Below are 57671 nucleotides of genomic sequence, written 5' to 3'. Positions count from 1 at the left end.
ACCACCAACGAGTGGGTGTTTCTGCTTATGCACATCTACATCATGCATAGCCTGCCGAAGTAAAGACAATGACCGGGCAACCAGCTTAATGATTTTCACACCTCACTCCATCGCTCAATTTCTGACCACTTTCAATCCACGTTTATCAAAAGCTTATTCTTCAGAATCACTATGCTGAGCAAGAAAACTTCATGAAACGTCTGTACTCGCAAAAAAATAGCCAGCGAATACTAATCTTAGTAGGAGGAAGGAGAATATAGCTTATATCTTCTCTGAAAAATCAACGTTTAGTGTTACAACCTTCACAAAATCAACGAAAGCTCTGTTTTTGTGAACTATTAATACTCGTGGTGGCTAATTATATATTCACTCTGGCATTAACAAATATAATGCAGGGTAAAAGGTTTAGCGAATAGGTTACAGCTGTTTACTGTATGACATCTTTATATACAAATAACGTCGTGTATCATATTGGTATTATGAATTTTTTGAGACAAGGCACGAAAAAATACAGCCTGAAACATAAGTCCAGCCCTACTTTAGAGAAAGCCAAAAGAAACCCTCGCAGGAACAGGTTGCGAACAAGCTGTTATAATTGCCACAATATACCCAATATGAATGGTTTTTAGGTGCGGCCATCAAGTGACGAAGCTCCACGAGCCTATATTAATAGGTGAGGAGTGAAGATAACAAAACCTAGAAATCATTCGTGAAGGGTATAGAACAAATGCATATTAATGTGGATACGCTCTGCTACCCTGCCATTACATGCACGTTTACAGTGATGCACCTCACAACAAAGAGCAGGACTACACTTTAGGGAATAACAAAAAACCTCCTTTTTTACATATAATGCGCTGCTTTTCTTTAACAAAATAGGCGCTGACGACCAAAACTTAGCGTCAAAACCACGCATTACAACAAGCTGTAGATTTATTAGAGGACCATTAGCTAGATGGATGCTTCCACGGTTAGTAAACGAATGTTTTCAGGGGCAGTTTGGATGGTTTGCCTCAAACTGAGTGTGCGTGCAATAGGGTTAGTAAGCACCGTTATTCTTGCACGATTACTGATACCTGCAGACTTTGGTCTGGTTGCACTTGCCATGAGCTTTTATGCCATTTTGGATGTACTTACAACATTCAACTTTGACATGGCCCTTATCCAAAACCAGAAAGCTACACGTGATGACTATAACGCAGCCTGGACCATGAACCTGCTGATGACCATCGGCATTGCTATTATTTTACTCTCCAGTATGTCTTATGTTTCGGACTTATTTAATGAACCGAGACTTATGTATGTTTTTCCTATGATGGCGATCATGTCATTTCTCGAAGGGCTCACGAATATCGGTGTTGTTGATTTTCGAAAGGAACTTGAGCTACGCAAAGAATTCAAATACGAGGTTAGTAAAAAAGTATTAGCATTTATTGTTACGGTTAGTGCAGCAATTTACTTTCGGTCATATTGGGCACTATTAACAGGCATGGTTGTTGGTCAACTTGGGGGCACAACCCTAAGCTATATTATGCATCCCTTTAGACCAAGACTCAGCTTAAAAGGTGCTTCAGCGTTACTGAATTTCTCTAAATGGCTATTGATGAATAATGTCTTATTTTTTGTTAACACTCGTCTTATGAATCTCATCATTGGTAGCTATTACCCATCTAAAGTACTAGGTCATGTTTCCGTTATTAAAGATATAGCGGAAATGACCACAGCTGAACTGGTTTGGCCAATCCAGCGTGCACTTTTTCCTGGCTATTCCAAACTGACTAATAATCCGACAGCATTAGTCAATAACTTTTTAGGTAGCTTATCCGTAATCTCTTTTGTAGGTGTACCTCTAGCCGTAATGATTGCTTTTTTCAACGAGTACGTGGTGTTTATTATTCTCGGCGATCAATGGCTAGAAGCGGCTTGGATGCTTCGAATCATGTGTTTGGCAGGTGCTTTCAACCTGATTGGAGCAGCAACAGCCTCCGTTTTTTTCGCTACAGGGCGCCCCAAAATAGTGACCATGATTGCACTATTTTTAGCGGTTATTCGTCTTCCTGTATTCTTTTATTTTATCGCCAATAAAGAGCTGGAAGCAGCGCTCTACACTTTATTAGTGACATCCGCATTACGAACCTGCGTCAGCTTAATTACCATCGGCAGAATACATACTATTTCATTGCTCGCTATGCTGGCGCCAATCGGGCGAACCTTTCTTGCCGCATTCATCACAATGTTTGCTATAGTATCACTCACTCAGTGGTTCCCATTGCAACAAGCGATTCTTCTCGATTTAATCACAGTCATTGGCATGGGACTGCTATGTTCAGTTGTATATTTAATCATGCACTACTTGTTTTGGTATTTATTTGCCAAACCTAAAGGTGCAGAGACTATTATTCTTAATTTTGTTAAAAGTAAATTAAACCACTAGCAATGGACCTGACATGGATCTTAAACACGCATCGGCACAACATGCCTGGCAGCTTATCAATGACCCAGACTTTTTCCAGCAGTGGCAAAAACTTTACCAACTAAGTGACTATGCAACCCCTTATCAAGCACCTGACTATATAAAGCTTTGGTACCAGCATTATGCTCATAGCTATACTCCACTGATCGTATATCTCCCTGAGCATGATCAAGTGCAAGCCATTATGTGCTTAGCGGTAAGAAACCAACATATTATTGCAGCAGGAAGTCACCAAGCAGAGTACCAAGGCTGGCTTTGCCAGCAACAAAATACAGCTGTTTTTTTCCAAAAATTATTAGATTTGTTAGACCACCATTATGCTGAACATGCATTACAGCTAAAGTATTTACCAGCAGAGCTATTTACAGATCAGCTTCAGCACATAATAAATAATGACCGCATACTGCTAACATCACACCAACTCCCTTTAAATACTTTAGACCCTGCAGCTATTGCCCAGTCATTAAAAAAGAAAAGCAACAAAAGTCGTATAAATCGTCTCAAAAAACAAGGAACTCTCCACTTTGCTCGTGTAACAAAACCAGACGAGCAAATAGCTCTTCTAAAACAAATGATTCCTTTATATGACTTTCGCCAAGGAGCTGCCAACCAAAGCTTTCCTTTTCTGGATGATCATAGCAAGCATGATTTTCATCAAGCACTTTGCCAGCAACAGAGCCACTTATTACATATGACGGGCCTATGGATTGATGATAAATTAGTTGCAGCTCACTTAGGTTTTATCCACCAACATAATGTTCACCTAGCTATTTTCTGTTATTCACCTTTTTACAGTTCACACTCTCCTGGCAAAATTCACTTGTTAATGTTATGTGAACTTCTGGCACAGGAAGGTATGTCCTGTTTTGACTTAACTCCCGGTGGCGACCCATGGAAAAACCGATTTGCGACCACCTATGATACCGTTTACGAACTCTATCGTTATCGAAATCAACGGGATAAACAAGTTGCTACCTATTTAGATAAAGGTCTAGATCACGTCAAGCAAGGGTTAGCTCACTTCAACATTACCCCAGGCCAAGCAAAAGAAACGATTAATAAAATCCGCCGTGCAGCATCACCCACGCTCATTACTAAAGTTAAACAGCATCTATTACAGGATACTGAGCTACGGATTTATCAGCTAACAGAAGATACAGCCTCTTCGCTCACTGAAGCCCCATTTAAAATAAACCATCTTGATGATTTGCTGAAGTATATACCTTGTTATAACTGGCAAGATCGCTGCCGATTTACAAGAGAGGCTTTACACCGTATTGAGCAGGGAGAAATTCCTTATACCTATGCTGATCACTCGACTTTACTGTCTTATGCCTGGCTAATACCTAATGCGAAACAAGCCTTTTTTAATGAAGTACAACAGGGCATGTCTTTTCCACCTCAATCTGCTGTACTTTATGACTCGTATACTCATCCTCCTGCACGTGGGCAAGGGCTACATCAGTTAAGCTTGCAGCAGCGTATCCACGATGCATTCACTGTATACCAGGCTAAACAACTATTCATTGTTGTCACAGCAAATAATAAAGTTTCTCGACATGTGATTGAAAAATACGGCTTTGAGTACATCGGCTCATTGTATTATCACCGTCGCTTTAATAAAGAAGAAAAAGTTAACCGTTTACCGAGCATTTACCATTCACAACCGGTGTAACACAACTATGTTTAAAGTCTTCCTGTTACGTATCATCAGGGGATTAGGCGTTTTTAGATTATTAAAGCCTCTAAATCGCAATAAGCTGTTAATTCTTTGTTATCATGCTTATGAGCTAAGAGATGAAAGCCAGGCATTTCCTAAGCTCTTTATCAAAGCAGATACCTTTCAAAAACGCCTCAACACCCTGCAAAAAGCAGGTTATACCGTATTACCTTTGAGTACTGGTGTTGACCTGTTAAAGCGTAATCAGTTACATGGTTACAATGCTGTCATTACCATTGATGATGGGTTTCATAGCGTGGCTGATGTGGGTATACCCATACTCAATCAATTCAATATGCCTGCCACCATTTACCTCACAACCTATTACCAGCAAAAACAAACGCCGATCTTTTCTTTGGCGGTCCAATATATGTTTTGGCAGGCAGAAGACCGCACACCTTCGCTTTCAGAGTTAGAGCCTTTTAGTCAGCAGCTTAGTCATGCAGCACATTTTGATAGACAACAATTGATGTGGGCACTTATTGAGCTTGGTGAAGATCATTTGTCACAACAAGAGCGGGAACAATTAGCACAAAAAATTGCAACCTCATTAGCTATTGATTATGAAGCTATCAGACAAGACAAGCTTTTTACCGTCATGAGCAGCCAGCAAGTTCAGTCATGCTTTTCACCCAACATTGATATTCAGCTACATACTCACCGCCATCAGCTACCCGTTGACCAACAGCTCACGACTCGGGAAATTCTAGAAAATAGATATGCATTAGAACAGTTACTGCCAAAAACCTATGACCATTTTTGTTATCCCAGTGGCTTTTGGCATAAACAGCACTGGCCCTGGTTACGAGCTGCCAGTGTTCAGTCAGCAACCACGTGTGAAGCAGGGCTTAATCGGCCTGATACCCCTTTAATGGCATTAAAGAGAATCTTAGATGGTGAATATATCAGCCAGGTCGAGTTTGAAGCTGAACTTTATGGCTTTGGTGAGTTATATCGCTATTTCAAACGCTTTGTCATCAAAATAAAGCAAACTATTGAACACGCTCGTCACACACTAAATGCTCAATATGCTAAGCGTGCTAAATAATAAACAACGTATACCCAAAAAATGGCTCGTGAAGGGTACAATAAAAGATTGGGTTTACTGCGTTAACTCAGCACGGCTGATATAAACATTATAGGCCCTATTCAATACAGTCAGGCATAGGCAATCGCCATGGAGTTTAAAGATTACTATAAAATCCTCGGAATTAAAGACAATGCAACAACTGAAGACATTAAAAAAGCCTATCGAAAATTAGCTCGTAAATATCACCCTGACGTTAGTAAAGAGGACAATGCGGAAAGTCAGTTTAAAGAAATTGGTGAAGCATATGAGGTGTTAAAAGATCCTGAAAAACGTGCAGAATATGACCAGCTTAAACAGCTAGGTGCGCGAGGACGTGATGGCTCGTTTCAACCACCACCTAGCTGGCAGTCTGCTAACCACTTCCATGAAGCATTTAGTGGTGACAGTCAGTTCAGTGATTTCTTTGAGGCTATTTTTGGGCAACATGGTAGTGCCCGAAGACACTATTCCTCGCAAGGTTTTCAGCAAACCATAAAAATGCGTGGGGATGATATTCATCATCGTATCGCACTGTTTTTGGAAGAAGCCTACCAGGGTTGTCAGCGTACTTTACAGTTTCAAGTCCCAGAAGCTGATAACCAAGGGTTAATTACTCATCGTACAAAAACGCTTAATGTTAAAATTCCTGCAGGTGTCACTCAAAATCAACACATCCGCCTAAAAGGTCAAGGTGCACCAGGTATTGGTGGCGGCCCAAGTGGTGATTTATTTTTAGAAATTGAGCTTGCCCCCCACCCTTTATTTCATGCTGAGGGCAAAGATATTTTTCTGAATATTCCTGTTACCCCCTGGGAAGCAGCTCTGGGTTGTGCCATTACCATTCCAACACTGGGAGGCAAAGTTTCACTTAAAATTCCAGCAGGTGCCCAAGCAGGGCAACGCTTTAGGTTAAAGGGTCGTGGTTTACCTGGCACACCACCTGGCGACCAATATGCGATTTTACAGCTCACTCAACCAGCCCATCACAGTGACAAAGCGAAAAGCCTTTATCAACAACTAGCACAGGAAACATCTCACTTTAATCCACGACAGAAACTGGGAGTGTAAATGAGTCCACATCATCCCCCTATCACCATTTCTGATGTAGAAGTTATTGATACATCACCACGCTTCAGCCTTATTGAAATTTGTGAGCGGTGTGGGGTGGATCAAACGCTTATTATTGCCATGGTAAGCTATGGTATTGTAGAACCTCATAATGACTACCACATACCAGAGCAGTGGCGGTTTATGGCAGGTGATTTAATACGCTTACAAAAGGCATTGCGTTTAAAGCGCGACCTTTCACTAAACCTGTCAGGATTAGCGTTTGCTTTAGACTTATTAGATGAGGTTAACAGCCTGCGCCAAGATATAAATCAGTTACAGCATTACATTAAAACCATGCAGCAAGACTAAGGTTGTTACTGACTTTCCACAATTGAAGTTTGCGAATAGGTTGTCAACACATTTAAAAAGAGCTGTTCCAATGACTGAATAACCTGTTCCCAACCAAATTGGGTTGTATGTGCTCGAACCTGTTCACGAGCCAAAGGGTTTGCTTGCCACTGCTTCACTAAAGCCACAATACTGCTTGCTGATCGATCCGGTAAAAGATAGCCCGACACCTGTGGTGCAATTAAATCGGGGATAGCCCCTACATCCGTTGCAATAACAGGTGTGCCGCATGCCATCGCCTCTAGCACAACATTGGGACAACCTTCTCGACGAGATGCTAAAATCAATACATCAGCAGCATTATAATATTGAACCAAATCCCCCTGCTGAATATTACCCGTAAAAGTGACTCTATCAGCAACATTTAATTGTTCAGCCAGTTGCTGGTACTTTACACGTTCACTGCCTTCACCAATCACCACTAACTTAGCCTCTGGCAGCTCAGTCAATGCTTCTATAACCAAGTGATGCCCTTTAAGCTCTATTACATTACCCACTGATAGTAGTGTTAATCCATCTAGGCCCAAAGCCTGGCGTAAGCGTTCGCGATCCGCAGCAGGTTTGAACAGTTCAAGATCAACACCATTCTGCAATAAGTGAATAGGCGTCGTGACCCCCATTTCCTCCATACGATGCTTCAAGGGCTTGGCAACACTTACCAGTTGACAGGCTTGATTTGCCGCTCTCACAATTTGATAGCGCGGCAGAGTATAGTTTGGAATCAGACTAATATCCTGCCCACGGGCAGATACTACAACAGGTCTATTCAAATAGCGGCCAAGCCCAACAGCCGCAACACCATCGGGGTAAAAGTAATGTGCATCAATTAAGTCAAATGGCTGCGTTTTCAGCAGGTTTGCCATAAATTTTCGCAGGCTCCAATACATCAGTGTTGGCGCAATACTCATACCCACTTTAGGCAACACTGGGTAACGAGGATGGTAAACCTTTATACCATTAACCTCCTCTTCTTCAGGCACCTGATTTAGCTCACTATAACGGCCAAAACGAGGATTACTGGAGGGAAACCATGGAACAGGTGCAACCACAGTTACGTTATGCGCTGTTAGCTCAGCAAATTTTCGCATTCGCGTGGCTACAAAAATGCCATGACGGTATTGAATACAGTTAGGGTATAACGTAGAGAAGACCAATATATTCATGGCTTAGCTTACTGTTGCACTTTGGCCAGATACTTTGGCAATCGCTCGTTGATAAACATCCTGATAGTGACTAACACTTTTTTTCCAGTTGCGTTCATGCTCCACATATTTGCGACCACTATGCAACAGCTGTTGCTGAAGCTGACTATCCCCTGCCAGTTGTTCAATCTGAACAATTAAATCAGATACATCTCCCTGCCTAAACAGCAAACCATTTTCACCATGCCGTATAAGCTCTTTATGTCCTCCAACATCCGATGCAACAACCAGCTTATGCTGCGCCATAGCTTCCAGCGGTTTTAAAGGGGTAACCAAGTCTGTCAGCCGCATAGGCTTACGTGGATAGGCCAAAATATCGACAGTACTGTAATAGCGATGCACCTGATCATGCGGCACTCGCCCTGTCATAATAATCTGATCCGCTACAGGGCTTTGCTTAGCTAACCGTTTCAACCTTTCATCCTCAGGGCCACCCCCCACCAGAAGCAGACATGCATTGGGCATCTTCTCTATCAACCCAGGCATGGCTTCAATGAGCAGGTCCAAACCTTCATAGGCATAAAAAGAGCCTATAAAGCCAATAACCAGTTTCCCCTCTAAACCCAGCGAGGCTAGCAGCTCAGCATCCTTTTGATCCTGCGGCTGGAAACGTTCGATATCAACGGCATTGGGAATCACCGTGATATCTTGAATCACGGCATCACGGGTTAACATCTCCGACTTAAGTCCCTGACAAATTGTTGTAATAGCATGCGCGCGTTTAAGGACCATGGTTTCCAGCTTGCGGGTCAGTCGGTAACGAAGATCGCCTTGCTGTGCCGTACCATGATCAACCGCAGCATCCTCCCAGAACGCTCGAACTTCATAGACCAAAGGGAGTTTTAACTTTTTAGCCGCCAGATAAGCCGCCATACCATTGATTGCCGGTGAGTGAGCATGAATTAAATCCGGTTTAATTTCTTTGGCAACTTGGACTATACGTTTGGCCAATACAGGGATAATCGCTAACTGATTAACGACAGGTATTGCCTGCAGCCAACTGGCTAAAGGTGGCGTGCGATAAAACACTAAGTCATCAACTGTCTCACATAACTGTGGAGTAACTCCTTGCTTAGGGCTGGTAAGCTGATAAGTTTGCCAGCCTAATTTCTGCTGCTGCTGTAAAATCGCGCGGGTACGAAATGTATATCCACTGTGCAGTGGAATAGAATGATCCAAAATATGTAACACTTTCATACATTAAGCCACCTGAGAAACCGCACTATCCGCAGACAACACTTGGCGTAGAAATGCCTCAAACATTGATAATGTCCATAACGCAGCACTGTGATCACGTAAACCACTTTGGTGTTGAGTCACTAACTGGCGTAAATAATCCGCATTAAAATAGCCACTATCAAGCATCTGCTCACTTAATACTGACTGTTTAAGACGTTCTTTGAGAGGTCCCCGAAACCACTTAGCCACAGGTACTGCAAAGCCCATTTTGTCTCGATACAAAATATTATTTGAAAGGTGCGGCTCCAGTGCTTTCTTCAATATATATTTACCTTCTTGGCCATGTAGCTTTTGGGAAGGAGGCACATTCATTGACCACTCAATCAGTTTATGATCCAGAAATGGTACTCGCACTTCAAGAGAATGTGCCATACTGGCCCTATCCACTTTCGTTAAAATGTCACCAACCAAATAGGTTTTCATATCCAAATACTGAATCAGTGACAATGGATCATCTGTCTGACAATTAGCAGCATGTCGTTTAAAAACTTCAATTGAATGATAGCCTTGAAGATCTCGCTTCAACCGGTCGCTAAATAAGTCACTACGCTGCTGATCATTTAAAATGGAAACCGAGTGTAAATAGGCTTCAACTGATGTTCGTGCTAATGACTGGAATGTTGTCTTGGCTCGGAAAATTCTTGGAGCCCAATCCGCTTTTGGATAAAGTTCTCCCAATAAACCAAATACTGGTTTTCGAAAACCGAGTGGCAGCTTACTGCGGACACGTTCCTCGTTCATATGCCAACGGTAACGACGATAACCCGCAAAGACTTCATCCCCTCCATCACCAGAAAGCACTACCGTAACCCGTTGTTTCGCTAACTCACAGACACGATAAGTGGGCATGGCTGAGCTATCGGCATAAGGCTCATCATAAAGCAGTGCAAGCTTATCTAGCAGCTCAAAGTCATCAACCTCAACGGTTTTTTCCCAATGATTAGTGTGATATTGCTGAGCCACTTCTTTGGCAAACTCAGACTCATTAAAATCAGCTTCATTAAAAGCAATAGAACAAGTATTGACCGGGTCTTGCTGTAACCCTGCCATCATGGCTACCACAGCACTAGAGTCTACGCCCCCTGATAAAAAAGCACCCAGTGGCACTTCAGAGACCATACGAATATCAATCGCTTTACGAAGTTGTTCTATTAACTGGGCTTCGGTATTTTCTTTGATCAAGTCAGGATGCTGAGTAAAAGGTACATCCCAGTAGGGTTTAATAACGGGTTCAGACACTCCCCGTGTCAATGTTAACGTATGGCCTGGAGATAATTTAAAAACATCTTTAAAAATGGTATTGGGCTCAGGAATATAACCAAAGGTAAAATAATCCTCGATAGCGGGTAAATAAATATCACGTTTTAAATGAGGATGAGCTAAAAGTACTTTTAACTCTGAAGCGAACATAAATTCGCCTGTAGCCAACGTAGCAAAAAATAACGGTTTTATCCCTAAACGGTCACGGGCAATAAATAACTGTTGGCGATTTCGGTCCCAAATAGCAAAGGCAAACATGCCTCGCAAATGCTTAACACATTCCTCCCCCCATTCAATCCAGGCATACACTATGGTTTCAGTATCAGAATGGGTTTTAAAATGATAACCCTTAGTAATAAGCTCCTGGCGTAAATCCTGAAAATTATAAATTTCTCCATTAAAAACAATGGCTACTGAGCCATCATCGTTAAATAAAGGTTGTTGACCAGTAGAAATGTCAATAATAGACAGCCTGCGATGTGCTAACCCAACACCTGGCTCAATATGGATTCCCCCCTCATCAGGCCCACGGTGAAACTGGGTATTATTCATTGCTGTCAGCAGGGCGCGATCCACGACTGCTGCCGACTCTTTAATATGAAAAATCCCTGCAATGCCACACATATAAATAGATACCTTTACTGAAAGGGGATTAATTCAGTTGCAACTGATCGTAAATTGACGTGTAACGATTAACCATGGCGTCCATACTGAATGTCTCAACAACATGCTGCCGTGCCGCGAGACCATGCTGCTTTCGACACTCAGCATTGATAAGATACTGACGAATGGCTTCTGCTAAAGCCGCTACATTATCTGCAGGTACAATCATACCGTTTTGCTGATGCTGTATTAGCTCACTATTACCCCCCACATCAGTTGCTACCACGGGCAGGCCTGATGCCATTGCTTCCAGTATTGTGTTAGAAATACCTTCTGCTAATGAGGGTAATACAAAAATTGCAAATCGACGCATCAGCTGTGGAATATCCTGCCGCATGCCTGCAAACCAAACGGATGCAGCAACACCTGCTTGCTCAGCCTGTGCTTGCAAACTGTCTTTTTCCGGACCATCACCCACTAATACTAATTTAATCGTATCCGCAATAGTGCTGTCTTTTTTCAGCTCAATAAATGCAGCTAGCAAGCTTTGTTGGTGCTTTACTTTGGCTAATCGGCCCACTGTGCCAATAATGAGCTGTCCTGGTTGCGTAAATGACTCTGGAACATCCGACGCAAGTGGTGTTTCTGGTGAAAACTTATCAGTATCAACGCCATTATAAATATGTGCTACCTTGTTAGCGGCAACACCTACACTGTTAATTAAATAATCGCGACTTTCAGAGGATAATGCGATGTAATGCTTCACAAAAGGATTCATTACCCGACGCAACCACTGATATTTTTTATTACTTCCCGCTAAATCATAAACATCCCAGCCATGCTCACCATGAATTCGTCCACGAGCACCAGCTAACCAGGCAATGAACTGCCCCTCAAGTGTCGCTATATTCCGAGTATGAACATAATCAGGCTTTAATTGTCGTAAAACTTTCCACAACCGGTAATACAGTTTCCAGTCCTGCCCCTCTTTTTTATGCAGCGCAATGATTTGCACATCAGATCGTTTTATACGTTGAGCGAAATCAGAAAAATCTGTCATACAAACAATAGCATGACGGTAACGTGATTCAGGAATACGGTTAATCAAATTGACTAAACCATTTTCTAAGCCACCTACATCTAAACGAAAGACCAAATGGGCAATTAAGGGTGTGTGTTCAGCACTGGTTAACGTCATCATATAAATACTTAATAAAACAGCCTTGTGTACCCACTCAGCCTAATCTCCTCATAAGAGACAATATTAAATATCATCTCCTATTATAGTGATTTGCCATGATGGATATTTTTTCACTACAGGGTTAAGGCTTATAGCTCACCAAAGACTCAGTTAGCAAAGGCATAGCCTCAGTTAAAAAGCGCAGCAATTTTTCTCGCGCTTCACTTGGTTTAATATCAAAATCAGTAGCAATCGCCAAAAAGCTGCCACCATAAAACTGTCCAGTCAACTTGCCGTATGCCTGGTATAGCTTTATCAAATAAATATTGGTCATTACTTTATTATTTAGCACATACCATGACCACAAAAGACGTCGCTGCCCATCGTGCTCAATAACATACTCATAGAAAGAATAAGTTTTTCCAGCAATTTCAATGTTACGTACTTGTTGTGATAGTACCTTCCAGTTATCTTCATCAAATAGTTGATTGGCATAACTGACTAGCTCAATATCCCGCTCTCTTCCGGTATAGTGTGCTGCAAAGAGCAGCAAGGACTGATCTGTCACATCATTTTGATATGTTACATGTGTTGTATGCGCTGTCGAAAAGGTAGGTTGCCAATTAACAGGTTGTTTTTGTGTTAACTGCCAGGTAGCCGCTTTTTCAGGCAATGTAAAAGCTACCTGACTGATCGACGAAGGCTGGTTTAACAAAGTAAGTACAGGAATACAAACAATAATCGCAGCTAACCAGATCAGCATCCGCCAATGCTGCTTCTCAACAGGCGGCATTAAACCTTGAGCGCCCAAGCTACTCCCATCGTTTGGTATGCTTTCATTTGCTCCTGATGCACTTGCTGCACTTTGCTGACTAATTGGATTATCAGCAAATTTTCCACCAATCCAAAATAGTAGAAGCATAACGATGCCAAAAAAGACCCAACCATAAAGGATATGATCAACACCAACGGCATACTTCATATTCGAATAGTAGGCAATCATAATAATGCCCCACGCCCGAATACCATTGGCGATAATCGGTAAAACCAAACTAATACCAATGAATAAAATACGTTTCTTTAAACTGTTAAAAGTAATATAAGCGTAAAATGCGCCAAGTGCCGCTGAAGCAATTAAATACCGAATACCACTACAGGCCTCTGCCACTAAAAAGTCACCTGAAGGAATTGAAATATAATACCCTTCCCAGTAAACCGGTATGCCCACCAACTGCAGACCTTTCACTGAAAACCAGGCTGTAATATCCTGTAAAAGTGGCACTAAATTTTCGCCCATTGGTACTGCAAACAAAAGGTAACCAACAGGAAATGCTACTTGCTTTAACACCTGAAAGCCCAGTAGTCCCCATATAATAACTGGAATCATGAGCACCACAGCAAGTTGCTGTACAACATTTACACCTGCAGCATCCGCCACAAACCAGACTACTGCCAGCCCCAATAAAATCAGCGACGCCAACCAGCTGGGCTGAGCATTGTTCAAACTAACTAACTGCCGTCGTTGCCAAAACAAATAAAGCGCCATAGGCACAATTAAAAACCCATGAGCAAATGTCACTGAATTAATCCATACATGAACCATCGCCTGATGGGTAGGGAAAAATGCCAGTAGCCAGATAACCAGCAAAGGAATCAATAAATAGGGTAGTGGTATTGTGTTATTAGCAATCCTTGACGTCATACATTACTCCTTTAGGGACTACCCGTTAATAGTGTTTGAAAGCGCATTAAACTGGTCTGCCAGCTAAAGTTTTGCTGAGTCCACTGCCTAATGCCATCCGCAGGTGCCATTGCAGACATTGCTAAGCGTGCTTGTATAGCCTCATAAAATAAAGTGGAATCCAAAGGTGTTGTGGTTGCCAGCTCTGCAGGAGCATCTATACCTTCCATTGCTTGCTCCGTGGCAATAACCCATTTACCCAACGCCATCGCTTCCAATACTTTATTTTGGATTCCCCTGGCAATACGCAAAGGGGCAACGATCACATTGGCATGTAAAATATAAGGTCGGATATCTTCTACTCGACCAGTGACGGTAATCCCCTCTTGTTTTGCAAGCTCCTGTACTTCCTGGGTAGGATTTCCACCCACGATATAGAACTTCACATCTGGCTGAGCAGCACGGCAATGCGGAAATACCTCATCCGAAAACCAGCGAACTGCATCGACATTCGCCCAGTAGTCCATGGCACCTGTAAATGCTATTACAGGTCCATTTTGGGTGTAAGGCGAAGGCAATGTGATTGAGGGATCAAAAAAGTCAAAATCAACCCCATTTGGTATACCCACTACATTTGGAGCATTGGGAGCCAGTGTTTTAAATAAGTTAGCTTCCTTATCAGAAACAAACACCGAAGCCTCTACTTGGTTAGCCACATAACGTTCATATTTTTCCAGGTAATCGGCTTCCCGGCGATACACCCATCCCATCACGCCAGACTTAGACTGACTATATTGTCGCCACTTGTCTGAATCAACATCAACAAAATCAATGACCGTTGGCAGCGACTGAAAACGCCCCTCAAGATACTGCGCCATTGATGAAGAAAAAATAACACAACCTGCAAACTCATGATCTTGAGTTATACGATTTACCCATTGATGCATGTTTGTATTTGTATAATAAGGTAATGTCAAAGGTTGTCCCTTAACTATCCCCATTAAAGACTTTAACTTAGCAACTGATGGATTCAATATTTCTACATTTAGCGCTTTACACCATTGCTTAACCGTATCGATATACTGTGTGTCATTTGGATCATCAATAAATGTTCCCAAATAAACATTATAGTGCTCTGCTAAAAAACGTAGTAAGTGATAAGAACGAATCTTATCGCCTTTATTAGGAGGGAAAGGTATACGATGAACCAAATACAACAGGTTTTTCATGCATCATCCTAGATATTTAGAAACCATTGGCCCAATCAGCTGGCTTAACTTAAGAGGTAACTTAGACCAAAGCTGAATAAACAATTTATATTTTGGATTATTTGGACTTATATTAGGCAAATGGTCCGCTTTCACTAAGAAATAATCATAATAAAGCGGCTCAGGAGTAAATCCCCAGTTTTTCTTAAAGCTAAATGCGCCTGTGTCTTTTTTGCTTCTCCCAAAGTCAAAAAATGCTGCACCTTTTTTTAATGCATGACTCATTAATTCCCAGTACATAAAGTCATTACCTGCACACTGCCTTGCATGTTCTGTCCCACCACCGTAAAAAGGTAAAACCTGATCCTTAAAATAAAAATTTAAGACACTAGCAACAACTTTATCATTACTCTTAACCGTTAAAATATCCGCATGATCAGGAAAAGCCTGTAATAAAATATCAAAATAGCGCTGATTGAATACTGGAGTTCCTAAATTCCTGACACTACTGGAATAAGCATAGAAAAAATTATGTGTATCTTTTTCAATAACCGTCGATAAACCTGCTTTAATACCCTTCCTCACCATGGCACGCTGTTTTCGAGGAATAGCTTTCAGGTTTTCGTCATCTGTTGCTAACAGTGGTTTACGAAAAGTGACATACAACTCTTTACGTTGCCATTTTTCCGGCAGTGTTTCTGGGTAAAGATTTCTTAACTCTAAATAATCAACCTGCAACTCTTGAGCGAGAGAGCAAGCAGCCTTGAGCAAAGCCTGTCGACTGTCTTCATCATTAGCAACCACACCACCATACACACAAAAAGGGACTGAAATCAGTGCATTACCAAACAGCCAGCTTTTTACCTGCCCCAAAGGTAAAATACCCGTTATTCTATCGTCCCGCTCTGCATACAAATAATGAGAGTCATGCCCAAAAGCCTGTTTTAATACCTCTTTCCATTCAGCACGATGAAAAAATGTCGAGCGCTCGGCATGATCAACATAATGATTCCATGCATTAATAGATGCATCGGTAAGCGGTTTAACAACAACCTGACTCACGGCCTTTCCCTACTGGTTTGGGTTTGTTGAGTGATGAAGAAATACAGATTCCATCGTATGCCATTTAAAATCTTGAACCAGTGAACGTAACCTCTTTTCCATTGTTTCAAGATTTAAATAATGACGAAACCTGCTTTTAAAACTAATACCTTCCTGTCTTGGCTGACCAGGATCTATTTCCCAGGGATGAAAATAAAAAATAGCTGGTGCTTTATCCTGCTGGTTGACACGGTTAATGCCCCACTTTGAAAGCCAGTAGGGAAAAAAGCGAAAGTAGCCACCACCACCAAATGGAATATTTTTATTTCGAATTTTTACGGTCGTGATGGGAATTTCTAGTAACCCATTTTCACATCGATAAGGGAAACGTGGCGCGTCAGGGATGCCATATAAGTCATGTTTAACGGGATAAACACTGGAGCTATAACTATGCCCCGCAGCTAACAATTCATCATGAGCCCAAGGATTGCTATGATCAATAGAGTAACTTGGCGCACGATAACCTTTAACCTCAACGCCCGAAATACCTTCTAACAGCTGCTTAGCTTTACAAATGTCTTCTTTAAATACTTCCGGAGTTTGCGTTGTGGCCCGCTGATGTCCATACCCATGACTTGCCAACTCATGTCCCTGAGCAACAATCTCTTTCACCAAGCCAGGATAACGCTCTGCCACCCACCCTAAAGTAAAAAATGTTGCTTTAATATTATACTCAGCAAACAATGCTAAAATCCGCTGGGTATTATGCTCAACTCTGACAGGTAGTGAGTCCCAATCCTCTCGCTTGATATTGTTCTCAAATGCCGCAACCTGAAAATAATCTTCAACATCAACAGACATTGCGTTGGTGATATACCCACTCTGCTTGTTGGGATCATCAACCGTTGTTGGCTGGCTCATAGTTAGTTACTACCTGTCAGTGAGTTAAGTGATCACATCAACCAATCAATTAAGTCTGCTGCAATGCGCTCAGCAGCTTTACCGTCCCAATACTCAGGAATTCTGCCTTGTTTACCACCAGAATTGAGTATTTCACTCACTAACTGCTTAAGCTTTTCAGTATCCCTTCCCACAATGGTATTACTACCTTCTGTGATAGTAATTGGACGTTCTGTATTTTCCCTCAATGTGATACAAGGCACACCCAGCGCTGTCGTTTCTTCCTGCACACCTCCTGAGTCAGTCATTACCAATTTGGCATGGGCCATCATGCCCAACATTTGTAAATACCCCAAAGGCTCTAAACAAATAATGCCAGGAAGTTTTAGTTTTTCTGTAAAGCCAAATGCCTCTATTTTGCCTTTTGTTCGAGGGTGTACTGGAAATACGACAGGAATTTGTTGTGCAATTGCCCCTAAAGCATCTAACAATTTCTCTAATATTTCAGGGTGGTCTACATTTGAAGGACGGTGCAAAGTCAATAAGCAAAACTTACCAGCTGCTTGTTCAATAATAGACCACTGCGCACCAGGAATTGTCTGCTGAGGTTTCACCGCATGAGGAAGATTATGATGCAATGTATCTATCATCACATTACCCACAAAAACTACCCGATCAGATGAAATACCTTCTGCCTGCAGGTTTTGCTCTGCACTACGCTCTGTAATATAAAGCCGATCTGATAACTGATCTGTTAATACTCGATTAATTTCTTCAGGCATTTGTCGGTCACGACTGCGCAAACCAGCTTCAACATGAATAACAGGAATATGCTTTTTCGCTGCAACCAACGCGGTAGCCAAGGTTGAAGTAACATCACCAACCACAAGCACTGCAACCGGTTGGTACTCATCAACTTCTCGCTCAAAGCGCTTCATGATTTCCGCAGTTTGCTCTGTCTGAGAACCAGCACCTACTTCCAGGTCTTTATCGGGCTCTGGAATACCTAACTGCTCAAAGAACTGTGCTTTCATAGCCTCATCATAGTGTTGTCCAGTATGAATAAGCACTACATTCAATGAATGGCTATGTTCCCGCAAAGCACGAATGACAGGGGCAATTTTCATAAAGTTGGGTCTAGCCCCAACCACACAGATAAGGGTTTTAGCTGACTGTTGAGTTACCATAAATTCATTTTTCGAGATTATTAACTAATTGTTTTAACGTGTTTAACCGGCTGGCTATCGCGATTTCCAACGATTCAATGGTATAACGAATATTTTGAATATTATTATCCGAGATTGTTGGCATACGCATGGGACGGCCTGCCTGTAAATCAGCAGGTGCTGATTGCAATATTTGACCGGTTGCCTGCAGTAAACCATGCGCCTCCTGCTGTATTTGTTTTACCGTCTCCTGATCATGCTCATCTGGCGTAATATCCTGCTGCATTTCTTCAGCAACCGATTTAACAATATCAGGGGATAACTCATGCAACTCTTCAAGATATCCAAACAACAATAGTCGATCACAAAACACATTGATTCTTCGAGGAACACCATTGGTTGCCTGGAAAATTTCATGGAAGCTTTCTTCAGGAAGCACAGGGTCATTATCCCAACCCACATACTTCAAACGATGAAGAATATAAGCTTCTGTTTCTTTTTCGTCTAAGCCACTTAAGTGGCAAGAGGCAATAACGCGCTGCCGTAATTGTTCCATACCAGGTGACTGTATGGTTTTACGAAACTCCTGCTGCCCCAATAAAAAACTTTGCAATAAAGGTTGATTGTTTACTTGAAAGTTGGAGAGCATCCGCAGCTCTTCAACCGAAGACTTAGGTAAATTCTGCGCTTCATCGACAACAAGTAAAACCCTTTTACCTAAACGTCCACATTCCCGTAAAAAGTCTTCAAACTGTCGTAAAAGAGCAGCCTTACTCATACCTTCATAAGGTAAGTTGAAGGCTGATGAGATCATCTTTAGCAGGTCATCAGCTTCAAGTGTGGTAGTGACAATATTGGCGGCAATTATTCGGCTTTGATCAAGCTCAGAAAATAAATTGCGAATCAGTGTGGTTTTACCCGTACCAATATCCCCGGTAATAATAATGAAGCCTTCTCCCTGACCTAATCCATAACGCAAATAAGACATTGCCCGACTGTGCCCTCGGCTACTAAAAAAGAACCGAGGGTCTGGGCTTAACTGGAAAGGCTTCCCTGATAAATTATAAAATGATTCGTACATCGTGCTGCCAATTTAGAATGTTTTCCTAACACTCACGCTTATACGATTTTCCGTATACTCATTCTCATCAATATTGCTTGACCGACGAGTTGAAGAAAATCGAATTGAACCATCAAGATCACGGCTTAGTCGCCTATGCAATCCAATGGATGCGCCAATGGTATCATTATCTGAGTCATCAGTGTCAAAATGAGACTCAGACCAGTCAACACCAAAATTGGCTGTTGTTCGCCTATTTAATGTCCACTGCCAGTCAAAATTTACGCCTTTGGTATCTTCATCTATGTCCCGACTTTGATACTGCCGTCGCTGCTGATAACCACCAAGCGTAATCTGACTTTTACCTCGCGTATAAATCCAGTCTAGTCGTCCAACCTTGTTGATAAAGTAATCATCTGTCAGAGAAGATACTGGGTTTTGTGCAAGGTCTCGAACTTCTTCATCAGGACCAGGTTGTTCGCCAGGATTACGCTCACGACAATCACTGGCATCACGCGTTCCCTGTTTACAAATGAAAACACCCTCATCAAGCAATACCTGGTCTCGAGTGCTTTGTTGAGACTCATTGTAACTAAGTACAAAAAGCGAGCGTTTTCGTCTGTGGCTAGCCCTGAAGCCGTAAGTGTCCCCATAATAGCGCTCACCAAATGAGGCTGAAATAGAGGTCAGTGCACTGGGTTGCCAATCACCACCAAGTATCCAGAAGGTTCCATCCGTATCATGACGAACGCTCTCAATATCATTATCCTGGCTTTCATAACCCAGTGTTAAATAGCTACTAAACTTTCGTGACCACCGATAACCCAGAGTGCCTGAATAACTTGTTAACTCTGTATCATTTTCAGTTTTGTAGTCAGTCTTTGAGTAATCATAATTCAAAGACCAGAAAGTGCGCTTTTGTGACGGCTGACTGGCAATAACAGCAGAAATACTATTCTGCGTACTATCACTTGAGCTGCTTGTATCCCCTGAATCATCATATTCAACTGAATTAAATGTATATCGAAGCTGAGCCTGAGCAACACTGCCTATACGCTGAACCCAATAAGGGCTTAACTCATAAGTGTAAACATCATCAATATTGCTTGAGCCACTGATATTATCACTTGAACCACCACGACTTTCATTTTTTAACTGTTGAGAAATTGAACTACGCGCATCGAAAAATAAATGATTCTCTAACAACTCAGACTGTAAAAAACCAGACATCTGATGTCGTGTTTCATCTGAGTTGGTATTTTCTAAGTAATGTAAACTTTGTAATGCATAATCAAAATTAAGTTTTAGTCGACTGCCATCACCAACAACCCGCACAGACGGCCTTATTTCCAAGACTTGATCACTCTCCTCATTATCATTGGATAAATTGATATTGTCTGAATAAGTATCCTGAACAGTTACAGCAGGCTGAATAGTCCACTGCGCACCAAATACAGACATTGAAGTAGAGAGCGTAACAACCAGAGAAACTGTAAAAACACATCTATAACGGACTAGGTTATGGGACTTATGTTCCGTAGTACCCATAATAATTCCCATCTTGTTTCTGCCTACTTTTATTAAGAACTAGCCCTATATTCATTGATGGATCTAAAAGTGAAAGTGCATCCTTCACAGTCTGTTGTTTTGTTACTCCTTCTTTAACCACCATCACAATTTGCCCGGCTAAAGTTGCTAAGATAGGAGCTTCTGTCGTATGAAGTAAAGGAGGCGCATCGAGGATTATCACCCGATCAGAATAGCGGCTGGCCATTTCAGACATCAAGTTTGACATACTGTCACTAGCCAGTAATTCATTTGTTAAATGGTGAGCAGTCCCTGCAGGAATGATATTTAAATTTTCAATATTCGTTTTATAAAGAATATCGGCAACATCATTAACTTCATTATTAAGATAGTCTAACAATCCAACATCCGTGGTTACACTCAGTGCTTGATTTAATGATGGGTTTATAACATCGGCATCAACTAAGACAACATTTCGGTCCCGTTCTAATGCGATACTTAAAGCCAAATTAATTGCATTGAATGTTTTACCTTCAGCGGGAGAACTACTGGTAACCATAATAAGATTACCATTTTTAATTTGTTCATCTTCCCGACCAAATGCTTTATTAAGCAACGGACGCTTGATTTGTCGAAATTGCTCTTTAATTAAAGACCGGTCTTCGTTTGGCAAAATGTAACCTTGCAATGCCAGACGGTCAAAAGAAATTTCAATTTCTTTATACGTCGTTTTTTTTATTGAGGGATCACCCTCAGTAGTGTTATCAAAAGGGTCACGCTGCTGATCGCTCGCATCACCCTCTTGTTTTAGCGTATCACTATACTCTTCTTGAAACTTTTGCTGATGTTTTTCTAACGCTTTCTGTATGGTGTCCATACCATCCGCCCTTAACTAGACAAGATGTTCATTTGTATAACCAGTACAAGCACAAAGCTTGCAACAAGTGCCGCCCACAATCCCATATACATAACGGTTTGTGTACGATAAACACGTTGCTCACCTTCACTTACCAAGTAGGTCACACTACCCAGTACTGGTAACCCAGTAACATCAGCCAATATTTTCTTATTGGTGAATGTTGGCCCAAGCATGGCAATAAAAATGGTAAACCCTGCACTCAGCCCCAAAGCAAGCACAAAAATAGCAGAAGACAGCAGAGGTCTGTTAGGACCTGATGGCTCTGCAGGAACGTGAGGAGGATCTATTTCTTTAAACTGGACATCATCTGTAGACTGTGATGCTTTTCGTGAGATCTGAGCAGACTCACGACGCGATAACAAATCTTCATACTTGCGTTTTGTTACCTGATAGTCTCTGTTGAGTGCTATCAACTCAGCTTCAATTTCAGGTATTGTATTTACCAGCTTACTTAACTCATCTACCTTTTCTTTGTAAGAGTCAACTCGTACTTGCTTGGCAGACACATCTGCTTCTAACTCAGATACCTGAATTTTTAACTGCTGATAAACACGGTTACCCTCTAAGGGAGTATCAGAGCCTGCATTCTTCTGTTTAAGTGCCGCGATCTCACTAGCACGCTTACTTTTCAGCATGGCTAATTGCTCACGAGCCGCAACTACATCAGGGTGCTGTGCTGTATACTTCAACAACAAGTTATCAAGCTGTGTTTCTAAGTTATCAATGCGTGCATCGTAACTTGATGCCAGCCCAACTGCTCGGTTGTTACCTCCCATTCCAAAACCAGGCTCTTCACCTTTTAATTGCTTCTGCAAAGAGTCCAATTTATTTTTCATTTCTTCCAGTTCAAGCTTGGCCGACTCATATTGCGATTTCGCCGCTTCCAAGCGCTGAAAGTAGTCACCTTCAGATGAAGGCATCATACCTGCATACTTTCGCTTAAATTCTTTAAGACGGTTTTCCCCCTGAACCAAGCGCTGCTCATACTCACGAATTTGCTGATCGATGAATTTTTGCGCTTTTATAGACTCTTCACGTGTTTCACCTAATGAGCCTTCTTTCAACACATCCAGAACAGCCTGAACAACTCGCTTAGCGGAAGCGGGGTCTGAACTCTGATACTCTATGGAGTAAACATTCTCTCGTTGCGATCCTTTAATTTCTATTTCTTTACGCAATCGATCAACTAATGAATCTAGCGCTTCAGGATTTGTCTCGTCCAGATCAAAGTCCAGGTCAGCCATTTCAGCAATCTTTTTGATATTAGGGCGACTAAGTAGCGTCCTCACCATCAAGTTGACCTGATTATCCATATTCGTTTGAACAGTCAAACCTCGTAATAAAGGTTTTAACAAGGTTTGTGTATCAACATAAAACCTTGCTGTTGCCCGATACTGATCTGGCAACATAAACACAGCTGCCCAGCCTATAACACAAATTACGGCCGCTATAAGCAAAACAATCCATCGTCGTAACCATACTTCCCTGAGATAAAAGATAACCAAACCAATTATGTCTTGCATAGCTGACTTCCTGTCTTACGCTTTATCAAAAGATTGCTTCAGGGATGATGATAACGTCACCAGGTAATACATCTGCATTAGCCGCGATCTCTCCATCTTTAATCAACTTTTCCAGCTTAATGTTGTACTGCTGATGCTTACCATCAACGACTCGAATTAATGTCGCTTTATCACCATCAGCAAACTCAGTAAGACCACCCACCGCAATCATAACGTCCAGAAGCGTCATTTTTTCACGATAGGCAATGGCTTGAGGTGAAGAAGCTTCGCCAACAATACGCACTTGTTCACTATAAGGGCCAACAAATCCCTTAACCAGAATAGTGACTATTGGATCACGAATATATTTTGATAATTCCTGTTCCAGCTCTCGAGCAACTGAAGCAGGGGTTTTACCACTTACAGAAATATCTTCAACCAGAGGGGTTGTTATTTTTCCATCAGGCCTGACTTGGACTTCAGTAGACAAGTCAGGGTTACGCCAAACAAAAATATCCAGTTGGTCGCCAGGGCCAATACGATAGTTATAACTGGCCGGATCAGTCGTAACAGGAATTTGTACGGCTGATGTCGGTAACGGTGGATAATCATGGGATGCGCAGCCAGCAACCGCCAGCACAGATAAAAAAACCGCTGCTTTTACATCCTTGACCATTGAGTTAAGCTCCATACCAGTGGGACAAGGTGAACACATTGTATTCAAAACTGATTATTATGCACGCCGAAATCCGTGAATTAATGCATATTCACTAAAATTTCATGCGATAAAACACATTAGCTAAGAAGGAACACTAAATAACTATAGTCGTAAACAACTTCAACGCCAGTGTTTAGTGTATTCTGTCATAATAAGAAATGCAGGCATGAGCAGTAGGTCAAAAAATAACGCAGTGATTAGACCAACTGCCGTCAAAAAACCAAAATGAACTGTTGGCTGGAAGTAAGAGAACGTTAGTACTAGAAATTGAAAGCTCAAAATAATGGTTGTGACCATAACGGCACTACCTGAGTATTGATAGCTGCGATAAATCGCTAAGATCTTGCCAATCCCTGCCTGACGACGACGCTGATAGCCATAATATAGGTGTATCGTATCATCTACTGCAATCCCAACGACAACACTGGCAATCATTGCTGTCGCCATATCCAACCATAACTGCGTCATCCCCATAACAATAAACATGACCAGTGCTGGTGTAGCATTCAGTAATAAGGTTAGACCTGTCGCATACCAGGTTTTCCATAATATAGCCATCATTAACATAATCAGTAGCAGGGCACCAATTAAGCTATAAAGCTGTCCTTCTATTAACAGTACCTCCTGATCTTCAAACAGCTTTCCGTAGCCATTAATGGTCCACTGATACTCATCAGACATACTCTGCTGGACAATCTCAGCGACCTTATTAACCACATGACGAATATCCCCTGAGCTATGAACATTCAAATTCAGCAACACACGGGTACGGTCAAACTCTCGGTTCACAATTTCATACAAGTCATTACCATCATATAAAAGTAAATACTGATTGATCAGCGCTTGTGAATCTGGAATGACTAAAAACTCTGGCTTTTCTTCATTAAAGCCCCAATGCATTTGTTGTACAAAATCAACGACTGACTGAGCCTTATCAACTTCAGGCAATGCTTCAATGGTTTCTTGAACAGTCGCCAACTGTTGTAAAAAAGCTACTTTCTTTATTGCATCACGCTGTTCTCCATCGAAAACCACTTCTAAAGGTGTTACACCAGACAGTTTGTTTTCAACCTGTTCCGTTGCCATAGTGATAGGATGATCTTCGGCAAAAAACTTTAATAAATTAGTTTCAACCTTCACCTCCCATAAAAAAGGAATCCCCAAAGCCATCAAGACAATAAATGTTGCTATAACCCATCCCGCTCGACGAATTGAAAGCCTCGCAGTCCCCATAACCAGTCGGCGTAAAACACGCATCAGACCGTGCCGCGAAGGCCAGTCATCAGTATCATAAGTCTCAAAAATGGGAGGCAATATAAAAATAACAATAATAAAGCCCCAAACCAGGCCAATTGCCGCAAAAATTCCAAAAAATGTAATTGGCGGGATAGGACTTAAGCCTAAAGAAGACAAGCCTGCTGCCGTCGTAATCACGGTGAAAAGAGCAGGTTTTCGAATTTCATGTAACGCTTGTCGTACACGCTGCTGTCCAACATAACCATAGCCTGCAGCAATACGCAATCCATTAAAAAAGTGCATGAGTACTGCGATCATCAATGCCGAAAGCAGTGAAGGAACCATACTTGCAATTAGCGTATAAGGGTATTGAAAGATTAAAAATAAAAGTAATGTGAAATTTACAACAGCCCCCATCACTAAGGCCGCAATGACAACCGCAAGCCAACGCCGAAATAATAGGTAAATTAAGAGTAATCCTAACCCCATAGTAATAGGTACAAATAGTGTTGTATCCCGCAGCATTGAGCGTAATTGATAAACCTCCAGAGGAACAGGCCCAGCAATCGACTGCTTAGCCGCCATAAGGGTGGGATATTCCGAAAGTGCTTGTTGAACGATACCCATCACTTCAATACGTTGCCGGGTATCTTCTAGCCTGATTGGCCTGACAATCATCGCTAAAGCATCCATCGATTCAGACACCAAAGCGTTGTGAGCAAACGGATCTGCCAACATATATGGCATTCGTTGGTCATGTGGCACTGACAACAGTCGCTGTGAATCCATTAAAGGCAGTACTTCAAACCCATCGGCGGTACCTGCAATATGATCCACCGAGGTAACAGAAATAACCCTATCCACTAAAGGATGCGCTTTAACATTATTGACTACCGCCTCCAGCGCCTTAATAAACGCATCAGAGGCAAGCTGTTTTCCCTCAAATAACACCACCATTACCTGATCTTCGGGAAAGTTTTCCCGAAGTTGTCGACTAAATTGGACACTCGGCTGACTAGCAGGCAAATACTGTTCTGGCGCATTATTAACAGCAAGTTTGAGGAGAAATAATGGAGGGACAAGATTAAATAACACCAATAACAAAAAACTAAGCTGCGCCCAACGACGCACACTCATCAGAACTCACCCCGCCAGCCAAAGTTAATTATGGTGTTATTCTTATAATATCCACCGTAACTGCGCGGGCTACCATCAAACAGATGGGCTGCCCAATAAAACTCATGGGGTTCCCAGCCTAAAAAGGCAATTTCTGATGAAATAAAGTCATCATGCAGATTAAGTCCATGGTTAAATCGCATACGCCAGCGCCAACGGTTATTGGCATATAAGCCTTCATATTGGCCATTAAGATAATATAAACGTTTACGATCAATAAGCTTATCATCGGTATCTAAATAACTACCAACCAACTGCAAGTTCAACCGATCATCGCCATCACCTGGATAAAACTCCCCACTAAACACCCAATCGTAACTCGGATAATTATTTACGCTTAAATCAACTTCAGTAGCAGGTCGATCAGATGAATAAGCTCCTTCAAAACGCCAGGTAATGTCTTTATAAATAAACGCAAGGTCTCCACCAACAATCCAGGTATAGGGGTGTATTTCCAACCAGGTATCATCACTTTGCGCTATGGCAGAGTAAGGATCAAAGGGGTTTATTAACAGTGACTGCCTCACCGGCTCACTAAGTTGATAATAAGGAAAGGAACGGCGAATACGCTGTGCTGTAAGAGAGTAATCAAAACCTTCCGCTTTTTGGCTAAAGCGCATACCCGCTCCACCAGAGCCCGATTTATCCCGATGAATATGCCCTTCTTGAACAAGCACTTGTTGCACAGGGTTAGGGGCAAAGCCAAAGAGTGTACCCCGAGCTTTGTTTGCTACCGCCCAAATATGTTCATCATCTGGAATCTCTGCTGGTCGAAACCAAGGCATCCATAGTACATCCCATTTACTATCCCCCCTAAAGTACTCCCAACGGATCATGGGGTAAGCCCGGTGGCGATCCTGCCAGCGTGGCACTATGGCTTGCGTTAAATCTTGCACACTCACTTGATCAGTGGGTGCAACCTCATCAGCAATGCCCCACAGAACAATTTGTGAACCCAACGTAAACCGATGGTGATCCGTTCTGTAGCGAATGTAGTTTTCAGCGTAATCCAATGAAAAATCAGAGCGCGAGATATCTTCCTGCTTACTGGCATCAAGCCGTAGCCCTGTTTTAACTTCCCACTGGTTTGACCATTGATATTGAAGGGTTGCCAGCGCCAAACTGTAAAAATAATAATCTGATAATGATTTTGAGCGTGGTAAACGTCCACCAGAGACATCAAGTTTTAAACTTGGATCAAACGCACTTGCTGTACCAACATCTAAATCAGCTAATGTCTCCTGATCAATGACTATTTCCATATCACTATCAGCGACAACAATAGCTTCATCAGCAGCAGGGCCAAGCTCTGCTGCAACTATGATTTCCTCGCTTTCTTCATCGACAATGATCGACTCACTCAATTCCTCCTCTGAACTAACCGTTAGCTCCTCGTCGCTTTCAATAATTATTTCCTCTTCATGACTACTATCAGCTGTTAATGCTGAGTCAGCTGACTGCTCAACAATAATTATCTGCTCATCATCTGCATCCAAAGTAACAGCCTCCTCCTTAGAGGAAACAATTAATTCCCTCTCATCCTCTTCCTTTGGGGCTGAATAGGTTACTATTATTTCATCTGATGTTGGAGACGAAATCACTTCAAGCGTATCATCTACCACCTCCTCTGAAGTCAATACCACTTCATTAATGGGTGATGGCTCGTTATTATCCACAATTTCAGTAGTAGCGGTTTTTTGCTTGGGGGAATGCAAAGTTACGACATATAAAGTTTGAAAATACGGCTTTTGTTGTTGAACTTGATTGGAATAACCTAATCGATGCAACTGTGAAGCATAGGCAGCCAAGCGTTGCTGATCACTATAAACACCGACTCGAATTAAAAACTGACTCGATGAAAAATCAAATGTCACTATAGCGGGCATGCCTTGGTGTTGTAGTTTTTCAGCATGACGACGTGCACTACGTTTATTGTAATAAGGCCCAATAAATAACTGAGTTTGTACCCGTTTCATACGCTGAGTGGTGATGTTAGTTCTCACTCCAAGATTGCGTGACTTTTCAACTTCACTTAGGGCTTCACTTTCTGTCAAAAAGACACGATAAGGCGGTAATGTAGCTTCTGCCCAAAGCATCCCTCCAGCCAAAAAAACAGTACTACCTAACAGTGTTCGGCATGTAGTGGTTAACAACATAAAAGATTATTTTTTTGTTATCGATGATGGTCTATAAGCTACTTCCTTAGCAGGGTCTTCCAACGTTTGAGTGGTAAATAAAGAATCAGGTAAATTCTGGTCATACGCAATATGCTTTATACGCATCACTGTGCTATGACCTGTTTTTAAATCTTTAACGACAGACTCCATGACTGTCCAATATCCTTGTTTCTTGGCTAACTTATTAACTGTAAGCCGCTTTATAGGCTGACTCCCACCTTGATAATAATCAATGCGAAGTGCAGTAAGTGAAGGCCGGTGAATCCAACTAAGGCGCTTACTATAAACAGAGTCACGAGCATTTTTAGGTATGCTTTCTAGAATTGTCGTAGGTAGTTTATTAATAACTTCTTCACCTAATATTTTATGTTGATCTTTTGTATAAATACGATTTTGTAAATCCTCATAAAACAAATCGGAACCGACAAAACGTCCCCCTTTTCGGCTTGAAGCAATTTTACGCACACGCTTTAAGGCGGGTAAAAATACCCATTGTTGACTATCTGCACTTTTTTCATCTCGTGTTAATAGCCCTGTTCCTTCAATATCTTTTGGTGAGGTGAAGCGAATTAATGACCAAATATCATAATAGCTTTTATCTTTACCATATGAGTACAACGCTCGCACACGTGACTTATGACCTGCTTCAGTTAACACCATATAACCAAAACTGGCACGATCCTTACCATCAGGTCGGTCATACAGCTGTTTGGCTAACTGCAAAGCATCATTACTTGATGCTCCATAAACAACACTTGTAGTACCTGCACAGACAATAAATACTAAACAACTTATTAACTTCATAAATAAATCCAGGTAAATATGCCTACGTAAAAAGTATAGATTCTTTACCCGTAATGTGTAGCCAAACAGACAGCATATAATTTATATATTTAGATAAATCTATATATCACTCAAAAATCATAGTCATTCCTTAGACATTAGAAAATATACAGCTTATACATTATTCCAAGGTACTTATATTTAAACAAAAAAAATTTAAAAATACGCCTCACTCAAAAACTGCAAAGCACTTTCAAATAAACAGTATTTTTTTATTCCAAAATAATTCAAAGAATTTACTTCAATAGTTTGCTGAAACATAAACTTTTAATAAACCTTATTAATAAGCCAATGTAGTTTCAGGTTAGCTGTTTATGATGTCAGCAGATGAGTTAGGTAAACATTTCCGGCAGTACTTTCGTCCTGTACTAGCGGCAACTCACAGCCTAGTTGTTGAAGCCCACAGAATACGTTACGACGTGTACTGTAAAGAAATGAAGTTTGAGGACGACCCGGGTAACTTCATGGAAATTGATGAGTTTGATTATTATGCTCAGCATGGCCTGATCTCCCACAAAGGGTCTCAGAGCTTTTGTGGTTGTGTTCGCTTGGTTGTCCCTCCCCTCTCCAATCGGTTTGCCAAACTGCCTATAGAAAAACACTGTAGCAACGCAATTGACAAGAATGTTATTGATATCAGTAAGATGGAACGAGGCACTTTTGGTGAAATTTCTCGTTTAGCCGTACGTTCTCAGTTCAGACGACGTAACACTGATGCTAAAACACCTTCTGGTGCTCCCCCAACAAAAAGTAGCTTTCAAGAAAACGAACGACGTCACTTTCCACAGCTGGCTGTCGCTTTGTATCTGACTGGAGCCGCCATTGCGATGCTCAATAACATCCGCCATGTCTTTGCAATGATGGAGCCTCGTTTAGCAAAACACATGAACTATCAAGGTATTATGTTTCAACAGATAGGACCTGCCGTTGACTATCATGGTATACGCGCTCCTTATTATATTAACGATAAAGCATTATTTGAGGGGCTTCCTCCCGTTTTACATACGTTATATACCGTAATCTACGAAGAGCTTCGAGAACAGTTCAGTCCAGAACTTTCCGTACACAATTTATCTCACCAAGAAGAAATTACTCATAACCATTTATATGGATCAAAATAATTCCTTTGATTATCACACGGCTTTTTCCCGTAACATTGGTTGGGTCACCCTCACGGAGCAATCACAGCTCCAACAAACCAAAGTTGCCATTGCAGGGATGGGAGGTGTGGGTGGTTCCCATTTACTCACCTTAACACGTTTAGGTATTGGTAACTTTAACATTGCCGATTTTGATTCATTTGGTCTAGAAAACTTTAATCGCCAGGCCGGAGCTCGTATGGAAACTATAGGTCAGGCTAAAGCTGAAACCCTAGCAGGCATGGCATTAGGCATAAATCCGGAGCTTAATATTCAGGCTTTCAACCAAGGAATCAATGAAAATAATTTAATCAATTTCTTAGCAGATGTTGATCTATATGTTGATGCCCTTGACTATTTTGCATTTGATATACGTCAACATGTATTTGCTTATTGCTATCAACATAATATTCCAGCCATCACAGCTGCACCACTTGGTGTAGGCACAGCGTTACTTATTTTTTTACCTGGGAAAATGTCATTTGCTGATTATTTTGGGTTACATGAATGTCCAGAGGATGAACAAGCACTACGCTTTCTGATTGGATTATCTCCCGCCATGTTACAACGTCATTATTTAGCGGATCCCTCTCGAGTTGACTTACAAGGGCAAAAAGGTCCTTCAACTGTAATGGCCTGTGAACTTTGTGCTGGTTTTGCAGCATCACAAGCATTAAAGGTGTTACTAAAACGTGGACCACTACTCTGTGCACCTTGGGGCCTACACTTTGATGCCTATTTAAATAAATTATGTAAAACCTGGCGTCCTGGAGGTTATAAAAACCCTTTGCAAAAATTTATGTTTTCACTGGCTAAACGACTGCTTGCGAAAAATAATTGATCCGAACACTAGATCAGTCGCATATAGTTCTATCCCTAATCGCACTTAAATACACCATAATGATACTTCAATGCACTGTCGGATAAGACAAAGGTTGGTTCAACGTGCGTTATGTAGACTTTGGATAAAAGTGCTTACAACAAATCCTAAAAATGATTCGTGAAGGGTATATCTAACGCTTGCTATCATAAACCTACCATGGATCATTTGATCCATCACCAACATCTGAATCTTTAACTGTTTCTACTTGCCCTCCTGTTTTCTTAGCTAGTTTTTTTAAAAACTCAAATGTTGTTGGTGTACTCAACGCTGTAAAACCATTCGGCGGCATATTGTATAAATATCCATAGTCACCATATTTATTTTCGCTATCACTCAATAAACCTACATTACCAATAAAAATTGTCGCATTAAATTCCACTTGTGGAAGATCCAAATATGTAGCTTCAACCTTGGCTTGCCAATCCGAACCTCCACAAATATCTCGTGGACTGTTATTTTCATCACCATCCGTTGAACCAAAAACCATCAACCGATCGCCCTGTTTTGCTTCATTCGAATAATTAAATCTTAAGTCATCAGCAGCTAAACACATAGCTTCAGCTAATGCCGTTGCGCCCTGACATTGCTTACCACTTAAACTATTAAGCGCATTCATCGCAGCATCAAACTTATCCACAAAACCACCGGTGATTGAGATTATGTTGCCACCACTATTAAATGTTCTAATATCAATTTTTTTACCATGCAACTGGTAGAAAAAACGAAATACTTTGCTTTTTGCCTGTAAAATGGAGTATTCACAACGTGAGCTCCCATCATGACGAGGCGTTCGCATTGAACCACTGGTATCCATGATTAATACACCATATGATTCGTGGGCATGTAGACCAAGCGAAAAAAAACACACAAACAACAATAAAATTTTTTTCTTCATAGCCTAGCGTCCTTAGTAATTTAACATTTAATTTAAAACCAACCAATAAAACTAAGCACAATTATGTAACCGAGGTAGCACCAAAGACTTCGAGTGGATAAAATTAGCACAATCTGTAGGTGATAAAAGATATTTATGCAATGCTAATCCGGCATCAACATAGCGTTTAATAAAGTTAATCGCTAGACTAACACTTACGCTACTGTTAGCCACGTTAACAACCATAATATTGCTTGATTTTTCAAACAACGCTTCAATTTCACCACATTGAAACCTAATACCTTGTGACAGCAACATAAAGCATTTTATTTTAATATAAAAAAACCTATCAGTTTCTGCATAGTGGGCATCATCCTCATAGGGTGAGCACGCTTTTAATATCATGCAACTATGTCTATCGATAAAGAATTGTGTAGGCTTTACTAGTAGTTTTTCCTTTAACTCTGCAACCATCTCTATTATGGGATTATCCATGACGTATGCATATAAATTATCCATTTTCCAACTCCCTTTATCACTTTAAAATCCATAACTTTACCTGTTTATGACCATTTGTTTACATCTCAAGTTTTCCGTAACTACTGATTACACATCCTGTATCGATCTAAAACTCTTTCTTAACAATAAAAATAACTGCTATGTAAAAAGGTTACCATTACATGATATTACAAAGATCATCACTCCAATATAACTTTCAAGCCCCTTGCTATTTAAAGCCTCTTAACCAAATATTTTCATTGCTTCCTCGCTAAAGGCATGCATATAAATCATATTTTAAAAAAATATTCCTGATTAGCCTAATCACAAAAGCCACATAACGCTCATCGAACATGCCGTAAATCCATCCCTGGAGGCTTGGTTACCGCATCCCTGCGGCAAACAGTTCGACAAGCATTGTCCAGCCTTTGTTTTTTCCGACCAGGCATCGAAATATTAATGTTGTGTATTAAAACGTGATTGAATGATGACAAATTGAGTTTGAAATGCTTGAATTTCTTTCTGACACAGATGCCGTGGGTAGCAGAGATCAGGGGTAGTGAAGAACTCAGACAATTGTGAACATATTAAAACTGCTTCGTTGGCCTGTTAAAGTAAGCACTATGTATAGCGCGGATAAACTTGAATCGTGAAGGTGATTATCTCCTTGACGATTCAAGTTTAGATAAATAGTCCTTGAGCATTAATTGAGCTTTCACTATTTGCATGCTCAAGCCAACCCAAGTAAACAGGTACTGAATATAACCGTTCATTAGCAAGCTGAGGCCAAATATGACACAAGCCAGGTACAAAGACTTTCGCTGTATTAATGGGTAAATCAGCACGACTATAATTCAATACCAACGTTTCAAAGTTCAATGCTTTTAATTTACGGACGATATTAAGAATATCTTGCTTAATATCTCCACTTGACTGAGCAAAGGGCTTCATTGAGTGTCTATGTTGACCAGGATGTAAATAGCTTGCAGGCTGTATGGCATTAAAATCAAAAGGTGCAGCATTATTTTCTCTAATAGGAATTAATTGACATAATTCCGTTAAAGCTCTTTGGGCAGCTAGCTGTGGTTGGAGGTGACAACCAAAACCCAAACAGTAACTGCTAGTTTTTTTATCTTGGGCAATGGCTGCCATAACAGGGACTTCAATGTCTGTCGTAATATCTAGAACCCAAAAACGGTGAGTAGAATTTAAAGTGGAGTGAATTAACTGCATATGCTTTTGATTAAAACATTGAGCGTCAAATGCAGGGGAAGGAATTCGGTTATACCACCAAATTGCCGTGGCATCCCGCTCTATTAATTCATACAATCCTTGCAGTATGGCTTCTTCTAACGTATTGCCCGCTGCACAGCCATTAGAATTCCAGCGACCATACTGTTCCTCTGGCAACGGCGTGTTGCTAAAACAACATGTAAAAGGTACATATACCCTTTCTTCACTGGTAAGGGACCAAGTAGGCAGCCAGTGGATAGTGCTGTTATTATAAAGTTTAACTCTATGCTTTTGCAGCATTTTAGGATAATGAGGGTCAACAAATTGTGCATATTGATCCTCACTATAAGGTGCAAGTTGTTGATATGTATAATATCTTTTCTCTAACTGGGCGGGTTTAGCAAAGATTTTAGGTTCATTCCCTTGGTACAAAGCAGCAGAACGTTCTAAAGCTTCACATAAACCACTAACTTTTGCCTGCTCTATTGAAATACCTTTACCTAAACAGATTTGTACAAAGTCATCCTGATCAAGCATTACTGATTCACACAATGCTGGCTTTTTAAAAAAACCTGTCCGAAAAATCCTAATAGGCTGTTCAGAATTTGGACTTATATCTTCAATATGCGTTATCAAACCTGTAATAGGACTTACTACTTTCATTAGTTTATTCAATGTTTCTTTTGAAGAAACTGTACGAGAGCCTCCATCTTTTTCAAAATATACTTTGCAAGACTGCAATTTAATCGTTTGATCAATTTGATCCGCTAGTGATATGTGGTTAGCTGATATAGATGGTAATAAATGTTGTGTTACTTGGCTACTAGCTAAATGATAAACTGTTAAAGTTCTGTATACACTATCAATAGCTACGCTTAGTTTGTTTCGTATGATGAGCTCTAACTCTCTAAGCTGACTAGCATTAATTCGCAAATCATTACTAAATGGGTAAGAATGATTTGCCTCAGGATAAACCTCCATCATAAAAGCTCGCGCAGACTGATTAGCGCATATTCTCTGACATAAAAAACTAAAATAATCTTTTTCTATAGAGCTAAAGCAAGGGCTAACCCAAAGTCTCTCTCCTGTTATTTTAATAACTAACCAATTAGTATCATAATTCTGCTGTAATAAACGTGGGTCCAAAAAATCGTCAACAAGCAAAAAGTTAACAAAACAAAAGTTCTTACTTTCATAAAGCTTTTCAATTACCCGATATACTCCAGCGAGTTTTTGAGTAGATATTAATGATAAATTTAATATTTTATATGCACTAGTGTAATATATACATTCGTTAGCAGGCATTGTGTCAAATAATGGCTTGATAAAATTACTTTCGCACTTTTCATTAACCGTAATCAACCCTTGCTTCATCAGCTGTTTAATCTGATATATAAATTTTGCACCCTCCTCTAAAAGTTGTGTTAACAACTGCTTTTTTATTATATTACTACCAGTGCACACACCGTCTATTAGAGAAGCATATGGGAATTGATTTTTTTTAATTAAAAACTGGGAGGCTTCACCAATTAATAACACATCGTTTCTATAGAATTTATATAAATTAAATTTAGGATGCCATGACAATGGTTTTTCTAATACACATTGTTCCTCAGAGGGAAGCCCATTTTGTTGCTGCATTTTTTTAGATAAAATTTGTTTTTTTTCTTCACCGCCACATTCAGCCTTATCTTTCGTTTTTGACTTTATTTCATTAAGAAATTTGGCATCACTAATTTGATTAAGCTTTTTTTTACCTAAATCCTGGTTTAGTCCATAACATTCCTTTGCGTTATTTACTAATATAGCATTTAGCTCCGTTTCATTTAGATCACTTAGCTGACTTGCTATATCTTTTGTAGTGAATTGCAAATGATCAGGATGTGGAAAATCAGTTCCATATATAAGGCGATCACAACCAACATAGTTAATTGCTTCACGCAAACAGGGTTCACCTAATTCAATAGCCACCCAACATTGACGCTTGAAATATTCTGACGGTAACATTTTTATATTATTTTTTATTAAAACTGGGTACTCAGGATAACAAATATTATCAAGTCGCCAAAGCCAATAAGGCACCCATGATGTACCAGCCTCTAAGAAAACAAATCGTAGCATTGGATGGCGTTCAAATACACCTGTCTCTAATAGTGATAAAAATGCCATTTGAGCTTCTATAGGGTGTGAACATGCATGTAAAGCAAAGTGAGTTGAATAACGATCTGTTCCAGCAGTTGGTGCATGCAAATGAGTACCGCCATGGAAGGCTATGGTTATATTATTTGCTTCACAGGCTTGCCAAAACACATTAAACACTTTATGTCCTAAATCATAACCTGCTATCACTTCAGGACGTAAGTGTAAAACCCTATAACCAAGTTGCAAAATATCATATAGCTGTTCTAGTAAAGTACTAGGATCTTGACGACTAATTAGCGCAGCCCCAATTAAACGATTAGTATCTTCTTTACAAAAGTCATACAACCACTGATTAAAGCCTTTAGCATAAGCAATAGCAGCGTAAGCAGGTAAATCATTATGATTCACCACAAGCTGAGCAAAAGAAGAAAAAATCATAGCTTGGTGGATATTATTTTTATCCATTGACTCTAATTGTCGTATAGAGTCAGCACCTATAGCTAAGTAATGTTGTATAGTTCTACCTTCTAAAGCGGTAGCAATTTTTAGTTGCTCGCCCCAGTGATTCAGCAGAGGCTTTCCAGCAAGTAGAATTTCTGGAGGTTGCTTAACCGCAGCAAGAGGACCAAACTGCATAGCTCGGTCCCCCATGGCTTGGTAAGTATCTTCACTATAAGTAATTGGATACTTTTTAATTACGAAAGAATCAGTATACTGCTTGAAAGTAGATTCCAATTCAACTACATGACGATCAGCATCAAAAATCTTTTTATTATTCATAGTTTTTCATATGCATATAATAGTCGCTTTATATTTTTATTAAATCAGCTTTACAAATTATAACAATAAAAATCTCATCATTTATTTTAATAGTTAACTATAAACCTGTAACTGGAAAAATTTTTCCTGCAGCTTCATAATCACCAATAGCCAAGGCTTGATATTCTTTTGGAGCCGGAGGAATCTGTAATATCAAAGTCATTTTTAACCCGCCATCATGAATAATTCTCTCCCAACCATTTTCAGTATACTTACTGTTATTAATAACAGGTTTATATTCCCCATTAGTAGGCATAATTGTTATAGGAACTTGTTGTTCTACTGTGGTGGCTTCTATGACTTTTAAATCCAACAAACTCCACAAGCTAAACTCCTTGCAGTGTCCATGAGCATTTCTATAAGTTCCCTTACCTGAGAAGCCAATATTTCCCAGGGCTTGGATTGGAAAAGCTACCAGTAATTTTTTAAAAATCTCATCATTCCAAGCAATTGCAATTGCTCTTAACCAAGCATTTTGCCAATCAAATATAATTTCGAATGCATCAATTGGGCTTTCATCACCTTTCAGCTGATTACTTGATGATTCAGTCATACTATATCTCCTTCCTTGTAATCATATTTATAAATTGAGTTATATCTTTAGCCAAAGACACTATACCTATACTGTTTGCTTGACTTAATGCTTCTCTTAAAGTAGTTACTACACTTTCAGTACTACCTAAATAATAATGCACCTTTCCTTTCTGAAACAAAAGGAAAGGTAGAAAAAGATACTCTTTATAATTTTCTGTTTTTTCAATAGCCAAATTTACTCTACGATATGCAGAGTCATAACTTTTTAATGCTATTTCAGATTCAACAATAATACTATTTAACAAGCCTTGAATTTGTTCCGAACCATTACTAATTAAGTTTTGCAAAGCGACATCAGCAGCGCGCACATCTCCTGTATTTAAGCAGTTAAGTATTTGTACTTGACCGACCCAATTAGTTAGCTTATATTTTTCACAATAATGCATTACCTCCTTAACAATTAATTTTGATTGTTTTATTTTCCCTTGAAAATATAAGCAACCTACCCAGTATACCTCTACCATACACAAGCTATGAAAACTGACTAATGACTTAGCATATATTTTGACTTTTTTATAGATCTGTTCAGCTACTTTATAAGTATCATAATGCGTATATATAAACATTTGCAAACATAACGCCAATACTTTAGTATCATGCCCATATTTTAGAGCATGTTTTTTATGCTTTTTATCATCATATAAATCCAGAACTTTTTTCGTTAATTCAAGTGATCCTGCTAATTTACCTTGACACCAAAAGCTATGTGCTTGTAAACAATAAAGCGCAGCTTTATCTCCATCTGATATAGAGAGGGCATATCGAGTTAATAAGTTACTAATAATAGTATTAACTTCATTATGGTTACCTTTCGCATCATAGTATATTGCCAGTGCCCAATACACTTCGATAACTATATCTACTTTTGTATCATCATTTTCTTTTAGCAATGCTATAGATTTTTGTATTAAATTAAAAACACTTACAGATCCCCATCCCAAAACCATCATACTTGAGGTGACAAGAAGTTGATTTACCACTAATTGCTCTTGTTCTGCATCATTCAGTTTAAAATAAAGGTCATAAGCTAATTTGGCAAAGTACATGGATTGGCTATACTCACTTTTCTCCATGTTTACCTCTGCGGATAACTTAGCATATTTTGCTGCTTTTAAGATGTTGTTACCTATCGAAAAATGGTAATGCAACAAGCTGGCAACTTGTTTCAAACTATTACTATTTAATCGTTCCAATATTTCAGCCACTATTAAGTGCGAGGAGATTTTTACTTTCTTACTCATTGATTCATAAGCAGCATCTCTAACTAATGCATGTTTAAATATATAACTATCATCACCAATTTTACGTTGCAAATAAATCATACCTGCTTCAACAAGTTCATTTAAGTCCGTTTGAATTTGCTCTTCGCTCCGGATAGATGCTAATACTAATAATTTATAATCGAACTCACGCCCAATAGTTGCTGCTAGTTGAGCTGTCTCTTTAGCATAAACCAAGCTATCAAGTTTTTGCTGTAAGGATTCTCTTAAACTGGAAGGTACCTGATTAACTTTATCTGGACTACTAAAATCAACGACTCCATTTAAATGGTGTATCAGGTTCTTCTGCTTAAGCATGTTCACCATTTCTTCAATAAATAAAGGTATCCCATCAGTTCTTGTCGCTACAACATCCAATACTTGAGCTGAAACCTGTTGATGATCAAATCGGCTAATAATAAATTCAGCTGTATTTTTATAGTCCAGTTTAGATAACTCAATTACCATAAACCCGATCTCAGATAACTCCTCAGGTAAGGGTTCTCTTGACGTACTGATAAAAACAGAGCTCGCACGTGACTCATGAATCTTTAACAACCAAAAAGCTATAAACTCTAACGTTGTTGGATCAGCCCAGTGAATATCCTCAAACACGAATAAATTGCACTGTTTAGAGGAAAAGTTTTCTCGCCTATTAATCAAAAATTTTAGTGTATCAAATAAAATATGTTTTTGTGTTTCTGGTGTCGCTATAATCTGCTCTATACCACTTGGTAAGGGCAACCCTAGCCACGAACAAATAATTGGAATAGATTGCTTTTCGTCAAGCTGCGAAAATTTATTTATTTCCGTACGAAGGTGCGACACAGCCTCTTCAGGTGTTAAAACACTGAGTGAATATTGATATTTTAATAAATTAAAGACTGGATATAATGCATTGTGTTTATGTTCAGGTAAACACTGAGTAATAAAGTGATTACAGTTTTTAGATTTTCTCCTTAGCTCAAACGTTAATCGAGACTTACCAATACCTGCTTCACCATAAATATGAGCAATTTTTAACTCTGGTGATGTTGTTGTAGGTATTAATGATTCACTGGGTAACAATGCAATCAATTTTTCCAACTCGTCACATCGCGCTATAAAGCTCTGATTTGTATGGTTAGCGCGTAAAAAACCAAATGCTTCAACCGCTCGCTCACCTTTTAAACTAAATAAGGTTCGCGCTCGTTGATGATGAACTGGTAACTTTGCTGTTATTTTCTCAAACTCTATATAACGCTCTAGTTGGTTTTTACTAGATTCACTACAAATAATTTGCATAGGGAGCGCCATGCGAGATAGCGCCATTGCTATATTCGGAGTCTCACCTTCTGGTGTTGTATCTGCATAAATGGTCACAGCTCCTGTATGCATACCCATAGCAGGGAGTATTTCAACACCTTGACTTTTTTTCAGTAAGGCATTGCTTTTACTTAAGTTACTCGAAATTTCCAAAGCCGTTCGGGCACATAATCGACAATCATTGTCACTGACTTTTGGATACCCAAAATAAAACAACAACGTATCCCCCAAAGTGCCTACATGGTAAGCACCAAAACGAATTGCAATATCTACACATTGGGCTTTTTGATCTCGATGTAAAGTATCTAATATTTCTGCATCCAACGTACTTTCAATCACAGACTTAATAGTGAGTGTTATACACAATACCGTGAGCTGCTTTACTTCTGTTAATGCCGTATAAAACAACTGTGATTTTGCTACTATTGTGTTATCAATAGTATGATTCACCGTGTTATATATTTCAGTTGGTTGAGCTAATATCGCCTGAGAAGAAGGTACTATTTTATCTGTAATATCACCTACCAAGGTCGCCAAGTTAATTTTGTTTAACTCTTGATATAAATCCTCTGCTTTATTTGCACGTTCAGACACCTTTTTATTTAGTACACGCCTAAGGAATGTAGCGATTGAATGGCCTGCAACCGCAGATGGTAGTGGAATATTGGATGGACTTAATTGCTTATGGAAAATTGAGGCAAGATTAGATCCTGAAACAGCAGGTTGTCCTGTCAAACACTCCAGAAAAACCAAACCCCATACATAGATATCAGACTGCGTGGTAGGCGGTTCCCCCCTAAGTTGTTCAGGGGCGCAATAGGAAGGGGTCCCTAATGCCTCTTGAGTGAGTGTAAGTGTTTTATAATCGAGATTCCTTGCCTCACTCACTAGGGAGCCAATACCAAAGTCTAGCAATTTAGCGTGGATAGCGGCGCCCTCTTTCGCTATCATAATATTTGCTGGTTTTATATCCCTGTGTATGACACCCCGCTTATGAGCATGGGCTAATGCATCTAATACCTGCGCCATAATGAGCGCAGTTTCAGCCGGCAGTAATGGGCCTGACTCGGCTAACTGCATCTTAAGTGTTATGCCATCAACGTATTCAAATACCGCATATAAAAGTTCATCACCTTGACACCCTTTATCAATAAGTCTAACAATGTGTGGATGTTGTAACCGGCTAGATAAAAAGGTTTCTCGCTCAAAGCGCTCGATATAACGCTTTTTCTTTTCAATCTCAAAACCAGGGTTAAGGGTTAAGAACTTGATAGCAACTAATTGTCCTGTATTAACTTGTGTAGCCTTATAAACTTGGCCAAACCCACCTTCCCCAATTTTAGTTATTAGCTTGTACTTTTCAGAATTAAAATCAACTGTTTCACTTAATAAAAGCGACTCTAACAAATCCATTTAATAATCCTCAGTCTGTTACCACCTCGTAACAAGAAGGACTCATATCATTTACTATCTTTAAGTACTCTATACCCATAGTGAAGGGTAAATTTAATAAAAACCTAAAACATACCTCTTTATAGGTATACAAAAAAAAGCCATAAAAAATCAAAAACATTATTGTAAACCATTATATTTATACAACAGTTTACTAAGCTATAGCTTTTATTATAAGTAGTCTAGTATAACACTAACCAATCAACTTAGCGTTTTATCCAAAAACAAGCTCTATTTAAATAATCGGTCTTATAGTGCATTGTTAGCATAAGTTAATTTAACTTGATTAGTTTTCAGCAATATAAGTAAAACAGGCTGGATATATTTATATTTTCTATATCAAAGTTTACCTTCCAACGGAGTTATTATGGGAAAATTTCTTAATTCTAAGTCTGATGATGAAATAATACTCTCCGCTCAACACAGTTTTGGACGTCACCCTACGGCAAATGAAACGATATTAAAGAATAATGATGCCTCACGAATGCATGCAGTCATATTGTGGGACGAAGGACAATGGTGGTTAAAAGATTACAGCACAAATGGTACTTATATTAATGGAAATCGCGTAAAATCGGCAGAAAACATTGCTCTAAAACTAAACGATCAAATTGTGTTTGGCAAAACACTTACTGAAATATGGATTTTGACGGATATAACTCCTCCACAAAGTATCCTTAAAGCAGTCTCTCCAGGACTCACTGATACTGTTATCAACGATATCGTTGCCCTTCCCTCAGAAGAAAATCCTGAAATAACCATCTATACCACCAGCGATGGCACCTGGGTTTGTGAAACGCTTTCAGGTATCTCTTTGATAAAATCAGGAGATCATGTCGGTTTTGATAATAAAATATGGCGCTTTATCGACGCTACACCAAGCACTCAAACTCAAATCAGAAATGACACAACTATCTCTAATCCAAAAGTTATATTTTATGTCAGCCAAAATGAAGAGCATGTGACGATAAAAATTAATTGTGAAAATAAAACCTTTGATATGCAAGAGCGCACTTATCATTACTTAATACTTCTATTGGCAAGAAAAATGCTAGAAGATCAAGCAGCAGGGTTACATGACGAAGAATGCGGCTGGCTTGATAAAGAGGTCATATGTGACATGCTCAAACTAACAGAAAATCACATTAATATTCAAATATACCGTTTTCGCAAACAACTTATAAAGTTACTGACAGATGCTTCAGTACTTGTTACGCCCATTATTGAGCGAAGAAGGCGAGAACTACGATTTACTTGCAAAGATGTTGCAATTAGAGGTGGTATAAACTCTGAAACAGAAAAAACTCACCACCATGAAGTGCTGTCCTAGCGGTTTAATAAACTCACTGTTCAAATTTAGTATACCCTTCATATTGCCTATAACTTATGATTTTAAGCATAAAAAAAGCTGCGTCAAAGACGCAGCCATAATTATTAGTAGCTTGCTACAAAATTAAAGTTCTGAAAATAACTCTTCAGCCGCTTTCTTCTCAGAAAAAGACCGGTTTGAATCCAGTACTAATTTCAGCTCTTTTTTAGCTTGTTCTTTTTTACCAGCCTTTACTAAAGCCACTGCATAGTGATAGCGAATATCAAGATTATTTGGAGCAGCTTTTGCGGCATTTGTTAACAACTCAAGAGCTTTGTCGTGTTGATTATTATTCAGTAAAACCCAACCATAAGTATCAGCAACTTCAGGGCTATTAGGCATCGCTTTATGTGCTTTTTCTGCATATTCAAGTGCTTTTTCCTGTCCTTTATCCAGGTAAAACCATGCCAGGTTATTAAGTGAAGTTACATCATCTGGCTCTTTTTTCAAGATTTCTTCATATTGCTTTATTGCATCATCAACATAACCATTACTGTGTAAGTGCTGAGCATATAAACGACGGATCGCGCCATTACTTGGCCACTTATTAAGACTATCAGTGAAAAGCTTCTCAACTTCTTTCTTCATACCATGACTATTAAAGAAAGCATAAAGCCTTGACACCATACCTACTTCTGCTAATTCATCTAGCATAGGCTGATAGATTTCTTTTGCTTTATCATCTTGCTTAGCATTTAAATAGGCACTGGCCAACAAAATGTTTGCTGTAGGACTATCTTTTTCACGCGCTACAATATCTTTAGCAATGACTAATGCCTCATCGAAACGCTTTTGCTGATTCAATAAGCGCATTTTGGTCAGAATTAATTGCTTATCCATGGGTTGGCGACGTAGTGCAGCATCTAATACATCTAAAGCTGCTTTTTTATCACCTTTTTGCAAATGGTATTGCATCAGCTGGTTGATATAGCCTTTATTATCAGGAGATAAAGTGACTAACTTTTCCAGTAAGTACTGCGTGTTGGTGTCATCATTTGAAGCACGGGCAACTCGCGTTTGCAGCTCTATCACAGCAAGCTGATCGCCATAATCATCGGCTAGACGACGAGTGACTCGCTTGGCATCATCCAATCGCTTGTAATTTAAATAAGCGTCAGCCAACATGACTTGAGTACGTAAGTCTTTCTCATTAGCCTTGTTCGCTTTTTCCAACCAGCCTATAGCAGCCTTTTCATCTTTTGCTGATGAAGCAACAGCACTCAATGCAAAGTAGGCAGGTAAATATTTTTCGTTAACCGCTATGGCTTGTTGATAGTACTCTTTAGCAGCATCTTGATCGCCTTGTGTGTAACTAAGACCAGCTAAACCCATCAACGCAGGAATATATTTCTTATCCTTACTTAGTGCCTGTTGGAAACCTGTTTTCGCTTCATCAAAGCGCCCTTGTACCTGGTGTAATAGCCCTTGTAAATTATAATACATAGGGTTATCTGGCCACTGCTTAATACGCTTGGTTACAAGACTTTCAGCTTCTTGGTATTGTTTGCCTTGAATATAAGTACGAACCAGCAGCAAATCCGCGTCATTGGGTTCTTCAGCCTTGGCCGATAATTCTTTTAACTCTTTAATGGCACTTTCTGTATCACCTGAAAATAAGTGACCAACAGCCACCTGAGCCTGTAATCGTGCTATATTAGGTTCCAGCTCCAGTGCTTTATCTAAATAATGCGTAGCTTTTGCATAGTCTTTGGTTTTCATATAAGCATTGCCCAGCAATGCATAAACACGCGCTTGATGTTTACCCTCTTTGGCAGCCAGCTTTTCAAGTAACGTGATCGCACCTTGATGGTTTTTTTGTTTAACCAACACTTGTGCTAATAAAATATTTGCACCGTCATTGCCTTTGATATAGCTGGTATACTGCTCAAGCTGCTCCAATGCTTGTTGGTAGTTTCCTAAACCATAATGCGCAATGCCCAATAAATACATCACAGGTACAAATTGCTGACGCAGTCGAAGCACTTTGTCACCCGCTTCCCGTGCTTTTTCATACTCACCCTGTTTAAGATAGACTTTAGTCAGCGTAAAGTTTGCCTCTGGATGCTCTGGTACTTTTTCAAGCACGATATCCAGATCCGCTTTGGCTTCATCTAATTTATCAGACAGCGCATAGGCATCTGCTCTTTTTATGAGTGCATTGTAATTTTCAGGTGCTAACTTAAGTACAGCATCCAGGTCATTGATAGCATCAGCATAACGCTCTTGCCGTGTAGCAATCTGGGCTCTCAAAATCAAAGCATCAGGGTTTTCAGCTTCAGCCTTTAATATTTTTTCCAGGCGTTTACTGGATTCCTCAATGTTACCTTCTCTAAAATCAACTTTTGCCAAGCCTAAACGCGCCGAAGGTAAATCTTTACTTTTTAGAGCTTTTTCAAAAGCTTCTCGGGCATCAGCATACATTCCCTGCCCCATATACGCATAGCCATGAATCAGCAGGCCATCAGGTTGATGTTCAGCATCAATAGCTTCAAGATCCGCAAGGGTAATGGCTTCTGTAAAACGTCTTTGTAATAAATACAGTTCAGCTAAGCTCAATCTGTCTTCCAGTTCAAGCTCACCCAACTTTTTAGCCCGCTCAAATTCTTTTACCGCTGAGGGTAAAATACCTTGCTTTAAATAAGCTCGGCCAAGCAATGCACGTGCTTTTGCATCTTCAGGGTTTTCTTTAAGCACATTTTTCAGCTGAATTTCTGCAGATTTATACTCACCCTTATCATAATACTGTTGTGCATCTTTCAAGTAATCTGCGGCAAGTCCACTTAAGGGTAAGGTAACACCTAGACAAAGTGAACAAAGTGACAATCTAATCCTATTGAGTGTTTGCATTACACAGCTATCCTTCTTCATAGGTACAACAGTTATTCCATAATTCCATACTTGTGCATCAGCGAATAAAGTGTTGGCCGAGTGACACCTAGTAAATCAGCGGCTTTAGAAATGTTATTATTGGTGTATCCAATGGCTCGATTAATCACTTCTTTCTCTGCTTTTTCTCTGACTTCTTTCAAGTTAAATGGAAAGTTTTCAACCTCAATGTCTTCCAGCTCCAAGTCTTCACGTGTCAGCAGTTTGCCATCAGCCATCACCACTGCACGCTTTAACCGATTTTCTAATTCTCGTATATTGCCAGGCCACCGATAACTGGCAAGCGCATCAAGTGCATCATTCGTGAACCCTTTCAAATTGCGCTTGTGCTGTTCACAATACTTTTGCAATAACATACGTGCAAGGATGATTGGATCTCCCTCACGCTCTCTTAACGGTGGAATTTTAAGCGTTATTTCACTAATACGATAATACAAGTCTTCGCGAAAACGTCCGTCTTCAATCAATATCGGTAAATCCTGATGGGTCGCACATATCACGCGCACATCAACAGGAATTTCTTCTCTCCCCCCAACACGTTCAATCACTCGCTCCTGTAAGAAACGCAATAGTTTGGCTTGCAAGGCCATGGGTAAATCGCCTACTTCATCTAAAAAGAAGGTACCTCCAACGGCATACTCAATTTTACCCTTTGTCTGCTTAACAGCACCGGTAAATGCACCTTTTTCATAACCAAACAGTTCACTTTCAAGTAAGTTTTCGGGGATAGCCGCACAGTTAACCGCTACAAATGGTTTATCCTTTCGCTCACTCATATTATGCAGCGCTCTGGCTAGCACTTCTTTACCTGTTCCACTTTCACCTAGTAGTAACACTGTGACATCAGTGGGGGCAATTTTTTCAATACTGCGAACAATTTTTTGCATACTTTGGCTACAAGCAATAATGCCTTGTAATGCTTCATGCTCTTCACGTGCGGCCAAAATACGGTTTTCAGTTTCTAATTCATGCAGGTGAAAAGCACGCTCGATAATCATCCCCAGTACATCAGTATCAATAGGCTTTTGATAAAAATCATAGGCACCGAGAGCAATAGATTTAATGGCATTTTCCCGATCATCATTACCCGTCACAACAATGACCTTGGTCGTTGGTGATAACGCTAAAACCTCTTCAACGGTTTTTAAACCTTCACTGGCATTTGCAGGATCTGGAGGTAGACCCAAATCAACCGTGACCACTTGTGGCTCGGCACGGCGTAAATGTTTTATGGCTTCATTTCGATCACCACAAATAATGGTTTCATATTGTTCAAAACACCATTTAAGCTGTTTTTGAAGGCCAGGGTCATCTTCCACAATAAGTAAGGTTTTTTTCAAACCTGACATGCTTGCTCATCCTCCATATTTTTAGTGCCTGCTTCCTGTTGATCAAGGTGAAGGGGTAACCGCAAAATAAACTCTGTACCCTCTCCTGGCACACTGGTCACATTCATTGAGCCGTTAAGACCTTCGACAAACGCTTTACTATCAAATACCCCAATACCCATTCCGGCATTACCCTTTGTGGTATCAAATGGCTTAAAAAGACGATCTCGAATAAAAGCTTGGTCCATACCACAGCCATTATCCGCAATCGAAATGACTGCTTCATGTTGATCTTGCGTCAGTCGCAGCCGAATCCACCCCGTATTTTCTGTTGCATCCTGGGCATTTTGTAATAAGTGCCCCAGCACTGAGACCATTTTTTCTCCATCAAGAACAGCCTTAAGTGGCTGACTAGCCGATTCAAGTGTTATGGCTGGCTGGTTATTCGACTGCTGTTTAACGGCCGCTGCTGCTAAATCATTTAGATCAACCAATGCTTTAGCAGAACCCGATACTTTGCCTTTACGTAATTGCTCTAATAGGCGGTTCATTTTAGCTACTGCATTCGATAGCGTATCAATCGCATCATCAATAAATTCAGGATTACGCTTATGCTTATCCGCATTTGTCACAATCAACGACAGTTGTGCTACAAGGTTTTTCAAGTCATGTACAATAAACGCCGAAAGTCTGTTATAAGCCTCAAACTGTCGTGCATTGGCCAGCTCTTCACTGGCATCCACCAATGCCAAATAGTTGGTTAACTGATAACCAATCATTTTCAACAAGTCATGGTCTTCCCAGTTAACGGTTCGAGGTGCACGCGGTTGAGACAAAACAATAAAGCCATAGAGATCATCATGATTAATCAGTGGCACAATTAACCAATGTGTAGTCTGTTGGGTAAACCACTCAGGTAGCACAATACCGTCATAAAGCGACTTATTGTCATCATATTCATGTTTATTGATAACCCAACGCTTTTGTAATAGGAAAGGAATCAATTCACCTTGGAGTGTTTCATAACAGTCTTCAGGAAGAGGTAAGTTCCAGGCAAAAACGGGCCGATAAACACCTTTTCGATTTTTTTGCCACAACACGCCTGCAGGACTATCAACAGTATCCGCCATTACCCGGATACAACGTTGTTGTAAAGGCTCAGCAGGCTCATTGGAGACCAGCGCATTATTCAACCGCAACCACTCATCACGGTAGTCATATTTAAAGTGAAAAAAATGCTTATTCACTAACACTTTAAATTTAGAGCGTACTTGTGCAGATAACAGCAGGACTAGCAGACTTACAGTAGCAAGCGTTATAAAAACCGCCAGTAAGACCTCACTCCATTGCCCACCAAAGTCTCGAATATAAAATCCTGCAATGGCCATGAGTAACAGATAAAGGCCAGTAATGACCAATACTGACGTACTATAAATAATCCTGCGAGAGACAAACACTTCTAACGCCCAGTTTGGATTTCGGGCAGAAGATAAGCCAATTAATGGCACTACAAACGCTAAAACCCACCCTCTAGCATTCCACAGTGCTAAGTTAATATGGCTATACAGAAGGGCTTCTGCATAAAGAATAAAGTCAAACGCAAATGTGGCTGCCAAACCAAGGTAAATATGCTTAACAGCCCAGCGTTTAGAAACTTGAGTATTACGGTAAAGCTGCTCAAGTAAAAACAGCCCAATAATTGAAACCCCGAGGTGGCCAATAATTCGCCAGTCGGCCTGGCTATAAACCTGAGCCCATAACTGCAACTCAGGACTTAATTCATAGCAAAACAGGATCAAGCCTGTACTCAATACAATTGACTTACCATAGCGGAACAGTTTTCGACTCTGTAATTCAGTAAAAGCAAGCAGTCTACTGAGAAACCATAGCCACACAAAGCTCCGCAAGAGTTCAATAGGCAAGCTATCGACTAAAAACCAACGTTCATGCCAGTTTACCCAAACAACGGAAATTGCCCAAATGGTGGTCGTCGCTGTGGCAACCAGTAACAAACCTCCTAATGATCGTCCTCGCAAACTGGTGCATAACAACAAGCTTAATACAAAATAAGCTAATGCTGTCACGCTGTAACTAAACAGACCCAGATAATCCATCAAAGATACCTAGCCAATTATATCTTCCATCATAGTCCCAGTAATAATCCGTCACTGGCACTGAATTTATTTTCTGCAATTAAATAAAGCCTTAACATCAAGCTAACCATGTGTCGTACATTGTCTAGCTAATAATTCAACCCCAAAAGCAACATTAGCTTGACTGCTTAAAGGGTAAGCAACCCTTACCTGAAAAAAGCAAAAGCAAGTAATGTTGACGCAATAGGCAGGAAAAAAGGCTCTACATTACTGGCCTAACCCCATCCACAGTTTTATTAACACTCAGTGAAAGCATTAATGAAAATAATTAGGTTACTGCTACGTTATTAGGCCTAGTAATAACGCCCAGTTTAACAATTCACATTTGCTATTTCTGTGAAGGCCATAAGATAACGTCGAAAGAATAGAGCCTTTTAACGAGAACTTAATCACACTAATGATCGCTAAAACCACCCACTAAACTGGTTTAAGCAAAACAATTAAAGTTGCTTGCTTAATGGTCAAAAAGCATCCATCAGGATTCAATTAAGAAGATTCATTTAAAAACTAATAGACGGGATTGGAGGCTTTCTCAAGTGAATTGTATATTATTTTGACAGTTGACGGCTTCTGGGTGAGTTAGCACTCAACTACCTCACCACTTCAATTTACTTTTCTCTTTAAGCAGCAAGCATCCTGTTAATCACCAAAAAATAAGGTAAAGCCCACTGCTCAGCATAAATAGGTCTAACCCTGCCAGGGTTGAAAATAATCTTTGGTATCCAGTGGCATGATGGATTTAGGCTGTCCAATGGGCTGCCCCATGTAAATAAAGCCTAATAGTTTTTCTGTATTGCTTAACCCTAGCCCCTGCTGCACATGCTCATGATAGCTAATCAGCCCTGTTCGCCACATAGCACCGACACCAAGCGCATATGCAGCAAGCAACATATTTTGTACTGCAGCAGCAGTAGACAATAGTTGCTCTAATTCAGGTACTTTGGCATGAAACTTTGGCGAACAGATAACTGCTACCAGCAAAGGAGCACGCAATGGTGCTTGTAGCAGTTTATTCTGTTCAGCATCTGTTATTTGAGGATTTGCTTGCTTAGCGGCAGCCACCAAAAGCTGACCTAGCTGACTACGCTGTTCTCCAGCAATAGTCAAAAAGCGCCAGGGCCTCAGCATCGCATGATCAGGTGCACGTAATGCTGCTTGGAAGATAGCCTCTAACTGATCTTCATTAGGGGCAGGCTCACTCAGACGAGGAAAAGAAACGCGGGTATGTAAAGCTGTCAGTGTGTCCATAGTTGTTCCAGTCAACTTAGCCTCTAGGCTGTTCTTGAGTACTCATAAGGTAAAACCTAAAGCAGCTCTTTAGGCTTTATTAGAGGTATACATACTTGCTAAATGAGATTTGTTTTCATTTACATGACAGTCTATCGATTTTTTTAGTTTAAATCGACTTCCATTCCTTCTAGACTCAAGCTAGGATTAGTCAGTTTTGTGACATAAATAATATTGATAGTGTGAACCAAGTAAGCACTGCATGAAAATACATCAACTCCATCCCTGGCAAGTAACACAACCACAAGCGGAGGCTATTCAAAAATACCTGCGGGAATGGATAGTAACGGATAATCAAGTTCGTACTGTTCGCTTCATCGCTCGGGCTCAGTTTGCCTACAACCAGCACAATGGTTGTGGTAGTGCTAAAGTCTCGCTGCTGTCATTGCCAGAATTGAAAATGGTTGAGCAATATGTGCTTTCTGAAAAGCTGTCTGATCCTTTGGCGCCTAACGTCTTTTCATTCTGCAAAGCACCATTAATTGTCAAAGCGCTACAACAATTACAGCGAACACCAGACCTGATCATCTGTGATGGGCGTGGTTTAATACCACCAACCCGTTTTGGAATTGCAAGTCATATCGGCTTACTTACCAACACACCTACATTTGGTATCCGTTCAGCACCTCATAGTGAGCTAAGCCAGCGACTCGGTAAAAAGCGCGGATCATGGTTCCCATTAAAGACTGATGATTTATATCACAGTGCACTACTTCGAGTGTGTAACCCATTACCCCCTGTTTATATTTCAATCGGTCACCGTATTGATCTAAAAACCGCACTGAAGTACACCCTACTGTGTATCCCTGAAAGCATCGATAATACCCGCTTATCCGCCTTATATTGCCCGCAACCATTCGGTCTTGTGTTAACCAAACAATCACCTGAAACAGATGCAACCACAGCCATACAACAGTCAGCTTAAAACTAATCGGTCAGGAAAATAAAATGAGCGAGCATTAATACTTTATGATAAAGTCCCGTAAAAATTCCGGTTTTTGCCTACCTTGCTTGGATCTTCCTGCGTTCAATTTATAGCTTGCCATCATTAGGTTCGTGTAAAGGTGTTGCAGGGAACAACTTAAGAGCTAATCTGAATCCATAGTGATTCAATGATTTTGTAAGTCAGGCAAATCAATTAGTGATTTATAGTCAGCTCGCAGTATAAGTGCAGTTTAATTACCATGCAGAAAAGGATCAGTAGTACCACTCTGAGTCAAAGTCCTGCTATTCGCGACTATAACATTCGCATACTGGCTTATTTAGCCGCAGCGGTGATGATCGCAGCAGCCTCCTATACCAACCATCTGGCTCACAAAACCCTTTGGTTGCTTATCTATGCGCTGATATATCCTCATATCAGCTACCTGATTTCCAGGTACTTTGTCGCAAAACATAACTTCACGACAAGACGCATTTTACATTACATTGATGCTATTCACTGCGGCTTGTTGATAGGGCTGATCGGCTTTTCAGTGGCCTCTACAGTCATCTTCATCATCATGCTGGAGTTCAGCACCTTAATTTTTGCGGGCACACGCTTATTAGCCACCACTAACCTCTTCTTAATCGCGAGTGCCATGTTAGGCTACTTATTTGGGGGTAGTATGCTCGCCGCTGCCCCCCCCATCCTTGTCATTATCAGTAGTGGTATTAGTGGCGGCGTTTATATCCTCTATGTGGCTTACTATTTCTATGCTTTGTCTGTTGAGCTAAACCATGCCCAGGAAGAGGTTAAGCTGCTAAAAGAAAAAAATATGATCATCGCGAATAACCTTCGCAAATACATCTCACCTCAACTACATCACCTTATTTTCTCGGGTAAGCGAGATATTCGGCTGGAAACCCAGCGTAAAAAGCTTTCTGTATTCTTTTCTGATATTAAGGGCTTCACTGAACTGTCAGAGGAAATGGAAGCTGAAGCACTCACTGATTTATTGAATAACTACCTCACCGAAATGTCCAAAATTGCCCTGCGTTTTGGCGGCACCATTGATAAGTTTGTGGGCGACAGCATGATGGTATTTTTTGGTGACCCTAAAAGCCAGGGGGCCAAAAAAGATGCCATTGCGGCAGTCTCTATGGCAATCGCGATGCGTAAGCATATGAAAGTGCTCCGTCAACAATGGCGTAGTCAAGGCGTTCGCAAACCGCTTGAAATCCGCATGGGAATCAATACCGGGTATTGTACCGTAGGCAACTTTGGCGCCGAGTCACGAATGGACTATACCTTGATTGGTAAGGAAGTTAACTTAGCCAGTCGCTTAGAAAGCAGTGCAGAGCCAAATGAAATTCTCATTGCTTACGAAACCTACTCTATGATCAAAGACGTTATTATGTGTCGGGACAAGGGGAAAATTTCAGTCAAAGGTTTTAGTCGCCCCGTACCAATCTATCAGGTTGTTGATTTCCGAAGAGACTTAGGTGCGAGACAAAGCTTCATTGAGCATGAAGTACAAGGCTTTTCCATGTATTTGGACACGGATAATGTTGAGCGCTACGACAAAGAAAAAATAATCAAATCCCTTGAAAAGGCCGCGCAAACATTGCGTGACCAAGTTATTATTTAAGGATTATTGGTTAATTTCATCTATTGCAAACCATATTACTTATTAATCACTAGGGCTTGTTATGTCATTACTATTACAGCACTGACACTTCGTAGCCCTATAATCCCCACCAAAATGAATGAAGCTTTTTTCTTGAGTCATCATCAACAAAAAAGCTCATTAAAATTAGCCCACGATCAGTGCCGTAACCCTTTACCTGTCCGTAATAAATGCAGGCAATAGTAACTGAGTACCGCAGCAAACCCCGTTAAAATAAGCATAGCTAAACCGATACTGATGCCATCAGAGTGACCTAAAATGCCATAACGAAATGCATTCACCATGTAGAGGATCGGGTTTGCCAAAGAAATATATCCCCAAAAATCCGGCAAAATATTAACCGAATAAAATACCCCGCCTAAATAGGTTAAAGGGGTTAGAACAAAGGTGGGTATAATTGAAATATCATCAAATTTATCCGCATAAATAGCATTAATAAACCCACCCAGCGAAAATACAATGGCCGTTAATAATACAGCTAACATCGTTATCCAAATATTATGGATTGGCAGCGTTGTAAAGGCTAATGATAGTAACGTGACGATAAAACCGACCGCTAAACCACGCGTCACTCCCCCCAGGACAAAGCCCGCTAATATAATGCTATTGGGTATAGGCGCCACCAAAAGCTCTTCAACACTGCGTTGAAATTTATTACTGAAAAATGATGATGCCACATTATTGTAGGCATTCGTAATCACCGACATCATTATCAATCCGGGCACCACATACTCCATGTAACTGTAACCTTCCATTTGCCCAATGCGCGACCCAATAACCGTTCCAAAAATGATAAAGTACAATACCATTGTTATTGCGGGAGGAAGCAGCGTTTGGGGCCAAATACGCAGAAACCGCCGTACTTCTCGAATATAAATTGTGACAAATGCTGTCCAATATTGCTGCCACATCATGGCTACCACTCCTGAAATTAACGCTGCAAATTCTTATCAACTAAAGATACAAAAAGCTCTTCTAACCGGTTTGCTTTATTTCGCATACTAGAAATAGCGAGTTTTTGTGCAGAGAACTGATTGAATAATTCGTTTAAATCTTGCTCATGGTCCACATCTACTTCAAACGAATGATCATCCAACCGGCGGCAGGTATAACCTGACAGACTTAACTGATCAGGAAGCAGTGTAGTTGCGTCAAAAATAAAGGTTTGCATATGTAATGTGCGCAATAATGCTTTCATACTGGTATTTTGCACCAGCCGACCATGATCAATAATGGCAATATTACGACACAATTGCTCTGCTTCTTCTAAATAGTGTGTCGTTAAAATAATGGTGATACCCTGTTGGTTTATTTCCTGTAAAAAGTCCCACATCGAACGCCTAAGCTCAATATCAACACCCGCTGTAGGTTCATCTAAAATAAGTAACTTAGGCTGATGAATAAGTGCTCGCGCGATCATTAAACGTCGTTTCATTCCTCCAGAAAGCAAGCGTGACTGTTCACCACGCTTCTCCCATAACCCCAGCTTGTGCAAATAATGTTCGGCTCGCTCAATAGACTCCTTATATGGAATACCGTAGTAACCTGCCTGCGTAATGAGAATATCCGCTGTTTTTTCAAACTGGTTAAAATTAAATTCTTGAGGTACTACACCTAGGTGCTGTTTCACTTTATTTGGGCTTTGATCCATATCATCGCCAAAGATTTTTACCTGACCTGATGTCTTATTTACCAGCGCACAGATAATGCCAATAGTGGTGGACTTTCCTGCACCATTTGGACCTAGTAACGCAAAAAAGTCGCCCTGTTGCACAGCAAAACTGATTCCCTTCAGTGCCTGATGTCCATTGCTATATGTCTTGTGTAAATCAGTAATTTCAAGTGCGGTTGCCATAACATCTCTTTAGCCGGTTGCTGCAAAATCAATTAAAAGTAGGTATTGTATACTGCCTATTCACAAACACTAACCATTCATTTTACAAGGTATTTTAGGTTGTGTAGGCTCCATTCTTTAAGGTGCTACTTTATTGTTGATTGATACACACTAATCAAACTCACCTTGTTTACAAGTTATGACAGAAAGAGGAAAACATTCCGCGTGGATGATTTGCAACTACCAGAACAGCTACAGCGCTTACTAAACCGTATTGAGCACGTAAAACAGTGCTTAGCACAACAACAGACGTTGTTTTCCAATTCCGATCAATATACAGCATGGCTGTCTCGTCTTGATGAATTAAAACAAGCCTTGTCAGATCAAACACCTGATGCACTGTTTCTGGGTCAAGAGATTATTAGCCAGCTCATCACCTACTACCCTCAACTAACGCCCCTCTTACCCCGTGACTTATTGTGGTTACTAGGTGGTGACTGTCTTCATTTTATGCCTGATGAAGAGATTCAGAAGTTTCAAATGCTGGAAGAACAGCGCTTTGCGGCTCAAGATGCAAAAGCCAGTTTTGACTGGGATGATGAGGTAAGTAAGCTACAACCAACTCAAGTGCCTACCTCACCAAGTGACTATCATTAATAATACAGCGACCACTAATATAACAGCGACTAAAATCACACAGCTTTGGCCTGGTATTTTGCTACCCACAGATATCCTTTTTCCTTAATAACATGATGAATAAAGTAAAAGGATATGTGGGCAGCGCTAAAAATACTCGCAGAACTCACCTATCATTCGCGCACATGCACGAGGCTGAGTCACCATAAAGAAATGATCACCACTGATGGAGCGAAACTGGGCATTTGGCATGAGCTGCTGCATCACTTTCAAATTAATTGCAGGTACCATCAAATCATGGTCACCCGCCAACAGCAGTGTTTTAGTCTTAATTTTGCGTAACCAATAAGCACTGGTCCACCCCCACCCAGTGATTAACTGATACCAAAAGCCACGAGACCCTTGCTGAGGAATAACCCATTGGCAGCCAGCAGCCTGCTGGATGGACATTTTTTTCAGTGAACCCAACAATATGCCTGGTTTCAACAGCTTGAATAGTTCCATAGGCAAACCTGGTATCGCCACCATCCCCATAGTGGTTGCCGCTAATATCAGCTGTTTAACCCGTTGTGGATGATCATAAGTAAACTGTTGTGCCAGTGCGCCTCCCCAGGAGTAACCAATCACATTAACCTGCCCAAGGTTCAACTCATCCAGTAATTGCTCTGTTAAAAACGACAGTTGCGGAAATCGAGGTGGCATGAGTGGTGTAGGTGAACCTCCAACCCCAGGTATATCAAAGGTTATTAACGTTACATCATCTAAAGCTTGGGCAAAGGGTTGAGCAAACTCGAAACTGGTAGCAATGCCATTAAACAACAAGATAGGGGTTTTATGCCGATTTCCTGGCACAATGCCAACCCGAATGCTATACCCTCCTACGTTTAAAAAATCAATTTCAAATGCTCTTTGACTCGTTTTATTTAGCGTTTCATCCACCATCGTTAAGCTCACAGCCGCGGCTTTGTACATAATAGCTACCTCAGTCAGTAACTACTCATGAACATAGGTGCCTGGTGCTATATCCAAAGCTGGGTAAGAAGCACTACCAAGCTGTTGTGGGGCCGGGACTTTTTCCGCCGAGCGCTGACTAATCCAGTCAATCCAATGTACCCACCAACTGCCACCTATTCGATGAGCACCTAGTTTCCATTCTTTAGCGGTTTTAGGGTGCTCATGATTTAAAAAGTAATAGCTTTTTTTATTGTCCGGTGGATTCAAGATACTTTGGATATGACCACTGTTACTGAGAACAAACTGACATTTTCCCCCAAACAAATGTGAAGAGCGATAACATGCTTCCCATGGGGTAATATGATCTGTCATGCCCGCCATGATATAGGTATCCACGGTAACCTGCTTTAAATCGATGGGCTGATGACATATTTTTAATAAGCCCGGTTTATGCAGTGGGTTCTCTTCATACATTTCAATAAACTCACCATGCAATTCAGCAGGAAGTCGCGTGGTATCATTATTCCAATATAAGACTTCATTGGCTGGGGGTTCATAACCAAGTAAGTAATTATTAACCCAGTAATGCCAAATCAAATCATTAGGACGCATCCAAGCAAATACACGCGCTAAATCTTTGCCTTCTAATACGCCACGTCGATGAGAGTAGCTTTTAGCCTGAGCCAGAGAACGATCTGTAGCAAACAGCGCAGCATCATTATCGATATTAAGATCCAGCACACTGACCATTAAGGTAAAACTATTTACTTTTGATTTATTGGCAGCGGCCAAATACCCTAACAAGGTTGCTGCAGTTATGCCGCCAGAGCAAGCGCCCATTACATTCACATCGTGGCTACCGGTAATTTCAATCACGGCATCCAGAGCATCTTCCAGTGCCACAACATAGTTTTCTAATCCCCAGTCGCGCTGCTCAATTTTAGGATTGCGCCAGCTGCAAACAAACACTTGCATCCCTTGCTGGGTGGCATGCTGGATAAAGCTTTTTTCAGGGGTTAAATCAAAAATGTAATATTTATTAATCTGTGGAGGAATTAA

At 40.4% G+C, this 57671-nt stretch carries 42 protein-coding genes (2 of these 42 only partly in view); 11 read left to right on the top strand and 31 right to left on the bottom strand.

The window, feature by feature from the left end; translation table 11 throughout:
- On the bottom strand, positions 1-99 hold the 5' end (the start) of the coding sequence (locus tag KHS79_RS03545; protein WP_212716669.1) for a sugar-transfer associated ATP-grasp domain-containing protein. 1032 nt of this gene lie to the left of the window's left edge; 99 of the gene's 1131 nt are visible here — the first part of the coding sequence; it begins with the start codon at positions 97-99; the stop codon falls past the left edge of the window.
- A gap of 904 nt (positions 100-1003) precedes the next feature.
- Here KHS79_RS03545 and KHS79_RS03540 point away from each other — a divergent pair.
- The 5 genes from KHS79_RS03540 (at position 1004) to KHS79_RS03520 (ending at position 6681) form a co-directional block, all read left to right on the top strand.
- Complete coding sequence (locus KHS79_RS03540; RefSeq protein WP_212716667.1) at positions 1004-2434, top strand: lipopolysaccharide biosynthesis protein; 1431 nt, start codon at positions 1004-1006, stop codon at positions 2432-2434.
- Between the two features lie 13 nt (positions 2435-2447).
- Positions 2448-4148, top strand: coding sequence for a GNAT family N-acetyltransferase (locus KHS79_RS03535; protein ID WP_212716665.1), 1701 nt, complete (start codon positions 2448-2450; stop codon positions 4146-4148).
- A 7-nt stretch (positions 4149-4155) separates the two neighbouring features.
- On the top strand, positions 4156-5241 hold the full coding sequence (locus KHS79_RS03530) for a polysaccharide deacetylase family protein (protein ID WP_212716663.1): 1086 nt from the start codon (positions 4156-4158) through the stop codon (positions 5239-5241).
- Positions 5242-5370: 129 nt separating this feature from the next.
- On the top strand, positions 5371-6330 hold the full coding sequence (locus tag KHS79_RS03525) for a DnaJ C-terminal domain-containing protein (protein WP_212716661.1): 960 nt from the start codon (positions 5371-5373) through the stop codon (positions 6328-6330).
- Complete coding sequence (locus KHS79_RS03520) at positions 6331-6681, top strand: chaperone modulator CbpM (protein WP_212716659.1); 351 nt, start codon at positions 6331-6333, stop codon at positions 6679-6681. It begins immediately after the preceding gene.
- A gap of 5 nt (positions 6682-6686) precedes the next feature.
- Here KHS79_RS03520 and KHS79_RS03515 read toward each other — a convergent pair whose 3' ends face one another.
- The 17 genes from KHS79_RS03515 to KHS79_RS03435 all read right to left on the bottom strand — a co-directional run bounded on the left by KHS79_RS03515 (position 6687) and on the right by KHS79_RS03435 (position 29319).
- Complete coding sequence (locus KHS79_RS03515) at positions 6687-7883, bottom strand: glycosyltransferase family 4 protein (protein ID WP_212716657.1); 1197 nt, start codon at positions 7881-7883, stop codon at positions 6687-6689.
- Positions 7884-7886: 3 nt separating this feature from the next.
- On the bottom strand, positions 7887-9119 hold the full coding sequence (locus KHS79_RS03510; protein ID WP_212716655.1) for a TIGR04063 family PEP-CTERM/XrtA system glycosyltransferase: 1233 nt from the start codon (positions 9117-9119) through the stop codon (positions 7887-7889).
- A gap of 3 nt (positions 9120-9122) precedes the next feature.
- Complete coding sequence (locus KHS79_RS03505) at positions 9123-11045, bottom strand: XrtA/PEP-CTERM system amidotransferase (RefSeq protein WP_027708425.1); 1923 nt, start codon at positions 11043-11045, stop codon at positions 9123-9125.
- A gap of 28 nt (positions 11046-11073) precedes the next feature.
- Positions 11074-12225 (bottom strand): TIGR03088 family PEP-CTERM/XrtA system glycosyltransferase, encoded by a 1152-nt coding sequence (locus KHS79_RS03500; protein ID WP_212716638.1) that lies wholly within the window; start codon positions 12223-12225, stop codon positions 11074-11076.
- A 121-nt stretch (positions 12226-12346) separates the two neighbouring features.
- Positions 12347-13906 carry an exosortase A gene (gene xrtA / locus KHS79_RS03495; protein ID WP_051311447.1) on the bottom strand — a complete coding sequence of 520 codons (1560 nt, stop codon included), beginning with the start codon at positions 13904-13906 and terminating at the stop codon, positions 12347-12349.
- Positions 13907-13917: 11 nt separating this feature from the next.
- Positions 13918-15114: a TIGR03087 family PEP-CTERM/XrtA system glycosyltransferase gene (locus KHS79_RS03490; protein ID WP_027708426.1), complete on the bottom strand. Its 1197-nt coding sequence runs from the start codon at positions 15112-15114 to the stop codon at positions 13918-13920.
- A gap of 3 nt (positions 15115-15117) precedes the next feature.
- On the bottom strand, positions 15118-16155 hold the full coding sequence (locus tag KHS79_RS03485; protein ID WP_212716637.1) for a FemAB family XrtA/PEP-CTERM system-associated protein: 1038 nt from the start codon (positions 16153-16155) through the stop codon (positions 15118-15120).
- A 9-nt stretch (positions 16156-16164) separates the two neighbouring features.
- Entirely contained in the window at positions 16165-17055 is an 891-nt protein-coding gene (locus KHS79_RS03480; protein ID WP_212716635.1) for an XrtA system polysaccharide deacetylase, read from the bottom strand.
- Positions 17056-17087: 32 nt separating this feature from the next.
- Positions 17088-18221, bottom strand: coding sequence for a non-hydrolyzing UDP-N-acetylglucosamine 2-epimerase (gene wecB, locus KHS79_RS03475; protein WP_212716633.1), 1134 nt, complete (start codon positions 18219-18221; stop codon positions 17088-17090).
- A 4-nt stretch (positions 18222-18225) separates the two neighbouring features.
- Complete coding sequence (locus KHS79_RS03470) at positions 18226-19281, bottom strand: XrtA/PEP-CTERM system-associated ATPase (protein WP_038291261.1); 1056 nt, start codon at positions 19279-19281, stop codon at positions 18226-18228.
- 12 nt (positions 19282-19293) lie between these two features.
- The gene (locus KHS79_RS03465; protein ID WP_169719797.1) at positions 19294-20808 is read right to left on the bottom strand and encodes a TIGR03016 family PEP-CTERM system-associated outer membrane protein; all 1515 of its coding nucleotides are present in this window, start codon (positions 20806-20808) and stop codon (positions 19294-19296) included.
- Positions 20789-21664, bottom strand: coding sequence for an XrtA-associated tyrosine autokinase (locus tag KHS79_RS03460; RefSeq protein ID WP_212716631.1), 876 nt, complete (start codon positions 21662-21664; stop codon positions 20789-20791). The genes KHS79_RS03465 and KHS79_RS03460 overlap by 20 nt, the downstream gene beginning before the upstream one ends.
- Before the next feature lie 11 nt (positions 21665-21675).
- Positions 21676-23229 (bottom strand): XrtA system polysaccharide chain length determinant, encoded by a 1554-nt coding sequence (locus tag KHS79_RS03455; protein WP_051311449.1) that lies wholly within the window; start codon positions 23227-23229, stop codon positions 21676-21678.
- A gap of 25 nt (positions 23230-23254) precedes the next feature.
- Positions 23255-23884, bottom strand: a complete 630-nt coding sequence (locus KHS79_RS03450) for an XrtA/PEP-CTERM system exopolysaccharide export protein (RefSeq protein WP_027708432.1) — start codon at positions 23882-23884, stop codon at positions 23255-23257.
- 162 nt (positions 23885-24046) lie between these two features.
- The gene (locus KHS79_RS03445) at positions 24047-26299 is read right to left on the bottom strand and encodes an efflux RND transporter permease subunit (RefSeq protein WP_212716629.1); all 2253 of its coding nucleotides are present in this window, start codon (positions 26297-26299) and stop codon (positions 24047-24049) included.
- Positions 26299-28494: an SPOR domain-containing protein gene (locus KHS79_RS03440; protein WP_212716627.1), complete on the bottom strand. Its 2196-nt coding sequence runs from the start codon at positions 28492-28494 to the stop codon at positions 26299-26301. Before KHS79_RS03440 ends, KHS79_RS03445 begins: the two co-directional genes overlap by 1 nt.
- Before the next feature lie 6 nt (positions 28495-28500).
- Positions 28501-29319, bottom strand: a complete 819-nt coding sequence (locus KHS79_RS03435) for an outer membrane lipoprotein-sorting protein (RefSeq protein ID WP_094787967.1) — start codon at positions 29317-29319, stop codon at positions 28501-28503.
- A 353-nt stretch (positions 29320-29672) separates the two neighbouring features.
- Here KHS79_RS03435 and KHS79_RS03430 point away from each other — a divergent pair, with 353 nt between their 5' ends.
- Both KHS79_RS03430 and KHS79_RS03425 read left to right on the top strand, forming a co-directional pair.
- Entirely contained in the window at positions 29673-30479 is an 807-nt protein-coding gene (locus KHS79_RS03430; protein ID WP_212716625.1) for a PEP-CTERM/exosortase system-associated acyltransferase, read from the top strand.
- Positions 30466-31338, top strand: coding sequence for a ThiF family adenylyltransferase (locus KHS79_RS03425; RefSeq protein WP_212716623.1), 873 nt, complete (start codon positions 30466-30468; stop codon positions 31336-31338). Before KHS79_RS03430 ends, KHS79_RS03425 begins: the two co-directional genes overlap by 14 nt.
- A gap of 193 nt (positions 31339-31531) precedes the next feature.
- Here the strand turns inward: KHS79_RS03425 and KHS79_RS03420 are convergent, their stop codons facing one another.
- From KHS79_RS03420 to KHS79_RS03400, 5 genes are all read right to left on the bottom strand, one after another.
- A complete protein-coding gene (locus KHS79_RS03420; protein ID WP_212716621.1) occupies positions 31532-32275 on the bottom strand; it encodes a VWA domain-containing protein in 744 nt (247 codons plus the stop codon).
- 51 nt (positions 32276-32326) lie between these two features.
- Positions 32327-32773, bottom strand: coding sequence for a hypothetical protein (locus tag KHS79_RS03415; protein WP_212716619.1), 447 nt, complete (start codon positions 32771-32773; stop codon positions 32327-32329).
- A gap of 660 nt (positions 32774-33433) precedes the next feature.
- A complete protein-coding gene (locus KHS79_RS03410; protein WP_212716617.1) occupies positions 33434-36907 on the bottom strand; it encodes a YcaO-like family protein in 3474 nt (1157 codons plus the stop codon).
- A gap of 97 nt (positions 36908-37004) precedes the next feature.
- Positions 37005-37499, bottom strand: a complete 495-nt coding sequence (locus tag KHS79_RS03405; protein ID WP_212716615.1) for a hypothetical protein — start codon at positions 37497-37499, stop codon at positions 37005-37007.
- A gap of 1 nt (position 37500) precedes the next feature.
- Positions 37501-41517, bottom strand: coding sequence for a TOMM system kinase/cyclase fusion protein (locus tag KHS79_RS03400; protein WP_212716613.1), 4017 nt, complete (start codon positions 41515-41517; stop codon positions 37501-37503).
- A gap of 406 nt (positions 41518-41923) precedes the next feature.
- Here KHS79_RS03400 and KHS79_RS03395 point away from each other — a divergent pair, with 406 nt between their 5' ends.
- Positions 41924-42886, top strand: a complete 963-nt coding sequence (locus KHS79_RS03395) for an FHA domain-containing protein (protein WP_212716611.1) — start codon at positions 41924-41926, stop codon at positions 42884-42886.
- Positions 42887-43009: 123 nt separating this feature from the next.
- On the opposite strand, the gene prsT is transcribed toward KHS79_RS03395, so the two are convergent.
- The 4 genes from prsT to KHS79_RS03375 all read right to left on the bottom strand — a co-directional run bounded on the left by prsT (position 43010) and on the right by KHS79_RS03375 (position 50540).
- Entirely contained in the window at positions 43010-45772 is a 2763-nt protein-coding gene (gene prsT, locus KHS79_RS03390; protein WP_212716609.1) for an XrtA/PEP-CTERM system TPR-repeat protein PrsT, read from the bottom strand.
- A 32-nt stretch (positions 45773-45804) separates the two neighbouring features.
- Entirely contained in the window at positions 45805-47160 is a 1356-nt protein-coding gene (gene prsR, locus KHS79_RS03385; RefSeq protein ID WP_212716607.1) for a PEP-CTERM-box response regulator transcription factor, read from the bottom strand.
- On the bottom strand, positions 47148-49253 hold the full coding sequence (gene prsK, locus KHS79_RS03380) for an XrtA/PEP-CTERM system histidine kinase PrsK (RefSeq protein ID WP_212716605.1): 2106 nt from the start codon (positions 49251-49253) through the stop codon (positions 47148-47150). The genes prsR and prsK overlap by 13 nt, the downstream gene beginning before the upstream one ends.
- 726 nt (positions 49254-49979) lie before the next feature.
- Entirely contained in the window at positions 49980-50540 is a 561-nt protein-coding gene (locus tag KHS79_RS03375) for a nitroreductase family protein (RefSeq protein WP_212716603.1), read from the bottom strand.
- 241 nt (positions 50541-50781) lie between these two features.
- On the opposite strand from KHS79_RS03375, the gene KHS79_RS03370 reads away from it, so the two are divergent.
- Together KHS79_RS03370 and KHS79_RS03365 are read left to right on the top strand one after the other, a co-directional pair.
- Positions 50782-51504, top strand: coding sequence for an endonuclease V (locus tag KHS79_RS03370; RefSeq protein ID WP_027707797.1), 723 nt, complete (start codon positions 50782-50784; stop codon positions 51502-51504).
- Between the two features lie 259 nt (positions 51505-51763).
- Positions 51764-53149: an adenylate/guanylate cyclase domain-containing protein gene (locus KHS79_RS03365; protein ID WP_212716602.1), complete on the top strand. Its 1386-nt coding sequence runs from the start codon at positions 51764-51766 to the stop codon at positions 53147-53149.
- 176 nt (positions 53150-53325) lie between these two features.
- Here KHS79_RS03365 and KHS79_RS03360 read toward each other — a convergent pair whose 3' ends face one another.
- Complete coding sequence (locus KHS79_RS03360; protein WP_407704216.1) at positions 53326-54099, bottom strand: ABC transporter permease; 774 nt, start codon at positions 54097-54099, stop codon at positions 53326-53328.
- Positions 54100-54119: 20 nt separating this feature from the next.
- Complete coding sequence (locus tag KHS79_RS03355; RefSeq protein WP_027707794.1) at positions 54120-55043, bottom strand: ABC transporter ATP-binding protein; 924 nt, start codon at positions 55041-55043, stop codon at positions 54120-54122.
- A 204-nt stretch (positions 55044-55247) separates the two neighbouring features.
- Between KHS79_RS03355 and KHS79_RS03350 the strand changes: the two genes are divergently transcribed.
- Positions 55248-55679 carry a PA2817 family protein gene (locus KHS79_RS03350; protein WP_212716597.1) on the top strand — a complete coding sequence of 144 codons (432 nt, stop codon included), beginning with the start codon at positions 55248-55250 and terminating at the stop codon, positions 55677-55679.
- A 126-nt stretch (positions 55680-55805) separates the two neighbouring features.
- Here the strand turns inward: KHS79_RS03350 and KHS79_RS03345 are convergent, their stop codons facing one another.
- Positions 55806-56630 carry an alpha/beta fold hydrolase gene (locus tag KHS79_RS03345; protein ID WP_212716596.1) on the bottom strand — a complete coding sequence of 275 codons (825 nt, stop codon included), beginning with the start codon at positions 56628-56630 and terminating at the stop codon, positions 55806-55808.
- 21 nt (positions 56631-56651) lie between these two features.
- Positions 56652-57671: the 3' portion of an alpha/beta fold hydrolase gene (locus KHS79_RS03340; protein WP_212716594.1), read on the bottom strand. The gene runs 792 nt beyond the window's last position; 1020 of the gene's 1812 nt are visible here — the last part of the coding sequence; the start codon falls outside the window, past its right edge; the stop codon is at positions 56652-56654.

The sequence above is a fragment of the Zooshikella ganghwensis genome (genome assembly GCF_018263875.1).
Lineage (GTDB): Bacteria > Pseudomonadota > Gammaproteobacteria > Pseudomonadales > Zooshikellaceae > Zooshikella > Zooshikella ganghwensis.
Note: the sequence above shows the minus strand (reverse complement) of the source record. Positions and strands in the feature narration are given on the sequence as shown.

What these genes read in the sequence shown, in the direction of transcription:
- KHS79_RS03355 (WP_027707794.1), bottom strand. Translation starts at nt 55,043, where the DNA reads ATGGCAACCGCACTTGAAATTACTGATTTACACAAGACATATAGCAAT.
- KHS79_RS03395 (WP_212716611.1), top strand. Translation starts at nt 41,924, where the DNA reads ATGGGAAAATTTCTTAATTCTAAGTCTGATGATGAAATAATACTCTCC.
- KHS79_RS03460 (WP_212716631.1), bottom strand. Translation starts at nt 21,664, where the DNA reads ATGGACACCATACAGAAAGCGTTAGAAAAACATCAGCAAAAGTTTCAA.
- KHS79_RS03505 (WP_027708425.1), bottom strand. Translation starts at nt 11,045, where the DNA reads ATGTGTGGCATTGCAGGGATTTTTCATATTAAAGAGTCGGCAGCAGTC.
- KHS79_RS03450 (WP_027708432.1), bottom strand. Translation starts at nt 23,884, where the DNA reads ATGGTCAAGGATGTAAAAGCAGCGGTTTTTTTATCTGTGCTGGCGGTT.
- KHS79_RS03440 (WP_212716627.1), bottom strand. Translation starts at nt 28,494, where the DNA reads ATGTTGTTAACCACTACATGCCGAACACTGTTAGGTAGTACTGTTTTT.
- KHS79_RS03375 (WP_212716603.1), bottom strand. Translation starts at nt 50,540, where the DNA reads ATGGACACACTGACAGCTTTACATACCCGCGTTTCTTTTCCTCGTCTG.
- KHS79_RS03415 (WP_212716619.1), bottom strand. Translation starts at nt 32,773, where the DNA reads ATGGATAATTTATATGCATACGTCATGGATAATCCCATAATAGAGATG.
- KHS79_RS03455 (WP_051311449.1), bottom strand. Translation starts at nt 23,229, where the DNA reads ATGCAAGACATAATTGGTTTGGTTATCTTTTATCTCAGGGAAGTATGG.
- KHS79_RS03405 (WP_212716615.1), bottom strand. Translation starts at nt 37,499, where the DNA reads ATGACTGAATCATCAAGTAATCAGCTGAAAGGTGATGAAAGCCCAATT.
- KHS79_RS03425 (WP_212716623.1), top strand. Translation starts at nt 30,466, where the DNA reads ATGGATCAAAATAATTCCTTTGATTATCACACGGCTTTTTCCCGTAAC.
- KHS79_RS03480 (WP_212716635.1), bottom strand. Translation starts at nt 17,055, where the DNA reads ATGAGCCAGCCAACAACGGTTGATGATCCCAACAAGCAGAGTGGGTAT.
- KHS79_RS03465 (WP_169719797.1), bottom strand. Translation starts at nt 20,808, where the DNA reads ATGGGTACTACGGAACATAAGTCCCATAACCTAGTCCGTTATAGATGT.
- KHS79_RS03400 (WP_212716613.1), bottom strand. Translation starts at nt 41,517, where the DNA reads ATGGATTTGTTAGAGTCGCTTTTATTAAGTGAAACAGTTGATTTTAAT.
- KHS79_RS03530 (WP_212716663.1), top strand. Translation starts at nt 4,156, where the DNA reads ATGTTTAAAGTCTTCCTGTTACGTATCATCAGGGGATTAGGCGTTTTT.
- prsT (WP_212716609.1), bottom strand. Translation starts at nt 45,772, where the DNA reads ATGCAAACACTCAATAGGATTAGATTGTCACTTTGTTCACTTTGTCTA.
- KHS79_RS03470 (WP_038291261.1), bottom strand. Translation starts at nt 19,281, where the DNA reads ATGTACGAATCATTTTATAATTTATCAGGGAAGCCTTTCCAGTTAAGC.
- KHS79_RS03490 (WP_027708426.1), bottom strand. Translation starts at nt 15,114, where the DNA reads ATGAAAAACCTGTTGTATTTGGTTCATCGTATACCTTTCCCTCCTAAT.
- KHS79_RS03520 (WP_212716659.1), top strand. Translation starts at nt 6,331, where the DNA reads ATGAGTCCACATCATCCCCCTATCACCATTTCTGATGTAGAAGTTATT.
- KHS79_RS03360 (WP_407704216.1), bottom strand. Translation starts at nt 54,099, where the DNA reads ATGTGGCAGCAATATTGGACAGCATTTGTCACAATTTATATTCGAGAA.
- KHS79_RS03410 (WP_212716617.1), bottom strand. Translation starts at nt 36,907, where the DNA reads ATGAATAATAAAAAGATTTTTGATGCTGATCGTCATGTAGTTGAATTG.
- KHS79_RS03515 (WP_212716657.1), bottom strand. Translation starts at nt 7,883, where the DNA reads ATGAATATATTGGTCTTCTCTACGTTATACCCTAACTGTATTCAATAC.
- KHS79_RS03540 (WP_212716667.1), top strand. Translation starts at nt 1,004, where the DNA reads ATGGTTTGCCTCAAACTGAGTGTGCGTGCAATAGGGTTAGTAAGCACC.
- KHS79_RS03500 (WP_212716638.1), bottom strand. Translation starts at nt 12,225, where the DNA reads ATGATGACGTTAACCAGTGCTGAACACACACCCTTAATTGCCCATTTG.
- KHS79_RS03345 (WP_212716596.1), bottom strand. Translation starts at nt 56,630, where the DNA reads ATGTACAAAGCCGCGGCTGTGAGCTTAACGATGGTGGATGAAACGCTA.
- KHS79_RS03445 (WP_212716629.1), bottom strand. Translation starts at nt 26,299, where the DNA reads ATGAGTGTGCGTCGTTGGGCGCAGCTTAGTTTTTTGTTATTGGTGTTA.
- KHS79_RS03430 (WP_212716625.1), top strand. Translation starts at nt 29,673, where the DNA reads ATGATGTCAGCAGATGAGTTAGGTAAACATTTCCGGCAGTACTTTCGT.
- KHS79_RS03510 (WP_212716655.1), bottom strand. Translation starts at nt 9,119, where the DNA reads ATGAAAGTGTTACATATTTTGGATCATTCTATTCCACTGCACAGTGGA.
- KHS79_RS03435 (WP_094787967.1), bottom strand. Translation starts at nt 29,319, where the DNA reads ATGAAGTTAATAAGTTGTTTAGTATTTATTGTCTGTGCAGGTACTACA.
- KHS79_RS03370 (WP_027707797.1), top strand. Translation starts at nt 50,782, where the DNA reads ATGAAAATACATCAACTCCATCCCTGGCAAGTAACACAACCACAAGCG.
- prsK (WP_212716605.1), bottom strand. Translation starts at nt 49,253, where the DNA reads ATGGATTATCTGGGTCTGTTTAGTTACAGCGTGACAGCATTAGCTTAT.
- KHS79_RS03535 (WP_212716665.1), top strand. Translation starts at nt 2,448, where the DNA reads ATGGATCTTAAACACGCATCGGCACAACATGCCTGGCAGCTTATCAAT.
- prsR (WP_212716607.1), bottom strand. Translation starts at nt 47,160, where the DNA reads ATGTCAGGTTTGAAAAAAACCTTACTTATTGTGGAAGATGACCCTGGC.
- KHS79_RS03525 (WP_212716661.1), top strand. Translation starts at nt 5,371, where the DNA reads ATGGAGTTTAAAGATTACTATAAAATCCTCGGAATTAAAGACAATGCA.
- KHS79_RS03365 (WP_212716602.1), top strand. Translation starts at nt 51,764, where the DNA reads ATGCAGAAAAGGATCAGTAGTACCACTCTGAGTCAAAGTCCTGCTATT.
- wecB (WP_212716633.1), bottom strand. Translation starts at nt 18,221, where the DNA reads ATGGTAACTCAACAGTCAGCTAAAACCCTTATCTGTGTGGTTGGGGCT.
- xrtA (WP_051311447.1), bottom strand. Translation starts at nt 13,906, where the DNA reads ATGACGTCAAGGATTGCTAATAACACAATACCACTACCCTATTTATTG.
- KHS79_RS03420 (WP_212716621.1), bottom strand. Translation starts at nt 32,275, where the DNA reads ATGAAGAAAAAAATTTTATTGTTGTTTGTGTGTTTTTTTTCGCTTGGT.